Raw genomic sequence first — 57,671 nt, forward strand, 5'->3', positions numbered from 1 at the left:
ACGGCCTGGGCGCCAGCCGTACCTGGCAGGTGGACAGCGGCAACGAACTGGACGTCGGCGCCGATTGGCATCGCAAGAACGAGGACAGCGGCTACATGCGCACCTTCGGCCGGCAGGATGATGTCTGGGTCGGTGGGCGGCATCGCTATTCGGCCCGTGACCAGTTGTCCTGGAGCCTGGCCCAGCGCTGGTTCTCGACCCGCGGCGGCGATGACCTGGGCAATGGTCAGGCGTTGAAGATCGAGTTCGACCACACCCTGCAGTTCGAAGGGCCGAACTGGCAATTGCGCAGCGGTATCGATTACCAGCAAAACAGCCTGAACAACCGTTCGCTGCCCAACCTGGCCAATACCCTGGGTGGGGGCATCGACCTGATCGGGGCCGAACTCGACAATCCGGACCAGATCAACAGCCAGACCCTGCTGCAGAAACACTACGGCCAGCTGTTCTTCGGCAGTTCGTGGCGGCGTGGCTTCCCGGGGGCATTGAACCGCACGCGCGGGCAATACACCTGGCTGGTGGACGTCAGCACCGGCTGGCAGTGGACCGACAACACCATCAACTACGCCATCAGTACCGGTATCGGCACCGAGGTCATAGGGGATGACGAATTGGCAGTGACCTTCGGCTACCAGTCGGCGCCACAAGGCGGAACTGGCCAGTCCGGTGGCACCGCAGGTGTCAGCTACAGCGTGCGTTTCGGACGCTGATCATGGAATTCAAAGAGGAGTGAACCTTATGCAATCCATTCGTTGCGTGAGTCTGGCGATGGCCGCTTTGCTGATGGCCGGCTGCACCAGCTTTACCGGTCAAGACAGCCCTGAACTGTCCAAGAGTGCGCGCTGGGGCGTGTTGCCGCTGGTCAACTATTCCCAGACGCCCCAGGCCGGGGAGCGCAGTGAGCAGATTCTGCTCAGCGTGCTGAGCAGCCGCGGCCTGCAACCCCAGGTCTACAGCGGCGCGCCGGGGCAGGGCGAGCAGGCCTTGCTCGACGACAACGAGCGTCTGGCCGGTGCCATGGATTGGGCCCGCGAGCAGAAGCTCGACTATGTGGTGTCCGGCAGTGTTGAAGAGTGGCAGTACAAAAATGGCCTGGATGGCGAGCCGGCGGTGGGCATCAGCCTGCGGGTGGTCGAGGCGGGCACCGGCAAAGTGCTCTGGAGCAATAGTGGCGCCCGTGCCGGCTGGTCTCGTGAAAGCCTGGCTGGCGCAGCGCAGAAGGTGCTCGACAAGCTTGTCGGTGGCCTTAGGATCGAGTGACTGTCATGAGCTCTCCACACATGGACTACGCGCTGGCGCCCCGCGCCAGCGGTCCGGCGTCATGGCTGGAAACATTCCTGGTGACCGGGCTGGTCATCGGCTTGGGGCTGTGGCTGACGCCGCAGGACCCGCTGCAAGTACAGGCCGAGTTCCCCTGGCCGGTGCTGGCGCCGTTGTTGCTGGGCGTGCGCTACGGCTTTGTCCGCGGCCTGATCAGCGCCAGCCTGCTGGTGGCGGCGTTCTTCATCCTGCGTCAGTCGGGGCTGGAGGCTTACGCGCCTATCGCTTCGTCCTACATCGTCGGCGTGCTGGTCTGCGGCATGCTCGTGGGCGAGGTGCGCGACCTGTGGGAGCGGCGCCTGTTGCGCTTGCAGATGGCCAACGAGTATCGCCAGTACCGACTCGACGACTTCACCCGGGCGCACCAGATCCTGCGGGTGTCCCATGATCGCCTGGAGCAGCGTCTGGCCGGCAGCGACCAGAGCCTGCGCAGTTCCTTGCTGGGCCTGCGCGAGCGCCTGCGTGCGGTGCCCAATGGCGATGATTCGCTGACCCTGCTGGCCGAGCCGGTGCTGACCCTGCTGGGCCAGTACGGCTCGTTGCGGGTGGCCGGGCTGTACCGTGTGGAGCAGGCCGGTAGCGCGCCTCCCACCCTGACGCTGCTGGCCTCCACCGGGACCATGGGCCCCCTGGACAACCAGGACCTGCTGGTGCGCTTGTGCCTGGAGCGCGAAGAGCTGGTGAGTGTGCGTGAAGAGCTGCTCGACAGCGGCGGGCAGGCGTCGGTGTCGTCCCTGCAGGCCTGTATTCCCTTGGTCGATACCCAGGGGCGGGTGCTGGCGATTCTCGCGGTGCGGCAGATGCCGTTCTTTGCCTTCCAGGAGCGCACCCTCAGCCTGCTGGCGCTGCTGGCCGGGCATATCGCCGACCTGCTGCACCCGGATTCACAGGTACTGCAGCTGGAAAACGCCGACGCCCAGCACTTCACCCGCCAGCTCAAGCGTTCGCTGGTGGATGTCGAGCAACACGGTCTGTCCGGATGCCTCTACGCCTTTGAACTGACCCAGCCCAACGATGAACTGGCGCGGCTGTTCGAGCGCAGCCAGCGCGGGCTGGACCTGCACCTGAGCCTGGTCAACGGGCGCGGGCACGGGCTGTTGCTGGTGCTGTTGCCATTGACCAGTGCCGAGGGCGCCCAAGGCTACCTGGCGCGCCTGGGCAAGCTGGTTCACGAGCACTTCGGCATGAACGTGGACCTGGCCAGCCTGGGGGTCACGGTGCTGCCTTACGACCTGGAGTCGGCCCGGCAACGCGATGGGCTGCGTAACTTCCTGTACAACGAGTGTGGCCTGAATGATCAGCAAGTGGCTGTTTAGCGGAGCGCTGTTTTTCGAGGTGGGGAGCTGGGCCAGTCTGACGACTCAATTGCCCGACCTGCAGATCGCGCTGCTGTATGCAATGTCCCACGGTATCGCCTGCGGCCTGCTGACGGCGGCGGTGTGGCTGCTGCTGCCGGCCCGCTATCGCCGGCCGTTGCCCTGGAGCCCGCTGTTCATTTTCAGCCTGGCGTTCTTTGTACCGCTGCTGGGCTCGGTCGGGGTGATTGCCGCGATCTTTCCGGCGCTGTATCTGCCGCGCAAGCGCGAGACGCAGATGTGGCAGGCGGTTGGCATTCCCGAACTGCCGTTTCGCGCCCAGACCCATCTGCATTCGCCGACCTTCGGCGACAGCGGCTTGCAGGATGTGCTGCGCCACGCCCCGGACCCCGACCAGCGCCTGGCAGCGCTGCTCGCCACCCGCAAGATGCCGGGCAAGGAAGCGGTGCCGATCCTCAAGCTGGCCCTGGGAGATCCCAGCGACGATGTCCGCCTGCTGGCCTATTCGATGCTCGACAAGCAGGAAACCGACATCAACCAGCGCATCCAGACCGCCCTCGAACAGTTGCCCGGTGCCGCGCCGAAGAAGGCCGGCGCCTTGCATGCCACCCTGGCGCGCTGGTACTGGGAGCTGGCCTACCTGGGCCTGGCCCAGGGCAGCGTCCAGCAGCACGTGCTAGGGCAAGCCGGCGAGCATGCCGAGCTGGCGCTGGAGGCGGGAGAGGGCGGCGAGTTGCTGTTGCTGGCCGGGCGTATCGCCCTTGAGCGGGGCGACATCGGCAAGGCGCGACTGCACATGCACCAGGCCCAGGAAGCGGGCATGGACCCGGCCAAGGTCTTGCCGTTTCGGGCCGAGATCGCCTTTGAAACCGGCAACTATTCAGAGATTCCCGCGCTGCTCAAAAGCTTGCCGCCGCAGATGCAACAACGTCCGCCCTTTGCCGGGCTGGTAAGGACCTGGACATGAAAACCGCCGTCAACCCAACGCCCATTGCCGATGTCTGCCTGTTGCTCGAGGGCACCTGGCCTTATGTGCGCGGCGGTGTGTCCAGCTGGATTCATCAGATGATCCTCGGTCTGCCGCAACTGACCTTTTCCGTGCTGTTCATTGGGGGGCAGCGCGAAGCCTACGGTCAGCGCCGCTACGAGATCCCGGCCAACGTGGTGCACATCGAAGAAGTGTATCTGGAGGAGGCCTGGCGCAATCCCAAGCACAAGCGGGTTGCCCACACGGCGTCCCTGGAGGAATTGAGCAACCTGTACCGTTACCTGCACAACCCGGAGAAACCGGCCGCCGAGCTGGGCATTGGCGTGCTCGATTCACTGGCCCAGGCGCGTATCACCCTGGATGACGTGCTTTACAGTCGTCCCAGCTGGGAGGCGCTGACCGAAGGTTACGAACAGCACTGTGCCGATCCGTCCTTCGTCAACTATTTCTGGACCCTGCGCACCATGCAGTCGCCGTTGCTGATGCTCGCCGATGCTGCCCGGCACATGCCGCGGGCCCGGGTCCTGCACTCGATTTCAACCGGTTATGCCGGGCTGGTGGGCTGTATTCTCAAGCAGCTGTGGGGCTGCCAGTTGCTGCTCAGCGAACATGGGATCTACACCAAGGAGCGCAAGATCGACCTGGCTCAAGCCAGCTGGATCGCTGAAAGCAGCAATCAGGCGCTCAACGACAGCATGGACGCAGGCTCCGGTTACATCCGCATGCTCTGGGTGCGCTTCTTCGAGCGCATCGGTCATCTGGTCTACGAAAGCGCCGACCAGATCATTGCCCTGTACGACGGCAACCGCCAGCGCCAGATCAAGGACGGCGCGCCGGCCGAGCGCACCCAGGTGATTCCCAACGGCATCAACCTGGACGTCTGGACCCAGGCCCTTGAGTCCCGGGCCGACGGCATCGCTCCGGTGGTCGGGCTGATCGGCCGGGTGGTGCCGATCAAGGACGTAAAGACCTTCCTGCGGGCCATGCGCGGGGTGGTCAGCGTCATGCCCCAGGTCGAAGGCTGGATCGTCGGGCCGGAAGAGGAAGACCCCGAGTACGTCGCCGAGTGTCGCAGCCTGGTGGCCAGTCTCGGCCTGGAGCAAAAGGTGCTGTTCCTCGGGTTCCAGAAGATCCAGGACATCCTGCCGCAACTGGGCCTGATGGTGCTGACCTCCATCAGCGAGGCCCAGCCCCTGGTGATTCTCGAAGCCTGGGCCGCCGGCACGCCGGTGGTGAGCAGCGACGTGGGCTCTTGCCGTGAGCTGATCGAGGGCGGCGAGGCGGCCGACCGCGATCTGGGGCTGGCCGGGGAAGTGGTGGCCATCGCCGACCCCCAGGCCACGTCCCAGGCGATCATCGACCTGCTGCGCAGTCCCGAACGCTGGAAGTCCGCCCAGGCCGCCGGTTTGCTGCGGGTGCACCGCTATTACAGCGAAACCCTGATGATCGAACGCTATCGCGCGCTGTATGACACCGCCATGGGCACCGCACACAAGGAGGCTGTGTAAATGGCCGGCATCGGTTTTGAACTGCGCAAGATTCTCTCCCGCGACTCCTACACGGCGACGCTGCACGCCTATGTCTATGCCGGGCTGATCAGCTCCGGACCCTGGGTGCTGTCGATTCTCAGCGTGATGCTGGTGGGGGTCATCAGCCTGGGGCTGGTGATTCCGGAGGTGTTGATCCGCCAGTTCCTGATCACCGTGACCTACCTGATGGCCACGTCGCTGATCCTCACCGGCGGTTTGCAGCTGTTCTTCACCCGTTTTGTCTCCGACCGCCTGTTCGAGCGCAAGTACGAGCAGATCCTGCCGAACCTGGTGGGTGTACTGCTGCTGGTGACACTGGGCTCCGGGGTGCTGGGCATCGTGCTGTTGAGCTCCTTGTTCGACCAGCCGCTGCTCTACCGCCTGCTGACCCTGGCCAACTTCGTGGTGCTGTGCAACCTGTGGCTGGTGATCATCTTTCTCTCGGGGATGAAGGCCTATAACCGCATCCTGCTGGTGATGCTGGTGGGCTACGGACTGATGGTCGGCAGCGCATTCTTCCTGCGGCACATGGGCATGGAAGGCTTGTTGCTGGCGTTGCTGCTGGGGCATAGCTCGCTGTTGTTCCTGTTTCTCTACGACATCCTGCGCGAGTACCGGGCGGAAAAGCTGGTGGCCTTCGACTTCCTCGACCGGCGCCAGGTGTTCCTCAGCCTGCTGTTGACCGGGTTTTGCTACAACCTGGGCATCTGGATCGACAAGTTCATCTTCTGGTTCAACCCGGACACCTCCAGCCAGGTGATCGGGCCGATGCGCGCCTCGATCCTCTACGACTTGCCGATCTTCCTCGCCTACCTGGCGATCATTCCCGGCATGGCGGTGTTTCTGGTCAGGATCGAAACCGACTTCGCCGAGTGGTACGACCGGCTGTTTCGCGCGGTGCGCGACGGCGAGACCCTGCAGCATATCGGCTCGCTGAAAGCCGAGATGACCTTCTCGATCCGCCAGGGCCTGCTGGAAATCTGCAAGGTCCAGGGGCTGACGGTGGTGCTGCTGTTTCTTTTCGGTCCGCGCCTGCTGGAGTGGCTGGGGATGTCCAGTTATTACCTGCCGCTGTTCTACATCGACCTGATCGGGGTGAGCATCCAGGTGGTGTTCATGGCGATCCTCAACGTGTTTTTCTACCTCGACAAACGCGCAATCGTGCTGGAGCTGTGCCTGTTCTTCGTCGCCCTCAACGCCGCCTTGACCCTGCTGAGCCTGCACCTGGGGCCGAGCTACTTCGGTTATGGCTTTACCCTGTCGCTGCTGATCTGCGTATTGCTGGGGCTGGCGCGGCTGTCGACGGCGCTGGATGACCTGGAGTACGAGACCTTCATGCTCTCGCGTTGAGGCGTGCACGGCCCCTCCAGGCTCGCAGTCATGACGCCAGCGCAAGCCTGGTACAGGGCCGAGGTGCTGCTGTGCACTGCGTGAGTTGACCCCTGGCGCGAGGTGCTGATTGACCAGCGCCGGGGCAACGGATCACGGCTCTTTCAGGTAAGCGTTTTTTATCCGCTCCAGCGTGCCGTCCTTGCGCAGTGTCTCGACTGCCGCCCGCAAGTGGCGCACGAGCAGCGCATCGCACTGTCTGGAGCAGGCCAGATACAGATCGGTCTTCATCAAGGACGGACTGACCTGCAACGTCTTGTTTGACAGCTTGCGCCAGATAGCTTGCGTTTCAGGAATGCCGTTGAACCAGGCATCGACGCGCCCCATCAGCAGCAATTGCGCCGGATTCTCACCAATCTCAAACGGATAGATCTGGGCATCGCTAAAGCCCTCTGCCCGCAGTTTTTGCTCTTGGGCGCTGCCTCGGCCAACGGCGATACGGGCAAAGGTTTCCCGTGCCTGCTGCATGCTCTGGACGCGTTTATCGAGGCTGAAAAACGCTCTGTCCATGGTCATGATGGGCGCGATCCAGGTGTAATCAGCCTCTCTTTCTGGCGTGCGCGACAGCGGGATGATCAGCTTGTCGACGCCTTTGCGTACGCTTTGCTGGGCTCGTGCCCAAGGCACTTCGACAAAGTGCAGCGTATATCCGGCCCGGGTCGCCGCTTCCAGTGTCGCGTCGCCGACGATGCCATGCAGGCCGGACTGGTCCAGCATCGATAGAGGCGGCGCTTCGGCGATGTACAGGTCGAAGCTACGGGACTCTGCGCCAGACACTGCGGGCCCCCAGACCATCAGCGCGAGCAGCGTCGTCAGGATCAGCGCCCCCCGCTGGCGCAACGTTTGACTCGCATGAGTCATGGCAGTAACTCAACAGACAGTGGCATTTCATGCTCTCGGATTAACGCTGCGTATTCGACACCTACAAAGACCGACCGCAACGACCTGCAAAACGTGCCGCCAAGATTAGAGGGTTATGTGCAGAGATGGATGGATTTGACGGATTATTTTGACCGCTGATTGCCATCACGGTTCAGGGCTGGCGCAACCGGTGAGGGCAGCGACTGCTACGCGCTGACACTCAGGTTGAACAGCCGTGGGCAGCGCTGTATCAGTAGCCTCGCTAGCCTGGGACCAGGTCCCTCTGCATGCGCAGCCTGGGCATGCAGGGGATTTAGGGGACAGCCTTAAGTTTTAGTTAAAACGCTTCAATCAAACTGCTGATTATCATTCGCAATTGGCTGACTCAGACTGCGTTCGTGCCTCCACGCTCCCTGGAGCAAGCAACGAGCGGTCTATGCCAGTCACTATTGCACCACCCCGCAGCCTGTTTTCAGCGGACGCGCCGCTATGACGACGCTGTCTGCCACCTCATCCGCGGCCGATACGGCCGTTCACTCAGCCTTGGCCTGTTGCCATCTGCTGCTGCAACTGACCCAGGAACGCCTACCGCCAGCTGCGCAGCCGCCATCCCAGGAGCAGCCCCTCTCGTCGGACCTGCGCCAGGCCCTCAGGGACTATGCGCGCAACGCCGGCGTTGATCTGCGCCTGGAGCGCCTGGCGCTGGCCCGACTGACGCCGAAGATGCTGCCCCTGGTCTGGCGCAACCACAGCGGCGAATTCATGCTGCTGGCGCGGCTCTCGGACACCCACGCGCTGGTGCAGCGACCTTCAATGCCGACCCCGGACATGCTCGATCGCCAGCAGTTGGCCGAGCAGTGGAGCGGGGAGGTGATTCGCCTGCGCCAGAGCGGTTTGCGCTTCGATCTGTCCTGGTTCGTACCGGAGCTGCTGCGCCACCGGCGGATACTCGGCGAAGTGTTGCTGTGCTCGCTGTTGCTGCAGGTGCTGGCCCTGGCGACGCCGCTGTTCTTCCAGGCGGTGATGGACAAGGTCATGGTGCACCGGGCGCTGTCGACCCTCGACGTGCTGGTGCTGACCCTGGTGCTGGTGGGCCTGTTCGAGGTGCTGCTCAAGGGCTTGCGTGAATACCTGGCGGCGCACACCGCCAATCGCATCGACATCGGCCTTGGGGTCAAGCTCTTGCGCCATCTGCTGGGCTTGCCGTTGCTGTACTTCAAGCAACGCCAGGTGGGGGCGATCATCACCCGGGTCCAGGAGCTGGACAGCATCCGCGAGTTCCTCACCGGTTCGCTGCTGACCCTGTGTGTCGACGTGGCCTTCACCCTGGTGTTCTTTGCGGTCATGGCCTGGATTTCCTGGCCATTGACCCTGCTGGTGCTGCTGACCCTGCCGCTGTATGCGCTGCTGGCCTGGTTCAGCACCGGCCCGCTGGAGAAGCGCATCGAGCGCCAGTTCTACAGCGCGGCGCGCAACACCGCCTTTCTCAATGAAAGCGTCAGCAGCAGCGAAACCATCAAGAGCCTGGCGGTGGAGCCGCGCATGCAGCGTCGCTGGGAGTCGCAGACGGCGCAAATGGTCGAGGCCGGGTTTGCCAGCCAGACCCTGGGCAGCGCCATCAGCCAGAGCGTGATGCTGTTGCAGAAAGTCACCGCGGTGGCGGTGATCTGCTGGGGCGCAAGCCGTGTCATCGACCTGCAGATGAGCATCGGCCAGTTGATTGCCTTCAACATGATGCTGTCCCACGTCAGCCAGCCTGTGGCCAAGCTGATCGAGGTCTGGCAGCAGTTCGTCCGGGTGCGGGTGTCGGTGGACAAGCTGGGCGACATGCTCAACCTGCCGGTGGAGCAGGCCGAGGGGGATTTGCGCCCGACTCAGGCATTGCGTGGCGAAGTGCGCATCGAACAGTTGGTGTTCCGCTACCGTCCGGAACTTGCGTGGGTGCTGCGCGGCCTGGACTTGCATATCGCCGCCGGGCAGACCCTGGGCATCGTCGGGCCGTCCGGCTCCGGCAAGAGCACGCTGACCCGCCTGCTGCAGAAACTCTACACCCCCGATGGCGGGCGCATCCTGATCGACGGCTTGCCCCTGGATCAGTTGCAGCCGGCCTGGCTGCGCAGCCAGATTGGCGTGGTGCTCCAGGAGAACTACCTGTTCAACCGCAGCGTGCGCCACAACATCGCCCTGCGCCATCCCACGGCCTCCCTGGAAAGCGTGATTGCCGCAGCGCGCCTGGCCGGTGCCCATGACTTCATCCTGCGCCTGCCCCTGGGCTACGACACCGTGCTGGCCGAAGCCGGCAGCTCGTTGTCCGGTGGCCAGCGGCAACGCATCGCCATTGCCCGGGCACTGATGGGCGACCCGCGCCTGCTGATTTTCGACGAAGCCACCAGCGCTCTGGATGACGAATCCCAGGCGCTGATCCAGGACAACATGGCGAGCATTGCCCAGGGACGCACGGTGATCATCATTGCCCATCGGCTGTCTGCGGTACGGCATTGCCAACGCATCATCGCCCTGGAACAGGGGCGTATCAGCGAATCCGGCAGCCATCAGCAACTCTTGGCCAACGGCGGTTGCTACGCGCGCCTGTGGGCGTTGCAGCAGGCGCTGAGCAAGGAGGCGTCATGATGTTCGGCACGCTGTTGTCTCGCTGGCGCCGCGTTTGGCAGCGCCTGGGTGATGCGCGGACGCGGCTCAAGCGCAGCCGCGACGAGTACGAGTTCCAGCCCGGCTACCTGGAAATTGTCGAGCGGCCACCGGCGCCCTGGGCGCGCTGCACGGCGCTGCTGCTGATCCTGGCGATCCTGCTGGCCCTGGGCTGGGCGATCTTCGGTTTTCTCGACATTCATGCCAGCGCCGCCGGGCGCCTCATGGTCTCCAGCTACACCAAGGTGATCCAGGCCCACGAGGCGGGTGAAGTCCGGGCCATCCACGTACGTGACGGCCAGCGGGTCAAGGCCGGCGAGGTGCTGGTGGCGCTGAACCCGATTGGCATCGACGCCGAACTGAGCGAGTTGCGCACGCAACTGGACTTCAAGCGTCTGGAGCTGGCCCGGGCCCGCGCACTGCTGACCCCGGAGCCCTTGCACAGCTATCAGGCGCCGGCGGGCCTGGATGCACAGCAGGTAGCAGCGGCCCGGGAGCAACTGCTGAGCACCTGGAAGGAAATCAGCGCCAACCTGGACAGCCTCAACGCCGAGATCGCCATCAACCAGGCCAATCAGCGGGCCCGGGGCAGCGAGATCAGCGCCCTGGGCAAGCTGTCCAGCAATGTGCGCAAACGGCTCCATGCACGCCGGGCGATGGCGGCTGAACAATTGATGCCGATGGTCGAGTTGCTTGAGCAGGAAAAGGAGCAGCTGGAAGTCGAGCGTTCGCTGGCCCAGCAACAGGCCGAGCTGCAGGTGCTCAAGGCCCAGGCGCAGAACCGTCGCGAGCAGCGCGACAGCTTCCTGGCCAGGACCCAGCGCGAGCAGCACGAATTGCTCAACCGCACCCAACAGGAGATCGCGGTGCTTGAGCAGCAACTGATTCGCGGCCGCGACCGCCAGCGCCTGCAAACCCTGCTGGCACCGGTGGACGGCGTGGTCCAGCAACTGGCGGTGCATACCCTGGGCGGCGCCGTGCAAGCGGCGCAACAGTTGCTGGTGATCGTGCCCGAAGGGGCCGAGCTGGATGCCGAGGTCATGGTGCTGAACAAGGACGTGGGCTTCGTCAGGGCCGGTCAGCCTGTGGAGATCAAGGTGGATGCGTTTCCCTACACCCGCTACGGCACCTTGCGCGGCACGGTGGAGCATGTCTCCGGTGATGCCATCAAGGACGAACAGCTGGGGCTGGTGTTCCCCACGCGGATTCGCCTGGAGCGTGCGGCCATTGCCGCGGGGCAGGGCTGGATGCCCTTGCAGGCGGGGATGAGCGTGACCGGCGAGATTCGCACCGGCGAGCGGCGGGTGATCAATTACCTGCTGAGCCCGATTCGTGAGTATCAGTCCGAAGCGTTGCGGGAGCGTTGAACATGACCCGCGCTTTCGATGCCGCTTGCGAACCCTCAGCGACGCTGCTCGACACCGGCCTGCACGCCCTGGCCTGGGCCGCCCGGCGCTTCGACCTGAACATCAGCGTGGCGCAACTGACTCACCGCCTGGGACGGGTTGAAGGTCCGGCCGACAGCCTTGACCTGCGGCGCTGCGCCGGCTGGATCGGCCTGCGCGCACGGGCGGTGCAGAGCCGGGTGCAGCGCCTGCATCACCTGCCGCTGCCGGCACTGTTGAACACCACTCACGGCTGGGCGGTGCTGGAGGCGGTGGAGGGCGAGCAGGTCCGGGTGTTCTGGCCGCTGCAGGGGCAATGCCAGAGCCTGTCGCGCCAGGAGCTGGCGACGCTCTGGCAGGGCCAGGATCAGCGAACGGGAGAGGTGCTGCTGCTGGCCGAGCGACACGTGCAACTCAAGACCGGTGGTTTCGGCGTCTCCTGGTTCCTGCCGTCGATCCTCAAGCATGGGCGCCAGTTTCGCAGCGTGCTGCTGGTGTCGCTGATGCTGCAAGGGGTGGCGCTGGTCACGCCGCTGCTGTTCGAGAACATCATCGACCGGGTCCTGGTCAGTCGCGGCCTGTCGAGCCTGCAAGTGCTGGGGATCGCCATGCTGGCCCTGGCGCTGTTCGAGCCGTTGTTCGGCCTGTTGCGGTCCTGGCTGTTCAGCAATGTGGCGAGCAAGATCAACGCCGAGTTGTCCGCGCGCCTGTACCAGCACCTGATCCAGTTGCCGCTGGAGTATTTCCAGCGCCGCCAGAGCGGCGAGATCATCGCCCGGGTCGGCGAGATGCAGCAGGTCCGCCAGTTTCTCACCGGCTCGGCCTTGACCCTGGTGCTGGACCTGGCGTTCTGCGGGCTGTTCATCGCCGTGATGTACAGCTATGCACCGCTGCTGACCTGGGTGGTGGTGGGTTCCCTGGCCCTGTATTTCCTTTTCTGGCTGTGCGTGGGGCCCTTGCTGCGCAGCCGGGCCTTGCGCGAATACGAGTTGAATGCGGCCAACACGGCGTTTCTCACCGAGACCGTGAGCGGCATCGAGACCATCAAGACCGGGGCCATCGAAAGCGCCTTCCAGCAGCAATGGCAGCGCCAACTGGCGGCCTATGTGCGGGCGGCGTTCCACACCCGCATCGTCGGCATCTGGGCCGGGCAGGGCATCGGCCTGATCCAGAAGCTGACCGCGGCGCTGTTGCTCTGGTGGGGCGTAATGCTGGTGCTGGACGGCCAGTTGAGCCCCGGTCAGCTGGTGGCCTTCAACATGCTGGCCGGGCATGTGGTGGAGCCGATCCTGCGCCTGGCCCAGGTCTGGCAGGACTTTCAGCACACGCTGATTTCCCTGCGCCGCCTGGGGGACATTCTCGACAGCGACTGTGAAAGCGGTAGCGGCGGTCTGGCCTCGGTGCCGGCGTTGCAGGGCGCCGTGAGCTTCCAGGGCGTGCGCTTTCGCTACGAAGAAGACGGCCAGGAGGTGCTGCGCCAGCTGGATCTGGAGATCCAGCCGGGCGAGTTCGTCGGCATTACCGGGCCCTCCGGTTCCGGCAAGTCGACCCTGACCCGCCTGCTGCAGCGCCTCTATGTGCCCCAGCACGGCCGGGTGCTGGTGGACGGCATCGACCTGGCCATCGCCGACCCGGTGGCCCTGCGCCGCAACATGAGCGTGGTGCTCCAGGAGAGCGTGCTGTTCGCCGGCAGCATTGCCCAGAACATCCGCCTGTGCCGGCCTCAGGCCAGCGATGCCGAAGTGCAGCACGCTGCGAGTCTGGCCGGGGCGGCGTCCTTTATCGAGGCCCTGGCCCAAGGCTACGAGACCGAGGTGGGCGAGCGGGGCGGCCAGCTCTCCGGCGGCCAGCGGCAACGCATTGCCCTGGCCCGGGCCCTGCTGACCAACCCCGGCATCCTGTTGCTGGACGAAGCCACCAGTGCCCTGGACTACGAGTCGGAAGCGGCGGTGATGGCCAATCTGCAGGGCATCGTCCGCGGCCGCACGGTGATCAGTGTCGCCCATCGCCTCAACACCCTGCGCCACGCGGACCGGATTCTGGTCATCGATCAGGGCCGGGTGCTCGAACAAGGCACACATCAACAGCTGCTCGCCCTGGACGGCGTGTATGCCCGGCAATGGGCACTGCAGATGAAGGATTGACCCCACCCACGGCAGGAGGACTCAGCCACCCGTCATGTCTCCCCACTCCGCATATCCATAGGCAGCCCTGCGCAATACGCAGGGCCCGGCTCAAAACAGACAAAGGATCATTGCAATGGCTTTTATGTCCAAGGACTTCACGCGCCTGCTCAATACCCTGATCGACCAACAGATCAAGACGGCAGGGCGGCAAACCGAATGGTTCCACATGAGCGCCGACGAGCGTGCCGAGTACATCGGCCAGGTCGGCGAGCGCCTGCTGGAAATGCAGCAGAGCACCCTGAGCGTGCTGGCCGCCCAGCACTACCAGATGCAGGACAACCCGGTCTCGGTGGGCGACCAGTTGCAGGTGCTGCGACAACGCCGCAAAGAAATGAAGGCCATCGCCGACACTCCAGCCACCCTTGCCTACAAGCAGCAACTGGACCGCGACATCCTGTTGTACAGCCGCCAGGACACGGCGATCAGCCACTATGACAGCACCTGGAACAAGGCCCTGCGGCTGCTCAGTCCTGGTGGCGCCAAGGCCGAGGTCCTGCAAGCCGATGCGCCGGCCAAGCAGAAAGAGCTCAAGGGCCGGATCAACCGCCTGGAGAAGCTCCTGAGCGTGCAGGTTGCCGACTCCACCTTCAGTCAGGCCTACGTGACCCTGTTCTCCGAGCTGCAGGCCTACAAGGAGGTGAGTACTCGCTACAACGCCTTGCTCAAGGCCGCACCGCAGCAGCAGGCCGCGAGCCTGGCGGCACTGGCCAAGCCGCCTCGGGCTTCCGACGAGCTGCCGGTGAACCTGTCACTGCTGATGATGGAAGAGCGCCCGGGTTACATCCGCATGAACGTGGCACTGGTCAATGCCAGTACCGATGGGCGCTTCAAGGACTTCTACCTGGACCACGGCCGGCTGGTGGTGCCCACCGACGGCGTGCTGAATTTTTCCTTTGGCACCGCGGCCCGGTCCCTGGCCTGGCAGCAACAGTACCGGCTCAAGAGCGAGCCGCCGTCCATGCGCTCGCCGACCTATGCACCGATTCGCTCGGTGCTGGTCAAGACCGGGTTCGTCGAGCAGTACTTCGCCAACCATCTGGTGTCGGAAAGCTCCCTGCGTGAAGGCTTCAAGGCCCAGGTGCTGAGCAACGGCCACAAGCTGCTGTTGACCAACGTCGATCGCAAGGTGCCCAACCAGGTCGGCATTCAGGTTTCCGGGCAGTCGCCCGGCACCAGCGTGCCCCGCGAAGTGCCCCTGGCCAGCGCCTTGAGCGAGCTGATCAACCAGAACGCGGACCTCAGCAGCTTCCAGACCCTGGGTGTCGAAGACTATCGGCAGAACAGCTACCACCCGGACCGCGACGGCCTGTTCGTCAATATTCATGAGCTGGAGCGCTCGGTCGGCTTTGCCGAGCACCAGTACCTGCTGGAAATGCCCCAGGGCGACGCTTTCCGTTCGGCGACGCCGTTTGCCCTGATGACCGTCGAGGGCGACAAGGTCAGCAGCAGCCACCTGAGCAAGGCTCAGACCGAGGCTTTGTACCAATACAACGCGGCGTTTTTCGAGCGCCTGGAACAACTGCGCGACAAGGGCTTCAAGGCCAGCCGGCTGTTCGAAGGCAGCAGCGAGCGCGCCACCTTCGTGCAACAGCTGACGCGCTTGCTCGAACGCAACCACATCACCCCGGCCGGGGTACTGCTGGCGCAACACAGCCGTCCGAGCCTGCGGGATATCAAGGGCAACAACCTGAACAAGGTGCTGTGGGAACAGGCCTTCGCCGCGTCGGTCTGGCAGAGCCACGACAACGATCAGCTGCTGTTCGACCTGGGGCAGAACCTGGTGCAGAGCCAGGCACTGGGCAAGGTCCTGCAAGGCGGCTATCTGCAAAGCGACATTGCCCAGGCCAAGTTGCTGCTGGCACCGCTGTATGAACAGTGGCGCGCCCAGGCGATCGAGGTGGAAACCCAGCGCGTGGCCAGCGCCAACGCCGCGCAGCATCCAGGCAACCCGAAGGTGCATGTCTTCGATCAGGTGGCGCTGGAGCGCGGCCTGGACAGCAAACTGCTGAACCTGTTGTTGAGCGGCCCCCAGGGCCTGGCGCCGGCCGACGGCGCCTTGCGGCCGACGGTCGAGGCGCTGTTGTCCGGCGACCAGGGCCGCAGCCTGCGCAAGCAGGCGTTGTTCCATGCCCTGCGCCCCGTGGCCGACAGCTTTTCCAAGGCTGCGGTGCCGGTCAATGCCCATGCCGCGCTGACGCCGAAAACCGGCGCCGACAAGGTCATGATCAACAACCGGCTGAATCAGCCCGACCCCTACCTGATCCTCAATACCCACCCGGAGCAGGCCCAGACCGATAAAGCACTGCTGATCCAGGACGACAAGTACCGCAGCTACAGCCAGTTCCGTCCCGACCCGAACAATGAAGCCACGCGCTACATGAACGATTTGGACACCCCGTTCGTGGGGGGCATCTCCGGGACCACCCAGACCGTCAGCAATGCCTTGCCGGAGTTGCTCGGTAGTGTGCCGAGCGTCAAGCAGTACTGGCAGTTCCAGATGGCCAACGCGGCCTTCATGATCCGCAACGGCTATCACTCGTTCTTCGAAACCCTGTATGTCGCCGCTCGCTATGAGCCCCAGGGGCCGGACAGCATCGGCCAGGACCTGCTGCAGACCTTCGACCGCTACCGTGCCCAAGGGCGCCGCGAGGCCTTGCACGGGGAGCTGTACGACGCGGTGATGGCCCGAGTCCTGCCCATCGTCAATCAAGGCCTGGCGCCGAGCGAGGAGTTCCATCCGCCGCGCTTCACCGACCTCGGCCCGCTGCCCGCGCTGTTGGGGCAGGCCGCCAAGGACCGGCAACTCAAGAGCGGATTGGTGGGGCTCGAGGCCGGCTTCGAACCACGCCAGGGCAGCGCCGACATTCATCAGTTTGCCGCCGACCCGGTGCAGTTCGCCCAGACCCACACCCTCAGCGCCGAGGCCCTGGTCAAGGCGGGACGCTTGCCGGCCCAGGGCAACGTGCAGTTGGTGGAAGTCGCGCCCAAGCTGTATGAGCTCGAATACACCGAGCACAGCGCCAACTCCGTAAGCGCCGCGAGCGCGGACAGCGTGCCGGCGTATTTCCTCGGCTACAACGGGCCGAACCAGGCCAACGCCGCGCCGGCCTATGTGGACATTCCCCGGCAGGCGCGCCCGGGCAGCTTCCTGTTTACCGGTAGCTTGTCGGGCTGCTCGCTGGTGGTGACCCGCCTGGACGCCGATACCTATCGGGTCTATCACGACGGTCGGGTCAACAGTTCGCTGCTGTACGACAACGTGGTGATGGCGGTCGACTACAAGGACTACCAGGTGGCCGGCACGGCCGAGGGCCTGGCTGCGGCGTACATGCAATTCGTCGACGGCCAGTGGCAACTGGTGTTCCAGCGCCAGGAGTACCAGCGCGAAGGGCAGATGGTCTGGCCGAAGTTGCGCGAGGGGGCAGAGCCGCTTGCCATCCAGACCGCCGACAGCCAGGTGCAGGAGCGCAACCGGACCCAGTTCGCCGAGTACCGCGAACAGGTGCACCAGAACCTGAAGAAAGTCGCGAGCCAGTTCGGCGTGTCCAGCGAAGGGGTGGCCGATGGCGTCTACAACGGCGGCGATTTCTCTGCCGAGCATCCGGCCATTGCCGCCTGGAATCGGCTGCGCGAAGCGGTCCAGGCCAAGGTCAGTGCCGACATCGAACAGCTCAGCAACCAGCGCTATCAACTCCAGGAGCAGCGGCGCGGGGCGGGCGACAAGCGCCTGATCGATCAGCAGATCAAGCAGCTCAACCTCACCCAGGATTTCTACCGGGCGCAGTACGAGCCGGTATTGCGTGAGGCCGCTTCGGTGGAAAAGACCTGGCTCTGGCAGCAGATCCAGGCCCAGCAAGGCAGCGCTGCGGTGGTGCGCACCGACGACACGGCGATCCAGGGTGGCGGCGATGAGCGCAGCACCAGCGTCGGCGAGCGCTACGCCATAGCCGAGGCCTATCAGCGCGGGGCCCGGGGCACGGCCTTCAGCGATGGCGTGCGGGATTTCCGCGAGATCAAGATTCCCGGGCTGGACGGCAAGCAGTCGGCCCTGGAAATGAAGCGGCTGTTTCTCGACGGTCAGCTCACGCCTGGGCAGCGTGGCGCCTTGAGTGCTCGCATCAGCGAAACCAGCCAGGCCGAATACATCGACAAGGTGCTGCGCCAGACCGCGACCTTCAGTGAAGATTTCCAGGGCGCTGGCAGTGTCTTCAGTCAGTTGGCGCCCCAGGATTTCTACCTGTCGCTGGTGGGTGACCGCTCCGGCGGCCGCTGCTACCCGCTGGTCAGGGCCATGGCCGTGGCCCTGGCCAATGGCGGCGAGGCGGGGGTCAACAGCCTGGTGCAGAAGCTGTTCCTGGCCTCGGCCGATCCCCAGGCCGGCAGCTCGACCTTGCTCAAGAACAGCCTGATCCGCCTGCATTCCAATGTCGACGCGGTCCAGGCCTCCAAGGCGCTGGGGCAGTTCCAGTTGTCCGACGTGGTGGCGCGGCTGGCCAACAGCAGCAGCGACTCGATGTTTGCCCTCAACACCCAGAACCACTCGATGCTGGTGGGCAGTACCCAGGGTCCCGAAGGCCGTCGCTACTACTTCTATGACCCGAACGTGGGGATCTTCGCCTTCGATTCCAGCAAGGGCCTGGCCAAGGCCATGGAGCAGCACCTGGTGCGTCGCAAACTGGCGGCGCACTACGGCTCGTTCGGCAGCCAGTCGCAGCCGGCCTTCAACCTGGTCGAGATCGACACCCACAAGATGGCCGAGGTGCCGCTGGGCAGCGGGCTGAATGTCGCCGATCTGTCTCGTCCCGAGGAGTTGGCCGGCGTCATCGGCCAACGCCGTCAGGTGGAGCAGGCGGTGGGGGCCCAGCAGCGCGTCAGCCAGGACCTGCGCCTGGGTGCGGCGCTGACCACCTTCGACGCCGAGCAATGGGGCGCGCGCTTCGATGCCGCCAGCACTCGACTGGCCCAGGAGCACCAGCTGAGCAGCCAGTGGATACCGATCATCGCCAACACCGAGGCGCAGCCGGAGGGCGGCTATCGGGTGCAGTTCATCAACCGTGACCAGCCCGAGCAGACCCGCTGGCTGAGCACCGACGACGGCACCTTTGTCGAATTCCGTCGTTTAGTCGATGAGCACATGAGCGTGCTCAGCGAGCACTTCACCCTGGAACACGGGCAGATCCGGCCCCGCGCCGGGGTCAGCGAAGCGGCGCATGTGGACGGCCTGAACGCGGGCTTTGCGGTCCAGACCCTGATCCAGTGGTTGGCCGACAAGAACCGCAAGGACGCAGCCCAGGGCGTGGTGTCACCGGACCTGGCCACGGCCCTGAAGATCCATAGCTACCTGGGCCTGGCGCAGATCGGCCACGGCACCCTGCAAGATGTGGCCAAGGTCACCCAGCTGGTGCAAACCGCGTTGCGCGGCGAGGCCCTGGCCGCCGAGTCCTCGCTCAAGGACTTTGCCTCGACCCTGGGACACACGGTCAACGAGGGCGCAGGCGTGCTGTTTGGCGGGGCCATGGTCGGCCTGGATGCCTATGAGCTGGCCCACGCCGAAAACGATGTGCAAAAAGCCGTATTCGGCACCCAACTGGCGTTCGATTCGGCGAGTTTTGTCAGTGGCGCGGCGGGTATCGGTGCCGGGTTGGTCGGCGCCTCGACCACCGCGGCGGTGCTGGGCGGCGCGGGGGTGATCCTCGGCGGCCTGGCGGTAGGCTTCACGGCACTGGCCCAGGCCTTTGGCGCGGTGGCCGAAGACGCCAAGGCGGTGGGACGTTACTTCGATACCCTGGACAAGGCCTATCAAGGCAACGGCTACCGTTATGACGAGAAACAGCAGGTGCTGGTGCCGCTGCCCGGAGCGGTGGTCAAGCGCCTCGACCTGCGCTCAAGCGAGGTCGGTTTCGACAGCCAGTACATCTACCGCACCCATCACGGTTCCACCGGCTCCGGGGCGATCAACTACTTCTTCTGGGTTGGCGACTTTCCGCGGATGATCCACGACCGCGCCCAGGCGATCGAGGTGCGCAGCGGCATTGGCCACGGCGCCCAGCCGCCCAAACTCGACCACGGCGACAGCCGGACGGTGATCCTGCCGGGCACGCCCAAGTCCTACATCAGCTACGAGTACATGATCCTGCCGGGTGCCACTACCCGGCATGACACGGGCTTCGATGTGATTCGCAGGCTCGAGCAGGACCGGCGCTTCGACTACGACTTCTACATCTTCCCGAGCGAGGAGACGATCCGCAGGATTCACCAGGAGTACGTCGAGACGCCGGTAGAAGTGCTGCTGGATGGGCGCAACCGGCAATTGGTCGTACCGCAGCTGCCCAAGGAACTGTACGGCTACCTGCGCTACGACATCCAGGGCGCCGGCGGCGAATACCTGATCGGTCTCAACCAAGGCGCCGAGGTCAGGCTCAGCAACGAGGCCGGCAGTCAGCGGTCACGCTGGATCATCGACAGCAGCCAGCTGGAGAGCGACAGCATCACGGTGGCCAAGGACCATTTGCTGGTGGGCGGGGTCAAGGTCAGGCTCGATCCGGCCCAAAGTGGCGAGGTGCTGCTGGTCAACGCCAAGGGCGAAGTACGGGCAGTCGATTTTGTCGGCCAGACCACCGACGTGGTCAAGGAAGACGCCAGCCAATGGCAAGTGCCCGGACAGCGCATCGAACAGCACCTCAAGGACCTGGCCCAGGCCCATCAGTTGCACGGCCAATACGTGCTGGTGGAGAACTACAAGCACGGTGAGCGCAATGTCGGTCGGGCGTACTACGACGTCGCCAAGGACCGCATGCTGTTCACCGACACCGATGTGCAACAGGCCGGCAACGCCCAGCTGGGCGCGGTCATCGGCGAGCATGCCTACTTCGTCGATGCCCAGAACGCCGCCGCCTGGCGGGTCGACATTGCCAGCGGCAAGGTCGATGCGCAGTTCGCCCCGTCGTTCAACCAGAGCGCCGGCCAGATCAGCCGGTTCTGGCAAGAGGGCGACGCGGTGTATCTGGCCCGTCGTTATCAGCTCAAGGAACGGGAAGCCGAGCTGAGCTTCCGCATCCTCGGTGACCGGATGGAACTGGTGGGGGTGGTCGGCGATGACTCGCTGCTGCAACTGTCGGCAAGCAACGGTCAGCATGGCAAGGACGCCAAGACCCTGCTCAGTACCCTGCTCAAGGGCTACGAGGCTCAGACCGCCCCGCGCGACACCCCGGTGTACCGCCTGGGCGCGCCCCTGCTGGAGCCGACCGCGGCAGAGCTGATCACGGTATTTGGCCTGGATAACGCCAAAGTCGCGCACCGCTACTGGGTGCGCAGCAGCGATGGTGTGGTGATCAAGCCGAACCTGGCGCCACCGGCCGGGCAGGCGCCGAGTGCCGATGCATCGGGGCAGGTGCAAAGTGCCTGGAAGATTCCGGCGGACCTGGTGTTGGCCGGCAGCCTGGCCCAGCCCGGTGGCCAGGAGGTGTTCTATTTCTACAGCCAGGCGCAGCAGGTGCTGTTCCGCCAGGAAGGGCCGGGGCAGCAGGTGCTCGATGCCGGCCAGCCAAGCGCCTTGCGCCTGACCACGCCGCCCCTGGCCAATGTGCTCAATCTCAACGGCCATCTGCTGGCCGTGACCAAGGACGGGCGCATGGCGCGGATCGAGGCGACCGGGCGCCTGAGCTATGAGGCGGTCAACGAGCATTGGCTCAAGGGTCGCAGTAGCTGGTGGAAGGACCTCGCCGAGGTCGCCGGCAGTAACGCCACCCTGGCGGTATTCGGGGTCAAGGCTGCCGACGGCAAGCGTGCGCTGCCAGTGTGGTACCACAACGCTCAGGTGGTGGTGGCGGCGTCCGCGCTGCAAGACAAGCCGCTGCAGTTTCTCGGCTTCGACGGTGCCAGTGGCAGTGCCCGGCTGTTCGAGCCCGAGAGCGGCAAGCTCTATCTGCAGCCGCCGCTGACATCACAGGCACTGCCGAGCGCGTTTGGCAACGATGAGGTGCTTGAGGCCTCGGCCCAATTGCCGGCCGCCATTGACTGGATGCCCACGCTGCAACTGCGCTCGGCAGTCCAGGTCGATGCCGGCTTGCGCTTGACCACCGTGCAGGGCGAAGTGCTGCTGCGCAGCAACAACGGCGATGTGCAGTTGGTGGCCGTGGACAAGGGCTGGCAGCAGGCACATCTGGGCAATCTGCCCCAGGCCCTGGCGACCGTGGCCGGACAGTGGGGCGCCAAAGGCGTGTTGACCTTGCAGGATGGCGCCAGCCGCGGCTGGTTCGATATCGCCAGTGGGCAGATGTTTGCCAGCAACGGCATTGCGGGCAGCGACCTGCGCTTTATCGGGGTCGTCGCCGGGACGCCGAACTCGGCCTATGTCTACAGCCCGACCGAGCAGGCGCTGTATCAGCTCAAGGACGGCAAGGCACTGCAGCTTGGCCATTACGCCAATGTCGAGCGCATCGGCTCCTCGCTGCTGCTTCAGGGCGCCAGCGGCAACGGTCATCAGGATGATCTGGCGCCGCCGTTGATTGCCGGGGCCGACAGTGTGGTGCTGCACGGCGGTGCCGGGGATGACACCTACCGCCTGACTCCGGCGATGTGGGCGCATTACCGCACGGTGGTCATCGACAACGACGATCCGGGCCTGGCCCTGGACCGGGTGATCCTGCCAGTGGCCGATGGCAAGAACATCCTCGTCAGCCGGCAGGGTGAGGATGTGCAGCTGACCGACACGGGCAATGGCACGGCCCTGGTGCTGCGCCAAGTGCTGGGCAACCAGGCGGCCGCCCATGGGCATTTGCTGATCGAGCTCAAAGGCGATTCGTCGATGCTCAGCGTCGAGCAGCTGCTCAAGGGCTTTGGCCCGAGCGGATCGGCCCGGGACAGCGTGTTCGAGCTGGCCTGGAGCCAGCGCGAGACGCTGCCGGCGGCGAATGCTCTGAGCTCGGCGGCGAATGAGCTGGACTCAGCTCCGGATGGCCAGGGCCCCAGCCTGGCAAAGCTCAGCGGGGCCATGGCGGCCTTCGCTGACACCGGCGGCGCTCGCGAACAGCTGCCGAAAAACCATCAGGCCGCGCAGGCGGTGCTGGTGCCTTCACTGACCTGACCGCGCAGAAGCAACACAGGAGGGGCGCAAAGCCTCTCCTGTCTGCGGCTCCCTCTTTTCCCGGTGTTAGATCCAACCATGAGCAAACCCATGAATTCGCGGCAGCGAGCCCTTGCCGGCTGGCTGCTTGTCGTCCCGCTGCTGGCGGCGCCCCTGGCGCAGGCGGTGCCATTGCCTCGGCAAGACCTGCCACAAGACTCAGCACAGCATCCGCCACCCCAAGTGCCACCCCCTATGTCACAACAGCGGCCCCAGGCGCTGCCCAGTGACCTGTGGCGGGTGTACCTGGATGCCCGGCAGAACAACAGCGAGCTGGCGGCGGCCCAGGCCGATCAGGCGGCCCGCGCCGAGGCGGTGCCCCAGGCCAGGGCCGGCCTGCTGCCCACGCTGTCCGCCAGCGCCGATCTGAATGCCACCCGCACCTCCCTGCAGCAGCCGCGGCAGGACACCCGGCGCGGTGGCAGCAGTTATCAGGCGGTGCTGAACCAGCCGATATTCCGCGCCGATCGCTGGTTCACCCTCAAGGCCGCGCAAGCCGAAGACCAGCAGGCCCAGTTGGAGCTGGCCGTCGCCGAGCAGAAACTCATGTTCGACAGCGCCCAGGCCTATTTCGGCCTGCTCAAGGCCCAGGATGCCCTGGCGGCGGCCAAGGCCGAGGAAGCGGCGCTCAAGCGCCAGCAGCAACTGGCCGAGCGCGGCTTGCAACTGGGCCTGTCGGACCGCACCGATGTGCTGCAGGCCCAGGCCGGGCATGACACCGCGCGGGCCAACCGCATCGTCGCGCAGAAGCAGACCGACGATGCCTTCGAAGCCTTGGACACTCTGACGCATCAGCAGTACCAGGCGATCCAGGGGCTGCGCCACGACATGCCGGTGCTGTTGCCCGAACCCAACGACGCCCGGCGCTGGGTGGACACCGCCGTGCGCCAGAACCTGACCCTGCAGGCCAGCCAGTTCGCCCTGGAGGCGACGCAGCAGACCCTGAGCGCGCGTAAGGCCGGGCACGCGCCGACCCTGGATGCGGTGCTGCGCTACCAGATCGGTGACAACGACAGCCTGGGTTACGGCAACAGCGATATCCGTGGCAACGGCTACGGCGGCAACGTCGAGCAGCGCACGGTCGGGCTGCAGTTGAATATTCCGCTGTTCAGCGGCGGCCAGACCCGCTCCCAGGTGCGCGAAGCCCACCAGCGGATGAACCAGCGCGAGTCCCTCAACGACGGCTTGCGGCGTCAGGTCGTGGAGCAGACCCGCAACCTGCATCGTGGCCTTAACAGCGGTGTCGATCAGGTGCAGGCGCGGCGCCAGTCGATCATTTCCAACCAGGGCGCGGTGCTGGCCTCGCAGATGGGCTTTCAGGTCGGAACCCGCAATATCGTCGATGTGCTGGAGGCGCAGCGTCAGCTGTACAACGCCGTGCGCCAGTACAACAACAGCCGCTATGACTACATTCTCGACACCCTGCGGCTCAAGCAAGCGGTGGGAACCTTGTCGCCCCAGGACCTCAAGGCGCTTTGTGATTACCTCAAGGCCGACTACGATCCGGACCTGGATTTTCTGCCGCCGGAGTTTCCACGCCGGCTGGCAAAACGCTGACAGGGCCTGGCAAGACACCGGGCCAGGGTTGGCGGGCATGGTTTTTTCAAGGTAAAGGGGCGAGCGGTTGTACGGGTTATTGGACTTCTTCGACAGTCACAAACGCTGCTGTTATGCCTTGGGTGTGGTGATCGCGGTCGGCGCCGCAGTGGCGTTGGGCAACTACTACCGGGTGCAGGTCGAAGACGTCTACCGGGCCAGCGTCCAGATGCAGACCCAGGAGCAGGCCCAGGACCTGGAGCAATGGAAATCCAACGGCTTTGCCATTGGCGCACTGTCGATCCTCGGGCGCCACAACCCCTGGCTCAAGCGCATCGTCCTGGAGCCTGCGCCCTCTGCCGAGCTGATGGAACGGGCCACCCAGCCGCTCAAGACCCTGTCCCTGGTGGTGGATGCCAACCATGCGTTTGTCCTCAACCGGGACGGGGTGGTGGTGGCCGCCTACGACCAGCAGGGACAGACGCCCTTGGGGCTGAATGTGGCCTTTCGTCCCTACTTCAAAGTGGCCCTCAATGGCGGCAGCAGTGTCTACGGCGCCATCAGCACCAGCACCGGCACGCGCATGTTCTACATGGCGGTGCCGATCTTCGAGTCGCGTACGCGCCAGGACAAGGTGATCGGGGTGCTGGTGGCGCGGTTTGACGCCGATACGCTCGATGCCAGCTTGAGCAAGCCGTACAGCGCCGATCTGCAGATGATCCTGTCCCCCAGTGGCGTGGTGCTGGCCGCCAGTTCCCCGGACTTGGTCCTCAAGTCCGACCGCGCCTGGCCCTGGAACCGCTTCACCGGGGAGATCCGCCGCCAGTTCGGCGACTATCGGTTTGCCAACGGGGTGCCCGAGCGCTTGCCCTTCGATGCCCACCAGCCAGTGGTCCGGCTGGACGGCCGGCGCTACAGCCTGTCCCGGGTGGATTTCGACTGGAATGACCCGAGCGGCCCCTGGACCCTGATCACCCTGGGCGACCTGGATGCACTGTTACCGGCGGAACAGGTGCTGCTGATCGAGGGAGTGAGCGCCCTGGTGTTCTTGCTGTTGCTGTGGGGTGGCCTGCGGCGTCTGGCCGATGCCCGGCGACACAAGCGTGACGTGGCGCAGATCGAGCAGAGCGAACAGCGCCTGGACATGGCCCTGCAAAGCGGGGCCCTGGGGCTGTGGGACTGGAACCTGCGCCTGGGGACCGTCATCAACAACGATGTCTGGCTGCAGATTCTTGGCTACAGCAAACAGCAGATGGAACAGGCCTTCGGCCATGGCCTGGAGCGCTGGACCGCTCTGGTGCACCCGGATGACTACGAGCCGGTGATGGCCCGGCTCAAGGCGCACCTGAACGATGAAGTCGGCGAATACCGCGCCGAATACCGCATGCGCAACAAAGAGGGGCAATGGCTGTGGGTCATGGACATCGGCAAGATCATGCAGCGCGATGCCAGTGGCGCGCCGACGCGGGTCACCGGGGTGCTGCAGGACATCAGCGAGCGCAAGGCGGTGGAGGCGCAAATCCAGCAATCACGGCGCGATGCCGAGCGGGCGACCCAGGCCAAGTCGGAATTTCTCGACTGCATGTCCCATGAAATCCGCACGCCGCTGAACGCGATCATCGGCATGGCCCATCTGGTCCAGGACTTGCCGTTGGAGCCGGTGCAGCGCGACTACATCGAAAAGATCGACCGCGCGGCCAAGCACCTGATGGGCACCATCAACGGCGTGCTGGATCTGTCGAAGATCGAGGCTGGCAAGCTGAGCATGGAGCAAACCGGCTTTGACCTGCGGGAGCTGGTGGACGATGTGTTGCTGCTGGTTCGCCAGCGCGCAGAGGAAAAGGCGCTGCGGTTGCAGCTGGATATTCCGGCGTCACTGCCGCGCCGTTACGTCGGTGATCCACTGCGTCTGGCCCAGGTGCTGACCAACCTGGTGGACAACGCGATCAAGTTCACCGAGGCCGGCCATGTCTGTATCGGTGTGTGCCTGGTGCGCCAGTGGGATCATCAGGCCCTGCTGTGCTTCAGCGTCACCGACACCGGGGTAGGCATCAGCGACGAGCAGCAGGCCCGCTTGTTCAATGCCTTTGTCCAGGCCGACCGGACCATCAGTCGGCGTTACGGCGGCAGCGGCCTGGGGCTGACCATCTCGAAGAAAATCGTGCAACTGATGCAGGGCGATATCTGGGTCAATAGCCGGCTGGGGCAGGGCGCGACGTTCAAGTTCAGTGTGCAGCTGGGGCTGGCGCCGCCAGTGCTTGAGCAGGGCGGCACCTCAAGCGGCACCGCGCCTGCCGGGCCATCGATGGGCGACGTCGCGGGGCCGGGTCTGGTCAATGCCCCGGCACGTTGGCTGGCGGGGAAACGGGTGCTGGTGGTCGAGGATAACCGTCTCAACCAGGAAGTGCTGCAGGGCCTGCTGCAGCGCGTCGGGGTCCAGGTGGTGCTGGCGGTCAATGGGGCCGAGGCCTTGCGCCTGTTGCTGGAGCAGGGGCATTTCGATGCCGTGCTGATGGATTGCCAGATGCCGGTCATGGACGGCTTCGCCACCACGCGCAAGATTCGTGGCTACCCCCATTTGCAGTCCCTGCCGATCATTGCCGTGACCGCCAGTAATCAGACCGATGTGCAGGGCAGGGCGCTGGCGGCCGGCATGAGCGATCTGCTGAGCAAGCCCTTGGAGGTCGCGGCGTTCTATCGGACCCTGGTGCGCTGGATCGCAGCCAAGGACATACCGCTCGCGCAGAGCGCAGCGCTGCCGGATGCAAGCGTCTTGACCTCGGCCTACCAAGGAATCGACACCGCGCTGGGGCTGGCGGTGGTCAACCAGGACCTGGCTCTGCACCGCAAACTCTTGGTCGACTTTCGTGACGGCCAGCAGCAGGTCATCGAGCGCTTGTGGCACGCCCACGCCGCCGGGGACTTGGCCGCCATCGGCTTTCTGGCCCACAGCCTGCAGGGCAATGCCGGGAGCATCGGCGCCACGGCGGTCAAGGAAGCCGCTAGACAGCTTGAGGAACAGGCGGCCGGGCCAGCAGCGCTGGGGCCGCTGATCGAGCATCTGGCGCAGTGCCTGGAGCCGGTACTGGCCGGCCTGGCGTCCCTGCCAGTGGCGAACGAAGATCTGGCCGCGCCGAGCCAGGGGCTGGACGCGGAGCAGGTGCTGGCGCTGGAGCGGCTGGCCCAGCTGCTGCGCAAGCATAATGCCCAGGCCCTGGCGCTGATTGATGAGCTGTACGAGCAATACCCGTGCGGCCCGCTGCGGGCCATTCAAGAGCGGATCTACCGCTTGGAGTTCCAGCAGGCCCTTGACCTGCTAATGGACTTGCAGGGCTAGCGGCTGTTCTGGCTCAGGGCCTGATAGCGGGCCATGCGGTCAGTGCAGTGCTCGACCAGGCATTGATGCAAGGCGCGCAACGACGAAGTGATCTGCGAGCGGTGCGATACCACCAGATTCAGCGGCGCAGGGTCCGATTGCCAGCCCGGCAGCAGCGCCAGCAAGCGACCGGCGAGCAGGTCCTCGACGACATTCAGCAGCGGCAGGTTGACCACGCCGTGGCCGGCCACGGCCCAGCGCCGTGCGGCATCGCCATCATCACAGCAAAAGTGCCCTTGCACCGGCACGTCCTCGACCTTGCCGGCGCCATGGAAACGCCAGCGACTCTCCGGGCGGCCGATGCTGTGACAGATGATGCATTCGTGTTCGCTCAACTGTTGCGGCGACTCAGGCTGGCCATGTTCCGCCAGGTAATCGGGCGCGGCGCAGGCGATGAAGTAATGCTGCTTGAGCACCGGCAGCTCGACCAGATCCAGCGCCTGGTTCTTGCCATAGCGCAACGCCGCATCGAAGCGGCCCTTGAGCAGGTCCTCTTGCTTGTCGCTCAGCGCCAGCTTGATGTACATGCGCGGCCGCTCATGCTTGAGCCGGGCGAGCATGTCCAGCAGCAAGTTGCGGCCCAGGTCGGAAGACACCGTGAGTTCCAGCATGCCGTCATCGTGGCGCAACGAGCGCTTGCCGTTGGCTAGGATCTTCAACGCGTGCTGGGCACTGTCCAGGTAGCGTGCGCCTTCGGGGGTGAGCTTCATGGTGCGAGTGGAGCGGGTGAACAGCCGCACCCCGAGGCGACTTTCCAGGCGCTTGAGCCCCAGGCTGGCGGCAGCCGGGGTGATCGACATGACGCGGGCAGCGGGGGACAGGCCCTGCAGCTCGGCGATCAGAATGAACAGCTCCAGATCCGCGAAGTTAGGCATTGGCCAGGCTCACCGTCCGTTCACCGGCCAAAAAAGGTCTGTGACGAACTGAGCAAGGCCGCCGACAGCGCCTGCGGGTCGCCGTCGATGCATTGCTCGAACCCGGGCTGGCGGTACAGCTGGCCCATGGCATGCGCATGCCGACTGTGGAGGTCCTCGGGCGCGCTCTGCAGCAGGCTCAGGTGGTAGTTCAGCGCCAGGGCGAACAGACGGGCCGAGAGTGGCAACTGCTCGCCGCTGGGCAGCTCCCCAGGGCCCTTGAGCAAGGCGTCGGCGTGGGTCATTTTCCAGGCGAGGTTGAGGATCGGATCTTCCGGCTCGGCGTGGGCGAGAATCTCTTCAATCAGCAGCCTGCTGTGGCCCAGGGCCTGATCGATGCGGCTGCCCGGCTGATTGAGGCCCATCAGCGCCAGGCAGGCGGCGCTGCGAAAGGCCGCGGGGTCGCGCCGGCTCAGGCTGCTGCGCAGCACAATCGACAGGCTGTCGAGCAGGGCTTGGAGACGGATCAGCGGATTGCCGGCCAGTTGCAGGGTCAATGCACTGACAAAACCGTCGCGCATGTCGCTGCCGGCGCAAGGCCCGGAGGCCGCTGGCAGGCCATGCAGGGGCTTGTTGCGGTAGCCCAGTTGCGTGGCCACCCGGGCCAGTACCACCGGCGGCGAAATCGGCTTGGCGATGTAATCGGCGGCGCCCAGCAGCAGCCCCAGGCGTTCATCTTCGACGCTGCTGCGCGAGGTGAGGAAAATCACCGGAATGCTTGCAGTCGCCGGGTCGCTCTTGAGCGCGCTGAGCACCTGGAAGCCGTCCATCTCAGGCATCAGGATGTCGAGAATGATCAGGTCGGGACTGGCACTGCGCGCCAGGGCCAGGCCGCGCTCGCTGTTCTTCGCCAGCAGCACTTCATACTCGCAGGTCAAGGTTTTCGACAGCACGATCAACGACTGCGGATCGTCGTCGATCGCCAGGAGGGTATAGGGCTTGGGAGCATGCTCTGCGGGCATGACGAGGGGCCTGAACAAAATAGGCCGGCAGTCTAACTTATTTGCGTTATGGGCTCCTAGCGTCCAGCTGCCGCAGTCAGCGCACCGATGGTTTGACGGCCGTGCCCGGTGCTGGGTCCGGCCTCACTCCAACCTGTCACACAGGTGCTCGGCCTTGATGATGGTTTCGCCCAGGGAACGAAAATAGGCGCGCCAGAATTCCACGGCTTCCTGTGCGCTTTCCCGGTCACTCACGCATTCAATTTCGAAGATGTCCGTGCCTTGCAGCGCCGTGCCCTCGCGCCAGACCCGCAATGCCGGATCGGGCGTTTGCTGGATGCGCTGCAGCAAGCTGTTTTCGTGATCCTTGATGTCGTCCAGGACATAGTCGACGAACAGGCAGTAATCAGTGGGGGGGCAAACGCCAAAGACATGGAAACGATCCGTGTTGGGGGTACTCATGAAGGTCATCCTTTTCATGATGGCAGTGTGCCGAAAGCCGATAGGCACGTAGATCGTCAGCCTAATACCGATCTGGAAAATTGCCATTGGCAATTTTTCTGCCTGCCACAAACAGGCCCTTTCGATCCGCTGAAACCGCTGGAGCAGAGCCGCGCCGGGGGCTTGCGTGACGCTGGTCGGGTGTCGCCCGACAGGCCATCCGTCCATCCTGTGTAAAGTTTGGGTCTGTGAATTTGACAGCTCATTTTTGCCTACTACGCTCGTACCGTTGTCTTGCAGCAAGCGACACCAAGCGGCAAGCGCCAGCGAGAAAATACGACCCAAGTAGTGTGAGTAAACAACGAAGCAAGGCATGCACCGTTGTCTCTGGCAATCTTCAGGCACTCACTGGTAAAGGGAATTACTGTGTTCAGGAACACGGATGTGTTGGTCTTGCTCCTCATCGAATCCACGTTGAACAGCCCCAATCCTTGCCGCTGCGGCGAGGCTGTGGGCGGCTTTGCGCATTTCCTCTCCCGGGCAGGTGCCTGTGAGTGGGACGCCCCGGTTCCTTCAAGGACGGTCGGCTTGCGCGTCTACGCGCCATTGAATCCTTAAAGCGGCACCGCCAATCCGAACACTCCTGGGGATCGATCTAACGTCGCCTGGCAAAGCGCCTACTCAAGCGTGCCGCGCTGACGCAATGACACGGATGAACAGTCGCCGATGATCTCGGCCCAACCTGACAGGGAAGTCGCGCAGTGCCAGACAACAACGCCACCAATGACGGTCCACAGAGCACTCCGCGCGCAGCGCAAGCCGCTGATCGGGCTGCCGAAGCCGCGCTCATTGCCGGCTGGAACCAGACCCACTACGCGTATCCGCTGGACCAGTGCCTGCAGCAGTTGATCGAGCAACAGGTGCGGCGCAGCCCCGATGCCGTGGCAGTGTGTTTCGACGATCAGACCTTGAGTTTCTGCCAGTTGAATCGCCGGGCCAATCGCCTGGCCCACTACCTGCGCGAGCTCGGTATCGGCCCCGACAGCCTGGTCGGGGTGCAGATGGAGCGCTCGCTGGAGCTGATGGTCGCGCTGCTGGCCATCCTCAAGGCCGGTGGCGCCTACCTGCCGCTGGACCCGGGTTATCCCGAAGAACGACTGGCCCTGATCATTGACGATGCCGCAGTCAGCGTGGTGCTGACGCAGCAGCGCTTTGAACATCGGCTCAAGGCCCAGGCCGTTGAAGTGATCTGCCTGGACGATCCGGCAAGCGAAGAGCTGCACCCAAGCGAGGACAATCCCGCCTCGATCAACAGCCCCGGCGATCTGGCCTATGTGATCTACACCTCCGGTTCCACCGGGCGTCCCAAAGGCTGCATGTTGCCGCACAAGGCCATCTGCAACCGGCTGCTGTGGATGCAGCGCCATTATCAGGTCGGGCCGGCCGAGCGGATCTTGCAGAAGACCCCCTTTACCTTCGATGTCTCGGTCTGGGAGCTGTTTCTGCCGTTGCTCAGCGGTGCCTGCCTGGTCATGGCCAGGCCGGAAGGGCACAAGGACGCCCATTATCTGGTGCAGATCATCCAGGCACAGCAGATCACCATCTGCCATTTCGTGCCGTCCATGCTGCGCTTCTTTCTCAAGCACCCGGCCGTCGCCGAGTGCCGCTCCTTGAGCCAGGTGTTCGTCAGCGGCGAGGCCCTGACCCACGATCTGCTGCTGCAATTCTGTTCGCGACTGGATGCCCGGTTACACAACCTGTATGGCCCGACCGAGGCTGCGGTGGACGTCACTTGGTGGCCCGCCGAACCAAGGCCCGACCAGCGCGTGCCCATCGGCCGGCCCATCGACAATATTCAGATTCATATCCTTGATGCCGAGTCCCATCCCGTGCCGATTGGCCAGACCGGCGAGCTGTGCATTGGCGGTGTCGGCCTGGCTCGGGGGTATCTCAATCGCCCCGAGCTGACGGCGGAAAAGTTCATCCGCGACCCGTTCTGCGCGCAGCCCGATGCGCGGCTGTACCGCACCGGCGATGAGGCGCGCTTTCTCGACGATGGCCAGATCGAAGTGCTGGGGCGTTTCGACTCCCAGGTCAAGCTGCGGGGATTTCGCATCGAATTGGGCGAGATCGAGAACACCCTCAAAAGCCATCCAGGGATCAGTGATGCCGTGGTGCTGGTCCAGGACCCCGGCAGCGAAGACCCCAAACTGGTGGCCTATGTCGTGGCCCAGGGGCTGGACAAAAAGACGATCCGCGACTTCGTAAAGGCCCGCCTGCCGGAGTACATGACGCCCAATCGGGTGCAGTTCGTCGAGCAGATCCCGGTCACGGCCCACGGCAAGACCGACCGCCAGGCGTTGCTCGCCGCTGATGGCATCGCGCCCGCCGGCGTCCGTGCACCGGCGCTGGAGCCCCAGGCACTCAGCGCCTGGTTGCAGCAGTATTTCATCGAGGCGCTGGGGATCGAGGCGCTGGGGGTCGACGATGATCTTTTTGATCAGGGCGCAACCTCTTTCACCCTGGTCCAGGCCGTCCACAGCATTCACCAGCAGTATCAGGTCACGCTGCCGGTGGAAGTGTTTCTTCAGCAGCCGACCCTCGCAGCCGTCATCGCTTACATCCTCGATCAAAAAACTGTCACCGCCGACCAGAACGGCGTGGCGCAGGCCTTGCCGGCGCCGCGAGCCAGCATTCAGGAGTCAATCTGCCTGCAAGCCGTGCACTTTGATCCAGGCGCCTATCGGCGAACCACCGGCGTGGCAGCCCCCAGCCTTCAACGGCTGGGGGGCCTGCTGTCGTTGCTGCGTGAAGTGACCCTGGAGGGCAAGGGCAAGTACCTTTACTCATCGGCCGGGGGCCTCAACGCCATCCAGTGCTATCTGTATGTGGCCCAGGGGCAGGTCGAGGGCTTGCCGGCGGGCGCCTGGTACTACCAGCCACGGCTCAACCGCCTGTTGCCCGTCAGCATGCCGGCCGAACTCGATACACACGGCTTGGCTGCGTCGCCGCTGGCGGCAGCCGGTCTGGCACTGTTTCTGGTGGCGGAAATGGCCGCCATCGAGCCCATCTACAACCACGCCGCCCCGGCGTTGCTGGTACTCGAAGCAGGCTATATCGAACAACTGTTGCTGTCGCGCCAGGCTGACTTCGGCATCGCGCTGGCCCCGGCCTATGGCGTGGACGTGGCGACGCTTGGGCCACTGTTACAACTGCAGCCCAGCCACCGTGTGCTGCATTGCCTGATGCCGGCCCACGCCTCTGTGCTGAGCAGCGGGCAGCCCGGCGCCTTGTTCGCCGACTTTCTGGCCGCTAACAACAACGGTTTCGACTTGCCGGGCAAGGACGCGCTGGAGCAGCTGCACCGCCAACAACGGCAGATTCGCCGCGACCTGGCGGAGCAGGGGGATGGGGTCATCGAACTGCCGGCGGCGCCGATCAGCGTCGATGCACTGCAACTGCGGGCCGCCAAGCGTCAGTACGGCGGCGAAGCACTGAGCGTGGCGCAGTTGAGCCGGCTGCTGAGCCTGTTGCGGGCCGAGCCGGACAGCGGCTGCCTGTATCACGCCGAGCCCGCCCTGCCACTGAAGATCTACCTGCATCTGGCCGGCCCGACGGATCAATCCCCGGGCCAGGGGCAATGTCCGCCCCCGGGCATCTACCGCTACCACAGTGACCGTCATTGCCTGAGCCGCATCGGCGAGGCGGAGCCGCAGGCGTTCAACGGCAGCTACACGCCGTTCAATCGCAAACATGCACAACAGGCCCGCTTGCGGATATTCATCATTGGCGCTCGCTCTGCTGCCTACGGCGCTGACAGCCGCTATTTCAACCTGCTCCAGGCAGGAAGAATCGGCCAGTTGCTGTTGGACCATCAGACGGAGTTCGGCATCGGGCTGTGCCCCATCGGCTCGATGTACTTCGACAAGGTTCGCGGCGCCTTCGACCTGGAGGAGGGCGATGAGCTGTTGCACAGCTTCGTTGGCGGCACCGTCAGCCAACGGCTGCCGCTGGGCTGGCCACGGCTCGAACGCCAGGCTGATGAACATTCAGGCGCCGCGCCCGAGGGTGAAGGCGCACTGGCGATCATCGGCATCAGCGGTCGCTATCCTGGCGCCGCCAGTCCCCAGGAACTGTGGCAAAACCTCAGCGCCGGACGTTCGTCGATCCACAGTGTCAGCGGCCAAGCGCTGCTGGCTGGCGACCCGACCACGGCGGATGCGCCGCAGTGGGCGGTGGGCACACTGGCCGACAAGCAGCTGTTCGATCCGTTGCTGTTCAACATCACCCCCGCCGAGGCGAAAACCCTGGACCCCCAGGAGCGGCTGTTCCTGCAAACGGTCTGGCATTGCCTGGAAAACAGCGGCTATACCGCAGCCGGTCTGCGCCGCACGGCGCAGCGGGTTGGCGTGTTCGTCGGGGCGATGTGGGGCGATTACCAGCACCACCGGCCAGGGGAGCAGGGAGAGCGAGCCACCTCGTTCCATTCGGCCATTGCCAACCGCGTCTCATACTTCAATGACTTCAATGGCCCCAGCGTGGTGTTCGACACCTCGTGCTCGTCTGCGATGACCGCCCTGCATTTCGCCTGCGCGAGCATTCGTCGCGGCGAATGCCAGGCGGCGATTGTCGGCGGCGTCAACCTGATCAGCCATCCGTCGCACCTTGAGCTGCTGACATCGCTGCAACTGTTGTCCGCAGAGGGCCAGTCGCACCCGTTCGGCCGCAATGCCAATGGCTGGGTGGCGGGTGAGGGTGTTGGTGCCCTGCTGATCAGGCCACTGGAGGCTGCCCGCCGCGAAGGCGACCAGATCCTCGGCGTCATCCGCGCCACGGCCATCAGTCACAGCGGCAAGACCTTTCGCTACGGCACACCCAGCGCCGAGAGTCAGGCCGCGTCGATGCGCCAGGCCCTGGAGCAGGCGGGACTGCCCGCCGAGGCCATCGGCTACGTGGAGGCCGCAGCGCCCGGCGCCAGCCTGGCGGACGGCGCCGAGTTCGCGGCGCTCGACAAGGTCTTCGGCGAGCGCCCTGGCCAGACGCCGCTGAAAGTCGGATCGATCAAGGCCAATATCGGCCACCTTGAATCGGCGTCGGCCCTGTCGCAGATCACCAAGGTCCTGCTGCAATTGCAACACGGCCAGATAGCACCGACCCTCGGCTGTCATCCGCTGAGCCCGTTGATCGGACAGGGGCCGGGCAATCTGGCTATCGCCGACACCTTGAGCCCATGGCAAGGGCCGCGGCGGGCCTTGATCAATGCCTTCGGCGCCAGTGGTTCCGGCGGCCATCTGATCCTCGAAGCAGCGCCCCCCGTGGCCGCGCCGGGCAAGGCCGTCGGGCCCTGGCTGTTTCCCTTCTCCGCCGCCACTCAGGCTCAGCTTGAGCAACTGCTGGCGGCGTTTGCCGATGATCTTCAGGCTGGGCGCCTGAGCGCCGCAAGCCTCGGCGACATCAGCTACAGCCTGTGTGTTGGACGGGTAGCGCAGGCCCAGCGTGTGGCGCTGGTGGCCGACAGCGAGGCCCAGTTGCTGGCGCTGCTCAACGCCGCCCAGGGCGACTCGGTGCTACGAGGCCGCCTCGACAGAGCCGCGCCAGCGCCGACCAGCGAGGCGGACCTGCGTGGCCTCGATCGCCAGGCCCTGAACGCCATCGGCCGCCGTTGGCTGGCGGGTGAGACCGAGCTGCTGGCGATTGCCCGGCACGATTGCCGGCGCGTGGCGTTGGCGGCGTACCCCTTTGCCGCCATCGACTGCCATATCGGCCACAGTCCCAGGGGCGATATGGTCGCGCCGCCTGTGTCCGATGAGGGGCTGCAAACGGCCCTGGAGGGCTACCTCAAGCAACACTTCTCGAAGGTATCGGCCATTCCCGAGGCCAGCATCGACAGCCTGGAAACCTTTGATCGCTACGGTTTGACCTCGCTGATGATCACCGAGCTCAACCAACGGCTGGCGCAAGGGTTCGGCGAGTTGTCCAGCACCCTGTTCTTCGAACACCAGAGCATCCGTGCGCTGGCGATCTGGTTTGCTGCCGAGCATCCGTTGCGCAGCCGCCAATTGCTGGGCCTGCAAGCGCCCGTTGCAAGCGCTGCCGCACCCCGGCAGACCGCATCCGGCCCCGACATCGAGCGTCGCCAGGCGTGCGATGAGCCCATCGCCATCATCGGTCTGGCCGGACGCTTTCCGGGTGCCCCGGACATCGAGCGTTTCTGGGACAACCTGAAGAACGGGGTCGATAGCATCAGCGAGATCCCCGCCGAGCGTTGGGCGCACCTGCAGTACTACAGCCGCGACCGCAGCCTCAAGGGCAAGATCAACAGTAAATGGGGCGGCTTTATCGACGACGTCGACCGCTTTGATCCGCTGTTTTTCAACATTTCACCGCGGGATGCCGAGCGCATGGACCCCCAGGAACGGATCTTCCTGGAAACCGCCTGGCACACCCTGGAAGACGCGGGCTACGACCGGGCCGCACTGCAGCGTCATTACCAGGGGAAAATGGGCGTGTTTGTCGGGGTGATGCACGGCGAATACTTGCTCTATACCCGCTCGGCCGCTGCCGATTGCACCGATGATGCGGTGGACGCTTCCTTTGGTTCGATTGCCAATCGGGTGTCCTACGTCTTCGACTGCAGCGGCCCGAGCATGGCCATTGACACCATCTGCTCGTCGTCGCTGACGGCCCTGCACCTGGCGGTGCAAAGCCTGAAACGTGGCGAGTGCCGGGTGGCGCTGGCCGGTGGCGTCAACCTGTCGTTGCACCCGAACAAATACTTTATCCAGTCGCAGCTGACCATGTCCTCCAGCGATGGCCGCTGCCGCAGTTTCGGTGAAGGTGGCGACGGCTTTGTGCCTGGCGAAGGCGCCGGCGCGGTGTTGCTCAAGCCGCTGTCCCAGGCACAGGCCGATGGCGACAATATTTACGGCGTGATCCGCGCGACGTCGGTCAACCATAACGGCAAGACCCATGGCTACACCGTGCCCAGCCCGAATGCCCAAGGCGCCATGATCGCCGAGTCCCTGGAAAAGGCCGGGATGAATCCCCGGGAACTGAGTTACATCGAGGCTCACGGCACCGGCACCGCGTTGGGCGATCCGATTGAAATCAGCGGCCTGCAACAGGGCTTTGCCCGGCGCAGCGCAGCCCTGGGCAGCGAACCGGCGCCGGCGCAGCAGTGCGCACTGGGCTCGGCCAAGTCGAATATCGGCCACCTGGAATCAGCCGCCGGGATCGCCGGGGTGGCCAAGGTCTTGCTGCAGCTCAAGCATCGGCAACTGGCACCGTCGCTGCATTCAAGCCGGCTCAACCCGGGTATTGCCTTTGACCAGTCGCCGTTCCACATCCCGCAGCAACTGCAGGAATGGCGCCGACCACGGCTCAACCTCGACGGCCGGGAGCGCGAGTACCCCTTGGCCGCTTCGGTGTCGTCGTTTGGCTCCGGCGGCTCCAACGGTCACGTGATCATTACCCAGTACCTGGCGCCCGAACGGGATGAACCGGTTGCCGGACAGCCCGCGCTCATCGTGCTGTCGGCCAGGACCCCGAGCCAGTTGCAGCAGCAGGTCGAACGCTTGCAGCAGTTCCTGCAACGGCGCGAGCAGCAAGGCCAACTGCCGCGTCTGGCGGACCTGGCCTTTACCTTGCAACAGGGCCGGGAAGCCCTGGAGTATCGCCTGGGGTTCAGCGCCGTCTCCTTCAGCGCGTTGCAGGAGCGTCTGGCACAGGGCCTGGCGCAGTTGCTCAAGGCCCCCGAACACTTCGGCTGCTTTGACGGCCTGCATCTAGGCCGGGTGCAAGAGAACAAGGCGGCCATGGCCGTACTGGCCCACGATGAAGACATGGCGGCGACGCTGGCGGCCTGGGCCGACAAGGGCAAACACCAGAAGCTGCTGGAGCTGTGGGTCAAGGGGCTGAACTTCGACTGGGCGCTGCTGGGGATGCCCAAGGGCAGCGTCCGGCGGATCAGCCTGCCGGGTTACCCCTTCGCCCGCGAGCGGATCTGGGTGTCCGGCGATGTCCAGTTTCCGCTTCAGGTCGAGTCGCTGGGCGAGGCCCGTCTGCACCCGTTGCTGCACCGCAACGTGTCGGACCTTGCGCAACAGAAGTTCACCGCGGTGTTCAGCGGCGCTGAGTTCTTCCTGCGCGATCATCGCGTGGGCAGGCAGAAAGTGCTGCCCGGCGTGGCCTATCTGGAGATGGCGCGAGAGGCCCTCAGTCGCTCCCTCGGCGACCGCGCCAGCAGCGCGACCCTGAGCCTGTGCCATCTGGTGTGGTCGCAACCGTTGACGCTCAGCGAGCAGGGCACCGAGCCCGCTACGCTCGAGATCCACATCAATAGCCTGGCCCCCCAGCGACTGACATTCGAGATTCGCCAGCAGCCACAGCGCACCCTGTGCTGTCAGGGCGAGGCACTGTTGCATGACAACGCCGTCCAGGCGCCGGCCTCGCTGGCGTCGCTGCAAGGCGCAATCCACGGCCATCGTCTCGACGCCGAGGGCCTGTACCGCCTGTTCGACAGCATCGATATCCATTACGGCCCCAGCCACCGGGCGGTCCGCGAGCTGCGCATCGACGGCGGCCAGGTGCTGGCGCAGATCCAGCTGCCGCCGTCACTGAGTGCCGGCCACGGGCAGTTCGTCCTGCACCCCAGTCTGATGGATGCGGCGTTGCAGTCCACCCTGGGGCTGCTGGTCGCGGATCAGCTGGACCAGGGGCTTGCACCGCAACTCGAACACACCGCAGTGCCCTTTGCCCTGGAGCAGTTGCAGCACAGCGGCGCGGCGCTGGGCGAACAGATATGGGCCTGGGTGCGACCCGGCGCGCAACGCCGGGAAGCGGGGCAGTCGAGCTTTGATATCGATATCTACAATCACCAGGGCGAGCACTGCGTTGCCCTGCAGGGCTTTGTCCTGCGCGAGCTGAAAGCACCGTCGCCACTGCAACTGATGCTCGACGACCAACCGCGGACGGACGCCTACCTGCTGCAGCGATGGCGCCGGGTCACTGTGCAACCGGTGCCGTCCAGCGGCGCCCGGCTGCTGTTGATCGCCAACGATCCCCAAGGCTTGCAACAGTTGACTGCCCGCTATCCGCAGGCCGCGACACTGCTGCTCGACGGCAGCGAAACCAGCGACAGGATCGCAACATTGCTGGGCGAGGCCGGCCCCCTGGAGCATCTGCTGTGGCTGGCGCCAGGCGCGGGGGCAGCAGATACCAGCGCCGACGGCATGATCCGCGCGCAGCAACGCGGCGTGCTCGGCTGCTTCCGCTTGATCAAGGCATTGCTGGCCCTGGGCCTGGACCAGCAGCCGTTGGCCTGGACCGTCATCACCCGGGCCACCCTGACCGTGTTCGCCGAGGCCAGCCCGCTGCATCAGGCCGCCAGTGAGCCGGTGGCGCCGGCTCACGCCAGCGTCCATGGGCTGATCGGGGTGATGGCCAAGGAATACAGCCATTGGCCGGTGTGCCTGCTGGACCTGCCGGCGGGGGACAGCTGGCCGGGCCAGGACCTGCTGTCACTGCCCGCCGATCCACGTGGCGAGGCCTTGGCCTGGCGTCAGGGCGTCTGGTATCGCGCCTATCTGGCGCCGTGCCTGGTGCCGGCCGACAGCGCCGCCGAGGTGGGCAGTCTGTATCGCGACGCCGGTGTGTACCTGGTGGTCGGAGGGGCCGGCGGTATTGGCCGGCTGTGGAGCGAACACCTGATCCGTACCCGAGGCGCCCGGATCATCTGGTTGGGGCGCCGCGAGCAAGACGGCCGGATTGACGCGGCCATCAGCGAACTGGCCCGACTGGGCCCGGCGCCGCGCTACATCCGCGCCGATGCCGGCAACCACGCTGCGCTGCAGCAGGCGGTGAGCCAGGTGTTGGCCGAGCATGGGCAGATTCACGGGGTGATCCACGCGGCGATCCAGCTTGAGGACCAGAGCCTGGCCCGCATGGACGGGCAAAAGTTCGCTGCGGGGCTGGCCGCCAAAGTCGATGTCTGCGCCCGTCTGGCCGAGGTGTTCGAGCACCAGCCGCTGGACTTCATGCTGTTTTTCTCCTCGTTGCAGAGCTTCACCCGGTCGGCGGGGCAGAGCAATTACGCCGCCGGCTGCACCTTCAAGAACGCCTTCGCTCACTACTTGGCGCAACAACGCGGCTACCCGGTGAAGGTCATCAACTGGGGGTACTGGGGCGAGGTCGGCTCGGTGGCCAGCGACGACTATCGGCGGCGGATGGCCGCGGTCGGGCTGGGTTCCATCGACGGCGAATCGGCGATGCAGGCCCTGGACGTACTGCTCGGGGCCCGTGATGACGGCGCGCCGTTGAGCCAATTGACCTTCCTGCGCACCTCGCAGCGCTTGAGCGAAACCTTCAGCCAACTGGGGCTGGCCCAACATCCTGGCGGCACCTTCGGCGTGTACGGCGAAGTTCGCCCGCCGGCTTACCCGGCGCTGATCGAGCGGCTGCAGCGCAATCTGCAGCCGAGCAATCAGCAGGTGCGGCATGCCACCGGGCAGCTACAGGCGCAACGGGCAGTGATCGACGAATTGCAGCGTGGCCTGCTCTACGCCCAGTTGCAGCACCTGGGCTGCTTTAGCCAGGACGGCGAATCCGTAGCTCAAATGCGCCAGCGGATCGGGCTGTTGCCGATGTACCAGCGTTGGTTCGACCAGAGCCTGGAGGAGCTGTCCGAGCACGGCTACGTGGAGCTTGCAGGCGATAGCTGGCGTGCCAGCCACCCGCAGCCGTTGATGCTTGAGCAGCTGTGGCACGAATGGGATCGGCAACAGCCGGGGTGGCTCCAATACCCCGGTCTCAAGGCCGAGACCCTGCTCGCAGCAGCGACCCTGCGCGAGTTGCCGCAGATCCTCGATGGCCGGATTGCCGCCACCGACATCCTGTTCCCCGACGCTTCGATGTCCCGGGTCGAGGGCATCTACAAACACAATCCGGTGTCCGACTTCTTCAACGAAGTGCTGCTCGATGCCCTGCTGGAGTTTGTCCGCGCTCGTCTGGAGCAGTCGCCGCAGACGCCGATCCGCATCCTGGAGATCGGTGCCGGCACCGGCGGCACCAGCGCGCGAGCCTTTGAAAAACTGCGGCCGTTCCAGGCGCAGATCGCCGAGTACTGCTACACCGACGTCTCCCAGGCGTTCCTGATCCATGCGCAGCAAGCCTACGGCCCGCAGACGCCGTACCTGCGCTATCAGCTGTTCGATGTCCATCAGCCCCTGGCGGCTCAGGGCATCCAGCCCGACGCCTATGATCTGGTGATCGCCACCAACGTCCTGCACGCCACGCCGGACCTGCGCCGGGCCCTGCAAAACGCCAAGGCCGCGCTCAAGCACAACGGCCTGCTGCTGATCAACGAGATTGCCCGCAATGGCCTGTTTACCCACCTGACCTTCGGCCTGCTCAAGGGCTGGTGGTTGTTCGACGATCCGCAGTTGCGCTTGCCCGGTGGCCCGGCATTGGCCCCAGCGCAATGGAAACAGGTGCTGGAAAGCGAAGGCTATCGACAGGTGTATTTCCCGGCGCTGGCCGAGCATGACCTGGGGCAGCAGATCGTCATCGCCCAGAGCAATGGCCTGGTCTGGCAGGAACCTATCGACACCGCCCAAGCGCCCGCCATCGCGCCTATCAAGCGGCACCAGCCGGCGTCCCAGGCATCGCGTGCGCCACAACCTGGGGTCATCGCCGCGCCGCTGGGCGAGGTCAGCAGCACCCGGCTCAAGGCCGAGACGGTGCGCTACCTCAAACAGGTCATTGGTGGTCTGTTCAAGATCGAACCCGAGCAGATCGACGCCCGTGAAGCCCTGGAAACCTATGGCATCGATTCCATTCTGGTGGTGCAACTGACCAACCTGCTGCGGGACAAACTGACGGGGATCAGCAGCACGCTGTTCTTCGAATACCAGACGGTCGACGCGCTGGCGGAGCATTTTGTCGCCACCCAGCAGGATCGGCTCAAAACCCTGCTGGGCCTGGGGCAGGTGCCGTCAAACCCATCGCCATCGCCATCGCCATCGCCAACAGCAACAGCAAGCGTCGAACCAGCGGCCCCGTCTCGCTTCAGTGTCATGTTGCCCGACCCCCTCCCGACCGCTGGCCGCGATTCAGACGTCGCCATCGTCGGTCTGGCGGGGCGCTACGCCCAATCCGATAACGTTCGCGAGCTGTGGCAACACCTGAAAGCCGCCGAAAGCTGTATTGCTCAGGTGCCGGCGGACCGCTGGGACTGGCGGCAGTACTTTGATCGGACACCGGGCACCGAGGGCCGCGTCTACAGCCCGTGGGGCGGATTCATTGGCCAGATCGACCAGTTCGATCCACTGTTCTTTCACCTGTCGCCCCGGGAAGCGCTGAAAATGGACCCCCAGGAGCGGCTGTTCCTGGAAGAGGCCTATCACTGCATCAGTGATGCCGGTTATACCCCCGCACGCCTGGCCGAGCGGCAGCGAGTCGGGGTGTTTGTCGGCGTGATGAACGGCACCTACAGCCGCCAGTCCAGCTACTGGTCGGTGGCCAACCGGGTGTCGTATCAGTTCAACTTCCAGGGGCCGAGCCTCGCAGTCGACACCGCCTGTTCGTCGTCGCTCACCGCGCTGCATCTGGCCGTGGAAAGCCTGCACAGCGGTGTCAGCGACTGCGTGCTGGTGGGCGGGGTCAGCCTGCTGGTGGACCCGGTGCACTACATCGGCCTGAGCGAAATGAAAATGCTCTCCGCGGGCCAGCACTGCAAAGCGTTCGGGGCCGATGCCGACGGCTTTGTCGCCGGAGAAGGGGTGGGCGCCATGCTGCTCAAGCCGCTGGCACAGGCCGAGGCCGATGGCGACCGGATCTACGGCGTGATCAAGGGCAGCATGATCAATGCCGGCGGCAAGACCAACGGTTACACCGTGCCCAACCCCCTGGCCCAGAGCCGCTTGGTGGTCGACTCCCTGGCCCGGGCCGGGGTCGACCCCAGAGCCGTGAGCTATGTCGAGGCCCACGGCACCGGCACCGCGCTGGGTGACCCGATCGAGATCGCCGGTCTGGCCCGGGCATTCAATGCCGACGCCGCCACGCCGCTCAAGCAGTACTGCGCCATCGGCTCGATCAAATCCAATATCGGCCATTGCGAAAGCGCTGCCGGTATTGCCGGTATCACCAAGGTGCTGCTGCAACTGCAGCACCGCCAGTTGGTGCCGTCGCTGCACGCCGCTACCGCCAACCCGCACATCGATTTTGCCAACAGCCCGTTCGTGGTACAGCAATCGCTGGCCCAATGGTCGCGCCCGCAGGTGCTGATCGACGGGGTGCAGCAGACGTTCAAGCGCATTGCCACGGTGTCGTCCTTCGGCGCGGGTGGCGCCAACGCCCACGTGGTGATCGAAGAGTACGAAGACCTGCGGGTACGGCCACAGATCACCGTCAACCACGAGCAACCGGCGCTCATCCTGCTGTCCGCCAAGACCGGCGAGCAGTTGCGGCAGCAAGCCCGACTGTTGCGCGAGGAACTGGAGCAGGGCGTGCTGGTTGACGCTGACCTGCCGGCGCTGGCCTTTACCCTGCAAGTCGCGCGTGAGGCGATGGAACATCGCCATGGCTGGCAGGTTGCTTGCCTGGCCCAGTTGCACAAGTGCCTGGGAGACTTCATCGACCACGGCGCGGCCCAGGCCCGTACCCGGCTCAAACCCGATACCCAGGCACCGAGCCTCGACATGGCCGGTGCGCTCCAGCGCGGTGAACAACAAGGCCTGCTCGACGCCTGGCTCGAGGGCGCGACCCTGGATTGGCGCCTGATGTATCCCCAGGGCACGCCGGCGCCCCTCAGCCTGCCGGGTTATCCCTTTGCTCGCGAGCGCTACTGGCAACCGACGCAAGGGGCGGCCACGACGATTGCTACAGGGGTGGAACGCCTGCACCCACTGCTGCATCGCAACGTCTCGGACCTGCGCGGCTTGCGCTACCTGAGCCGCTTCAGCGGTGATGAAAGTGTGCTGGCCGAGCATCGGGTCAATGGCCAGTCGGTGCTTGCGGGGGCCGCGATGATTGTCATGATCCAGGCGGCGTTGACCGATGCCCTGGGCGGCGCGGTGCCGGCGGGCAGCGGGCTGGTGATCGGCGATCTGAGCTGGCGGCAGCCGTTCAGCGTTGATGCGGCCAACAATGGCGAGCTGTTCCTTGAACTGTCGATGCCGGCCGCGGGCGACTATCGGATCGGGATCTACGCCTATGACCAGGCCGCGCAGTTGCAGCTGCATTGCCAGGCCCGAGCCAGCACCGCAGAGGTCCAGGCGGCCCGGCTCGACTTCAGCAGCCTTGGCGCGCAAGTGGTGGACGTCGAGGCCTGCTATCAGCGCTTTGCCGCCATGGGCATCGAGTATGGCGTGGGGCATCGTCGGCTGCTGTCGCTGGTGCGCCAGGGGGATCAGGCGCTGGCGCGCATCGCCCTGCAAGACCCGGCGTTGAACAGCGGTTTCGCGCTGCATCCGGCCTTGCTGGATGCCGCCATGCAAGGGGTCATGGCCTTGCTCCTGGATGAACTGGAGGAGCGCCCGGCACTGCTGTTGCCCGCCGGCCTGGGGCAATGTGTGCTGTTGGCCGATTGCCCGGCCAGCCTGCAGGTGCAGATACGCCGTGCCCCGAGCACAGCGCACGACTATTGCTTCGATCTGGCCTTGTTCGACGACCAGGGCCAGTGCTGCGCGATCCTCAATCAACTGTCGTTCCAGCCCCTGACGGACACCAGCCTCGCCGCCAGCCCGGGCGCCAACATCGGACTGCTCTGCCACAAGCACTGGCACGATGCGCGGCCGGCGCCAACAGCTGCCGCGCCAGGGCTTGCGCAACAGGTACTGACCCTGGGGCGTCATCAGGCTTTTGCCGATCTGGCGCCGCACCTGGCGGAGCGGGGCATCGGCCATGTCGCCTGGCCGGAGCTTGACTATCCACAGGCCGCGCTGGCCCTTGCCGAGCAGCTCAAGCCCTGGCTGCACAGCGCTCAGCCTTGCCTGATTCAACTGCTGGTCGCAGCCGACGATGCCCATGGCTATCGCGGCCTTGGCGGCCTGTTGTACAGCGTCAGCCGTGAGCAGCCGGCCTTGATCTGCCAACTGATAGAAGTGGCACCGCAGCTTGCCGCCCAGCCGCTGTTGACGGCCCTGGTTGCCGAGGCCGCCGACCCCGCTGAACGCCAACTGCGCTATCTGCAAGACGCCGGCACACTGCGCCGCCAGCAACTGAGCTGGGATCACCAGCCCCTGGACACGGCGCCCGCACCCTGGCGGCCCGAGGGCGTGTACCTGATCACCGGTGGCTTGGGCGGTGTCGGCACGGTCCTGGCACGAGAGATCAGGGCGGCAGCGCCCCGGGCGCGTGTGGTGCTCTGTGGCCGCACGCCGGCCACCGCGCCCTCGGTGCTGGCCAAACTGGAGCAACTGGGAGCCGGCGTTGACTACCGCGCCGTGGATCTGGCCAGTGCCGACCAGGTTGAACAGCTGATCGCTGAGCTGGTGCGCGATGACCGTGGGCTGCACGGGATCATCCATTGCGCAGGCGTGACCCGCGACGCTTTGCTGGCAGACAAGTCCATTGAGGACTTTGCCGCGGTGTTCGCCGCCAAGGTCGACGGCGTGCGCCACCTGGATCGCTACAGCGCCGGGCTGGCCCTGGATTTCTTCGTGTTGTACTCCTCGATCGCCAGCGTTCTGGGCAACCCCGGGCAGACCGACTACGCGGCGGCCAACGGCTATCTGGACGCATTCGCCAGCCTGCGCGAGCAGCAGGTCGCGGCGGGTACGCGACACGGCCGCAGCCTGGCGATCAACTGGCCGTTATGGCTGGAGGGCGGCCTGCACATGAGCGACACGGCGCGACGCCTGTTGGCACAACGCAGCGGCATTGAAGCGATGGCCAGCGCCACCGGGATCCAGGCCCTCTATCAGGCCCTGCACAGCGATGAAGCGCAGTTGATGGTGCTGGCCGGCGACCGCGAAAAACTGCTCGCCTTGCTCAACCCGGAACCGGCCCCAACCCCCGAAGCCGTCGCTCTGGAGGGCGATGACCTGCTGGCCTGGTTGCGCCAGCTACTGGCCAAGACCTTGAAGATCGACCCAGCGCGGCTGGACAGCGAGGTGCCGTTCGAACACTACGGCATCGATTCGCTGATGATCATGGAGATGACGGCGGTCTTGGAAAAACGCTTCGGTGCCTTGTCCAAAACCCTGTTTTTCCAATACCCCAGCCTGCAAGGCCTGGCCGAGCATCTGGCCACGCGGCCGGTTCGCAAACCGCCCCAGAGCGCCTTGATCACCTCGTTGCGCGACCTGTTTGCCAGTGCCTTGGACCTGCCGCCGCAGCAGATCGACGAGCAGCAGTGCTTCGAAGACTATGGCCTCGACTCGTTGCAGATTGTCGAACTCACGCGCCACCTGCAGCAGCGCTTTGGCGCGTTGCCGCCGGGCTTGCTGTTCGAGCATTCCAGCCTGCAGGCCCTGGCGCGTTACCTGACTGCCAGGGCGGCCAAGGCACCTGCCGAAGCGGGCAACCCCAGCCAGGAGATTCAACGCCGGCTGTTCGACGGGCCGCCGCAACCGCTGCAGCCGGCCGCCCAGCCACGGGACGATATCGCCATCATCGGCATCGCCGGGCGCTACCCGGAGGCTGCCAATCTTGAGGCCTTCTGGCAGAACCTCAGCCAGGGCAAGAACAGCATTGGCGAAATTCCGCCCGAGCGCTGGGACTGGCGCGACTATTACAGCCATGACCGCAGCCTGAGCGGGGTGCACAACAGCAAGTGGGGCGGCTTTATCGACGGCATCGATCAGTTCGATCCGCTGTTCTTCAATATTTCCCCCCTCGAAGCCGAGCTGATCGACCCCCAGGAACGGCTGTTTCTGCAAACCGCCTGGTCTGCCATGGAAGACGCCGGTTACAGCCGAAAGCTCGGCGCCGAGCAGGCTGACCCGGCGCTGCAGGTCGGTGTCTATGCCGGGGTGATGTACAACGAATATCAACTGCTGGGTGCCGAAGCCAGCCTGCGCGGCCAGCGCATGGGCTTTGCCGGTTCCAGCGCGAGCATCGCCAATCGGGTGTCGTTCTGCCTCAACCTGCAGGGCCCGAGCCTGGCGGTGGATTCCATGTGCTCCAGTTCGCTGACAGCCCTGCATCTGGCCTGTCAGGACCTGCACAGCGGGCGCACGGCCATGGCCATTGCCGGCGGGGTCAACCTGACCCTGCACCCCAACAAATACCTGATGCTCAGCAGTGGTCAGTTCATCTCCAACCAGGGCCAGTGCGCCAGCTTCGGTGAAGGCGGCGACGGCTACGTGCCGGGGGAGGGGGTTGGCGCGGTGGTGCTCAAGCGCCTGGCCGATGCCGAACGCGACGGCGATCAGGTCTATGGCCTGATCAAGGGCAGCTACCTCAACCACGGCGGCAAGAACACCGGTTACAGCGTGCCCGATCCGCGGGCGCAGCAGGCCGCCATCAGCGGTGCGCTCAAGGACGCCAAGGTCGATCCGGCGGCCATCAGCTACATCGAGGCCCACGGCACCGGCACCCGGCTGGGCGACCCGATCGAAATCGCCGGCCTGGCCAGCGCCCTGGGCCCGCGCACGCCGGCTCAGACCTGCTGGATCGGCTCGGTGAAGTCCAACATCGGCCACTGCGAGGCGGCCGCCGGAATTGCCGGGCTGACCAAGGTGCTGTTGCAGCTCAAGCACGAAAAAATCGTACCTTCGCTGCACTCACAGACCCTCAATCCCTTTATCGACTTTGCCGCCACGCCGTTCGAGGTCAACCAGCAGTTGCGGGACTGGCCGCAGCCTTGGCACCAGGGCCAGCCGCTGCCGCGCATCGCCGGGTTGTCGTCCTTTGGCGCCGGCGGCTCCAACGCCCACCTGATCGTTGCGCAATACCTGTCCAAGCGGCCGGTGCCGGCGCCTGACGGCCAGCCGCAAATGATTCTGCTGTCTGCCCGCGAGCCCGAACAGTTGCGCCAGATCGCCAGCCGCCTGCTGGCCAGACTGGAGCAGGCCCCGGTGGCCGCAAGCCTGGCGGCCGTGGCCTGGACGCTGCAGGTCGGACGCGAAGCCATGGAGCATCGCGCGGCGCTGATCACCAGCTCCCTCGCGAGCCTGCTTCAGGCCTTGCGCGCGTTGGCCAATGACGACTGCAGTGACTGGATCTGCGGTGACACTCACAGCGGCAGCGAAACCTTGCAGGCGTTCAAGCACCGTTACCGCAACTCGTGGCATGAACAGCTGGCCCAGCTGCTTGCCAAGGGCGAGCGGCAACAATTGCTGGCGTTGTGGAGCGCCGGGCTGCGTATCGACTGGAACGCGCTGCGCGCGGCCAGCGGCGAGCGGCCTCCGCGTATCAGCCTGCCGACCTATCCCTTCGCCACCAGTCGTTACTGGGCGCCCGTTGCCACCACGGGGTTGCCGGCGGCGACGACCTTGCATCCCTTGCTGCACCGCAACAGTTCGACCTTCGACCGTCAGCAATTCACCAGCCTCTTTCGCGGTGACGAGCCGTGGCTGCTTGACCACCAGGTGCAGGGGCGCAAAACCCTGCCCGGGGCTGCCTGCCTGGAAATCATCAGGGCCGCGGCGAGCCATGCGCGGGCGCCCGGCGAGGCCGGGGGCATGGTCATTGAACAGCTGCATTGGCTGGCCCCCTGGACGCTGGAGTCTGCGCCCCGGGGCCTGCGGGTCACGCTGCAAGCGGTCGACGATCAGTTGGCCGTGACCTTGCTCAGCGATGACGGCGAGCAACCGCTGGTGCATTGTCAGGCCCGAGTGACGGCCGAGGCAGCGCCTGTCGCCGAGCCCCTGGACCTGGGGGACTGGCGTAACCGCCCTTGGCAGCGGCGCCTTGATCGCGATGACGTCTATCGGCTGTTCGACGCCATGGGCCTGGCCTACGGCCCCAGCCATCGCGGTATCCAGCAGTTGCTGATCGCGGAGCAGGGCGGTCGTCGCCAAGTGCTGGCACAGTTGCACCTTGAGGCGGTCGCTGGGGCCAGCGACTGCTGGCTGGAGCCCGGCATCACCGACAGCGTGCTGCAGGCCGCCGTCGGTATGCTGCTGCCACTGGACTCCGAGCCGGCCGAGTCCTTGCCACTGATGCTGCCCTTTGCCCTGCAGCGCCTGGAGATCATCGCCCCCTGTGCGCGGCGGATGTGGGCCTTGTTGCGCAGCGACTCGGGCGACCACCCGACCCAGCGGATCGACATCGAGCTGAGTGACGACCAGGGTCGTCTCTGCGCACGCTGGGTCGGGTTCGCTGCCAGAGCGCTTGCCGTGGCTGCCCCCAACGCGCCGACACCGGCCATTGAGCAACTGCTGACGCCGATCTGGTCGGTTGTCGATGAGCAGCTCGCCGGGGGCGGCACCAGCAGCAACCCGCCACGGGATCGGCAGGGGGCGATGCTGATCTTCGGCGCGACCCCGTGTCGTCATCAGGCCCTGGCCGGGCTCTATCCCCAGGCGAGGCGGGTGGACGGCTGCCCGGTCAACTACGACGCCCAACTGCAGGCCGGCCCCGAGCTGGCGGACGTGATGTGGCTGGCCCCCCCTGTTGATGGCAGCGAGGACCTGATTGCCGCCCAGGACCCTGGGGTTCTGGCGCTGTTCCGGCTGATCAAGGCGCTGCTGCGCCAGGGCTACGGCCGACGGCCGCTGCGCTTGACCCTGGTCACCGCTCAGGCCATCAGCCTGCGTCCTGGGGAGCCCAGCCATGTGGCGCATGCGGCGGTGCATGGTCTGGCCGGCTCGCTGGCCAAGGAATACCCGCACTGGCAGGTGCACCTTGCCGACCTGGAAGACGCGCAACTGCCGCGGTTGGCCAGCGCGCCGTTCGCGGCAGTGCGGTGTGGTGAAGTGCTGGCGCTGCGCCAGGGGCAATGGTGGTTCCGCCAATTGGCGCGGGTGCAGGCCGAGGCTGCGCCGCCTCGTTTGCCGGTCTATCGGGACGGCGGCGTTTACCTGGTCATCGGCGGCGCCGGCGGGATTGGTGCGGTCTGGAGCCAGCAGATGATCAGCCGGCATCGTGCTCGGGTGGTGTGGATCGGTCGCCGTGAGCGGGATGCGCAGATCGAAGCGAAGCTGGACGAGTTGACCGCCGTCAGCTTGATGCATGAGGCCCCGGCCCCGGTTTACCTGCAGGTCGATGCCACGGACGCAACGCAACTGGCGACGGCGAAACAGCAGATTACCGAGCGTTTCGGTCCGATCAATGGCGTGGTGCACGCGGCCATCGTGCTCAAGGATCAAAGCCTGGCCAACATGGACGAGGCGACCTTCAGCCAGGTACTCAACGCCAAGGTCGCCACCAGCGTGACCCTGGCCCAGGTCTTCGCCGACAGCGCCGCGACGCTGGATTTCGTGCTGTTTTTCGCCTCGATGATGTCCTTTACCAGCGCCGCCGGGCAAAGCAACTACGCCGCGGGCTGCACCTTCGCCGACGCCTTTGCCGACCAGCTCAGGGCCCAATGGGCGTGCCCGGTCAAGGTGATCAATTGGGGCTACTGGGGCGGCGTCGGTTCCGTCAGCGACCCGCGTTACCGCGAGCGCATGACTGCCCTGGGCCTGGGTTCCATTGAGCCCGAGGAGGGCCTGCGCGCACTCGACCAGCTATTGGCGGGCGGGCTCGATCAACTGGCGCTGCTCAAGCTGTTGCACAACCCCCAGGTCGACGGATTCGACAGCCTTGCCGGACTGCTTGGCAACGAACAGATCGTGTTGTGCGCCGACAACCCCGGGGCCATGGCGGCCATGCAGGACAGGTTGCAACACAGGCTGGCGGCGTTGGCCGCGATCACCTAGGGCCGCGGCCCCTCGTTCATTCACTTACAGCACACGCGTCACAGGGAAGTTGAAGCATGCAAACAGCCGCAGATCAGACCAGCGCCGGCGCCTCCGGTGAACTCGATGCACTGGCGCGCCGCCTGCTGGCGAGCCAGCTCCAGGGGCTGGGACTTGGCCATGCCGAGGACTTGCAACCCCTGGCCACTCGCCACGGCCATGTCACGCCGGCTTACCTGCAGCGGTGGCTGGCCGAGAGCCTCAAGTATGTGGCCGGTGTCGAAACCGGCGACGCCGGGGCCCTGTGGCAACAGTGGGATGAAGGCTTGTCCGGGTGGCGCCAGGACCCGGACCTGGCGCCCAGGGCGTTGTTGCTCGACGCCTGCCTCAAGGGTTTGCCGGGGTTGCTGCGCGGCGAGCAGAGCGCCCCCGGCCTGCTGTTTCCCGATGGCTCGATGTCCCTGGTGGAAGGGGTCTACAAGCACAACCGGGTTGCCGACTATTTCAATCAGGTGCTGATCGAGGCGGTGCTGGCTTATATCGAAAGCCGCCCGGCGGACGCCGAACCGCTGCGCATCCTGGAAATCGGCGCCGGCACCGGCGGCACCAGTGCCGGCCTGCTGGCGGCGCTGGCACCCTGGCGTTCGCAGATGGGCGAATACTGCTACACCGATCTGTCACGGGCGTTCCTGCAACACGGCAGCGACCAGTTCGCTGCCCAGCATCCGTTCCTGCACACCCGTCTGTTCGATGTCTCGCGCCCTTGCGCCGAACAGGGGATCGATACCGATCACTACCACCTGGTGGTGGCGACCAATGTGCTGCACGCCACCCCCGACATCCGCCAGACCTTGCGCAATGCCAAGGCCCTGCTTTGCAAGGGCGGTTTGCTGATGCTCAACGAAATCAGCGAGGCGTCGTTGTTCACCCACCTGAGCTTCGGCCTGCTCGAAGGCTGGTGGCTGTATCGCGATGGCCCTCTGCGACTGCCCGGTTGCCCTGGACTGTCGCCGGCGGGGTGGCAGGCGGTGCTGGAGCAAGAGGGGTTCAGCCCGGTGCTGTTCCCGGCCCGGCAGGCCCATGCCCAGGGCCAGCAAATCATCCTCGCCGAGAGCGACGGCATCGTCCGTCAGCCCGTCGTCGGCCAGCAGCGGCCCGTGCCAGCAGCGGCTGACTCCCGCGCGCCCCAGGAGACCTTCAGCCCAGGCCCGGATCAGAGCAGCGCGGACGCTTGGCGGCGTCGGGTCGCCGATTTCCTGCGCCATCTGGTCAGCGCCACGCTGAAGATCCCGGCCGACAAGATGAGCCTGTCGCGGCCACTGGAAGACTATGGCCTGGACTCGATTCTGGTGGTGCGGCTGACCCATGCCTTCAGTGAGCATTTTGCCGCCGTGGACAGCGCACTGTTTTTTGAAGTCCCGACCCTGGCGGCGCTGACCGAGCACTTTATCCAGCAGCGTGGCGAAGAACTTCAGCGGCTGTTGGGCCAGCCCGAGGCCGAACAGCCCGCGCCACTGGCACCCGCCAGCACACCGCACAGCAGCGCCAAGGCCCGGGAGCAGGGCGCGGGCGGCCCTATCGCGATTATCGGTCTCGACGGCCGCTATCCGGGGGCGCAATCGATGAGCGACTTGTGGCGCAATCTGGCGGGCGGTCATTGCGCCATTGGCGAAATCCCCGAAGAACGCTGGGACTGGCAGCGCTATTTCTCGGCCGAGAAGGGTCAGCCCGGGCACCTTTACACGCGCTGGGGCGGCTTCATCGAGGGCATCGATCAGTTTGATGCGGCGTTTTTCCGCATTTCGCGCACCGAAGCCGAACGGATGGACCCCCAGGAGCGGTTGTTCCTGCAAGTCGCCTACCACAGCATCGAAGACGCAGGCTACAACCCGGCAACCTTGCATCAACAGGGCGAGGTCGGGGTGTTTGTCGGCGTCATGAACGGCAGCTACAACCCCATCAGCAATTACTGGTCGATTGCCAACCGGGTGTCTTATCAACTGGATCTGCAGGGCCCGAGCCTGGCGCTCGACAGTGCCTGCTCGTCATCGCTGACCGCCATCCACCTGGCTGTCGAGAGCCTGATCAGTGGCAGTTGCGATCTGGCCATCGCCGGGGGCATCAACCTGATCGTCAACCCGCAGCACTACCTCGGCCTGTGCGAAATGATGATGCTGTCGCGCGGCGAACAATGCCGGGCCTTCGCCGATGATGCCGACGGCTTTGTCGACGCCGAAGGTGTGGGTGCGGTGCTGCTCAAGCCGCTGGAGCGGGCCCTGGCCGATGGCGACCGGATCTACGCGGTGATTCGTGGCGGGGCGATCAACGCCGGTGGCAAGACCAACGGCTACACCGTCCCCAGCGCCGGGGCTCAACAGCGTGTGCTGGAAAAAGCCCTGGCGCGGGCGGAGGTCAATGCCCGGCAGATCAGCTACATCGAGGCCCATGGCACCGGCACCGCGCTGGGCGATCCGATTGAGATCAGCGGCCTGAGCCGGGTCTTTGCCAGCAGCGATGGCGCTTCCTGCGCCATTGGCTCGATCAAAAGCAATATCGGTCACTGCGAAAGTGCCGCCGGCATCGCTGGCCTGAGCAAGGTGCTGCTGCAATTGCAGCACCGCCAACTGGTGCCGTCGCTGTATGCGGCACAGCCCAACCCGAAGATCGATTTCGCCCACAGCCCGTTTCGCCTGCAACAGCAACTGGCGCCCTGGAGCACCCAGGGCGGGCCCCGTATTGCGGCGATTTCCTCGTTCGGCGCCGGTGGTGCCAATGCGTCGCTGATCGTCGAAGAACACCTCGCCAGCCCCGACTCGCGCCCGGCCATGCCCGGCCCCTGGCTGATCCTGCTGTCGGCCCGCGACCGGCAGCGCCTGACGCAAACGGCAACGCGCTTGCAGGACTTTCTCGCCACGCAAGACGCACAACAGGTGGCCCTGGCCGATCTGGCGTGGACCCTGCAAGTCGGCCGCGAAGCCATGGCCGAACGCTTGGCGCTGCAGGTCGATTCGCTCGCCGAGCTGCAGCGTCGGCTGGCGCAGTGGCTGGCAGGCGAAACCCAAGAGCAGGTGTTGCAGGGGCACAGCGACCCCTATGACGAGACACTGGAGGAGCCGGGCACGCAGCTGATCGAGCAGTGGTTGCAGCACCAGCAACTGCGCGAACTGGCCGCGGCGTGGGTCGCAGGCGCAGTCGTCGATTGGCCCAAGCTCTACCGACACGACGCCTACCGGCGCCCGCTGCGGATCAGCCTGCCGGGTTATCCCTTTGCGCGAAACAGCTACTGGATGCCCGGGCTGGCACATCCGCCCGCCCATGAGGTCCGCAGTGCAGAGCCCTCGGACCAAGATCTGAGCGGCTGTTGCTACCTGCCTCGCTGGCAAGCGCAAAGTGCCGACGAACAGGCTCAGGCGCCAGGCAACGGCGCGGTGCTGCTGGTCACGCTGGGTGAGTCCGCCGCTGCCAGCGAGGGGCTGTTGGCGGCGCTGACCGAGCACTATCAGGACCGCCGCCAGGTGCTGCGGATCGATTGCACCCTGGGCACTACGGCGCAACTGGCGGCGGACCATTGGCGCTGCAGTGCTGCTGATCCGGCGGGCTGGGCAACGATTCTGGCGGCACTGGGCCCGGTGGCGCAGTTGCTGGTGATCAGCGGGCAAAGCGCCGACGAGCTGTCGCCGGCGGCGCTCGCCGACAGCCTGCAACACCACGAGTTGCCGCTGCTGCGGCTGTTCAAGGCGTTGCCGAGCCAAGTGCCAGAGGGTCACGGCATCGACTGTTTCCTGTTGTCGTTTGGCCGCTACGCCTTTGCCGGGGCACCACAACGGGGCAATCCGCTGGGCGCGGGCATGGCCGGCCTGGGGTATGCGCTGGCCCAGAGCGAGCACCGGGTGCACCTGCGCAACCTGGACCTCAACCGCGACGAGCTGGAAACCCCGGACAGCCGCCAACGCCTGCTGGCACAGATCCTCGCCGAGCCGGCGTCCCAGCGCGGCGAACCGATCAAGCTCAGCCGGGGCGAGCGCTTTGTCCAGCAGTTGATTCCGTTGGCGTTGCCGGCGAACCGCGGCAGTGCCTCGGCGCTGCAACACAACGGGGTCTATCTGATTCTCGGCGGCAGCGGTGTGATCGGTCAGGTGATCAGCCGTCAGTTGATCGAGCACTATCAGGCCCGGGTGATCTGGCTCGGGCGCAAGGCCGCCGACAGTCCGCAACTGCAGCAGAGCCTGGGGCGCGAGCAGTGGCGCGGTCGGGTCGATTACCTGCAGGTCGATGGCACCGACCTGGTGCAATTGCAGCAGGCCGTGGTCCTGGTCAATCAACGGTATGGACGCATCAATGGTGCGGTGTTTTGCGCCATGGTCTTCGACTTCGAGAACAGCATCCAACACAGCAGCGAGGCGCAGTTTCAGCACATTCTCGAGATCAAGAGCCGTGGCAGCCTGAATTTCTATCAGGCGCTGGCCGGGCAGGCGCTGGATTTTCTCTGCTATTTCTCCTCCGGGCAGGGCTTTGCCTTTTCCGGCGCGGCCAAGCTCTCGGCCTATGCCTGTGGCATCACCTTTGCCGACGCCTTTGCCGAGGCCATTGGCCCGAGCGCGCGCTTTCCGGTGGGGGTGATCAACTGGGGGTTCTGGCGCGCCTCGCTGCAGGCGCAGGCGGTCAGCGAGCACCTGGATGCCCTGGATGATGACCAGGGTTTTACCTGTTTCAGCCGTTTTGTCGCGCATTTGGCCGGCAGCTCGCTGCGCCGCTTGCTGTGCATCAAGGCCTCGCCGGCCGTGCGTCAGTTGATGGCCGTGCCCGAGGGCCTGCAAGGGCGCCTGGAGCCCGGAGCGCTGGCCAGTGCCAGGTTGCCGGGGTTTGAACTGCAGCCTGCCGAGCATGAGCGCTTGCAGCAGCTGTTTGACCCGCAAATGCTCGATCAATCGATTGCCGTGCTGCTGTTGGTCCAGTTGCAGACCCTGGGGGTCTTCACCAGTCCCGAAGTGCAGAGCGCCGAGCTCTGGCGCCAGCAGGCGGGTATCGGCGAGCGCTACCGCCGCTGGTGGCAGGAATGCCTGGCGATTCTGCTGGAGCACGGCTACCTGCAGCAGCAAGGCCAAGGCCTTGGGGTGGCCACGCCGATTGCCCGCTCACGGCACGCGGCGATCCTCGCGGCTTGGAAAACCCAGTGCGAGCACTACCTGGCAGACCCCGAGCGCCGGGCTCAAGTGACCCTGGTCGACGCGTGCCTGATGCACCTGCCGCAGATCCTGACGGGGCAGATCCAGGCCACGGACCTGCTGTTTCCGGACGGCTCGATGGACCAGGTCGAGGGCATCTACAAGCACAACAGCCTGTCGGACTTTTTCAACGCCCAACTGGCCTCGCGGGTCAGCGCACAGGTGCAACGGCTGGTCGCAGCCGAACCCGGGCGGCCGCTGCGCATCCTGGAAATCGGCGCGGGCACCGGTGGCACCACAGCCCCCTTGCTGGCCGCGCTGGAACCTTGGGCCGAGCACCTGGGTGAATACTGTTACAGCGATCTTTCCCACGCCTTCCTGCAGCACGGGCACGCCAGCTTCGCCGCCGGCCGGCCTTACTTCACCACGCAAATCCTCGACATCAGCCAGCCCCCCGGCAACCGCCAGGGGTATGACATTGTGGTGGCCACCAATGTGCTGCACGCCACCGCCAACATGCGCCACACCCTGGCCCATGTCCGTTCGTTGTTGCGCAGCGGCGGCCTGCTGGCGTTGAACGAACTGAACCGCAAGACCTGCGCCGCCACCGTGACCTTCGGCCTGCTCGATGGCTGGTGGCTGTACGAGGACCCTGGGGTGCGCATCCCCGGTTCGCCACTGATCGCCGAGCAGACCTGGCTTGAGCTGCTGTGGAGCAGCGGCTTTGAACAGGTCGATCTGCATCTGCCGGAGCCACTCGCCCTGGGGCAACAGATCATCACCGCCCATGGCGACGCCCTGACCCTGCACAGCGTTGCGCCACCGCTGCCGAGTACCGCCGCAGACGACAAGGAGTCTGGATTGAACGAGCATCCTGTAAGCGCGACAGCCACCGCAGCACCTGTTGCCGACAGATTGCAGCAGGTGATCATCCAGGCCCTGGCCCGGACCCTCAAGGCCGATGAGCAGAGCATCGGGCTACGTACGCCGTTTTCCGACTACGGCGTCGACTCGATTCTCGGGGTCGGCTTCATCAAGCAGCTGGGCCAGCAACTGCGGATCAAGCTCAACAGCGCGCTGCTGTTCGAGCACGCCACCGTGAGCAAGCTCCAGCATTACCTGCAACAGGCCCACGGCCCGCAGATCGCGCAGGCGCTGACGGCAATCCCGAACAGCGAGGCGAGCAGCGAACAGGCAGGGGAGGCGCCAGCCGTCCCGCCAGCCGCACCGAGCAATCCGGTACTGGCCGCAGCACTGGCGGGCAATCAACCCGCGAGCCAGCCCGGGCGCAGCGGACTCGGTGCGATTGCCGTGATCGGCATGGCCGGGCAGTTTCCCGGCGCCGATGACGTCGATGCCCTGTGGGACAACCTGCTGGCCGGACACCACAGCGTCCAGGCACTGGGGCCGGACTACCTGCAACCCGAGGCCTACAGCGCCGACCGGCAGCCGGGCAAGAGCTATTGCAATCGCGCCGGCATCCTCAAGGACCGCGACTGCTTCGATCCGCTGTTCTTCAACCTCACGCCCCACGAAGCCGAATCCATGACGCCCCATCAGCGCCTGGTGCTGCAGGAAAGCTGGAAGGCGCTGGAAGATGCCGGGTACAACCCGATGACACTGGCCGGGCAGGCGGTCAGCCTGTACGTCGGTGCCGAGCCCGGTGGCTATCACCATGACTCCTTTACCGGCAGCTCCGAGGCCATCATCGCCTCGCGACTGTCCTACTTCCTCGACCTCAAGGGCCCGGCCATGGTGGTCAACACCG

Annotated in this window: 18 protein-coding genes (2 of these 18 running past the window's edge); 14 read left to right on the plus strand and 4 right to left on the minus strand. The window is 65.3% G+C overall.

Annotated features, from left to right (window positions below; all coding sequences use genetic code 11):
* The 6 genes in view from LOY69_RS15015 to pelG are tightly spaced (at most 28 nt apart) and all read left to right on the plus strand, a layout consistent with a single transcriptional unit that may run on beyond the window.
* Window positions 1-710: the 3' portion of a tetratricopeptide repeat protein gene (locus LOY69_RS15015; protein ID WP_265074852.1), read on the plus strand. 2,878 nt of this gene lie to the left of the window's left edge; only the last 710 of its 3,588 coding nucleotides appear in the window; its start codon lies off the left edge, out of view; its stop codon occupies window positions 708-710.
* Between the two features lie 28 nt (window positions 711-738).
* Window positions 739-1,260, plus strand: coding sequence for a penicillin-binding protein activator LpoB (locus tag LOY69_RS15020; RefSeq protein WP_102865063.1), 522 nt, complete (start codon window positions 739-741; stop codon window positions 1,258-1,260).
* Between the two features lie 5 nt (window positions 1,261-1,265).
* Complete coding sequence (locus tag LOY69_RS15025) at window positions 1,266-2,636, plus strand: PelD GGDEF domain-containing protein (RefSeq protein WP_110595664.1); 1,371 nt, start codon at window positions 1,266-1,268, stop codon at window positions 2,634-2,636.
* Window positions 2,614-3,603, plus strand: coding sequence for a tetratricopeptide repeat protein (locus LOY69_RS15030; RefSeq protein ID WP_102865061.1), 990 nt, complete (start codon window positions 2,614-2,616; stop codon window positions 3,601-3,603). Before LOY69_RS15025 ends, LOY69_RS15030 begins: the two co-directional genes overlap by 23 nt.
* Window positions 3,600-5,132 carry a GT4 family glycosyltransferase PelF gene (pelF, locus tag LOY69_RS15035; protein ID WP_110595665.1) on the plus strand — a complete coding sequence of 511 codons (1,533 nt, stop codon included), beginning with the start codon at window positions 3,600-3,602 and terminating at the stop codon, window positions 5,130-5,132. Before LOY69_RS15030 ends, pelF begins: the two co-directional genes overlap by 4 nt.
* On the plus strand, window positions 5,133-6,503 hold the full coding sequence (gene pelG / locus LOY69_RS15040) for an exopolysaccharide Pel transporter PelG (RefSeq protein ID WP_110595666.1): 1,371 nt from the start codon (window positions 5,133-5,135) through the stop codon (window positions 6,501-6,503). It abuts the gene before it with no gap.
* Window positions 6,504-6,635: 132 nt separating this feature from the next.
* On the opposite strand, the gene LOY69_RS15045 is transcribed toward pelG, so the two are convergent.
* Window positions 6,636-7,403 carry a substrate-binding periplasmic protein gene (locus LOY69_RS15045; RefSeq protein WP_265074853.1) on the minus strand — a complete coding sequence of 256 codons (768 nt, stop codon included), beginning with the start codon at window positions 7,401-7,403 and terminating at the stop codon, window positions 6,636-6,638.
* A 489-nt stretch (window positions 7,404-7,892) separates the two neighbouring features.
* On the opposite strand from LOY69_RS15045, the gene LOY69_RS15050 reads away from it, so the two are divergent.
* From LOY69_RS15050 to LOY69_RS15075, 6 genes are all read left to right on the plus strand, one after another.
* Window positions 7,893-10,034 carry a type I secretion system permease/ATPase gene (locus LOY69_RS15050; RefSeq protein ID WP_265074854.1) on the plus strand — a complete coding sequence of 714 codons (2,142 nt, stop codon included), beginning with the start codon at window positions 7,893-7,895 and terminating at the stop codon, window positions 10,032-10,034.
* Window positions 10,031-11,419, plus strand: a complete 1,389-nt coding sequence (locus tag LOY69_RS15055; RefSeq protein ID WP_265074855.1) for an HlyD family type I secretion periplasmic adaptor subunit — start codon at window positions 10,031-10,033, stop codon at window positions 11,417-11,419. The genes LOY69_RS15050 and LOY69_RS15055 overlap by 4 nt, the downstream gene beginning before the upstream one ends.
* Before the next feature lie 2 nt (window positions 11,420-11,421).
* Window positions 11,422-13,581 (plus strand): type I secretion system permease/ATPase, encoded by a 2,160-nt coding sequence (locus LOY69_RS15060; RefSeq protein ID WP_265074856.1) that lies wholly within the window; start codon window positions 11,422-11,424, stop codon window positions 13,579-13,581.
* 115 nt (window positions 13,582-13,696) lie between these two features.
* On the plus strand, window positions 13,697-22,708 hold the full coding sequence (locus LOY69_RS15065) for a TcdA/TcdB pore-forming domain-containing protein (protein ID WP_265074857.1): 9,012 nt from the start codon (window positions 13,697-13,699) through the stop codon (window positions 22,706-22,708).
* Window positions 22,709-22,786: 78 nt separating this feature from the next.
* Window positions 22,787-24,304 carry a TolC family outer membrane protein gene (locus LOY69_RS15070; RefSeq protein ID WP_265074858.1) on the plus strand — a complete coding sequence of 506 codons (1,518 nt, stop codon included), beginning with the start codon at window positions 22,787-22,789 and terminating at the stop codon, window positions 24,302-24,304.
* A 79-nt stretch (window positions 24,305-24,383) separates the two neighbouring features.
* On the plus strand, window positions 24,384-27,620 hold the full coding sequence (locus LOY69_RS15075) for an ATP-binding protein (RefSeq protein ID WP_265074897.1): 3,237 nt from the start codon (window positions 24,384-24,386) through the stop codon (window positions 27,618-27,620).
* Here the strand turns inward: LOY69_RS15075 and LOY69_RS15080 are convergent.
* The 3 genes from LOY69_RS15080 to LOY69_RS15090 all read right to left on the minus strand — a co-directional run bounded on the left by LOY69_RS15080 (window position 27,617) and on the right by LOY69_RS15090 (window position 29,976).
* Entirely contained in the window at window positions 27,617-28,534 is a 918-nt protein-coding gene (locus tag LOY69_RS15080) for a LysR family transcriptional regulator (RefSeq protein ID WP_102879364.1), read from the minus strand. The two genes, LOY69_RS15075 and LOY69_RS15080, sit on opposite strands and share 4 nt — an antisense overlap.
* 20 nt (window positions 28,535-28,554) lie before the next feature.
* Complete coding sequence (locus LOY69_RS15085) at window positions 28,555-29,535, minus strand: two-component system response regulator (protein ID WP_265074859.1); 981 nt, start codon at window positions 29,533-29,535, stop codon at window positions 28,555-28,557.
* A gap of 123 nt (window positions 29,536-29,658) precedes the next feature.
* The gene (locus LOY69_RS15090) at window positions 29,659-29,976 is read right to left on the minus strand and encodes a hypothetical protein (protein WP_265074860.1); all 318 of its coding nucleotides are present in this window, start codon (window positions 29,974-29,976) and stop codon (window positions 29,659-29,661) included.
* 740 nt (window positions 29,977-30,716) lie between these two features.
* Here LOY69_RS15090 and LOY69_RS15095 point away from each other — a divergent pair.
* Together LOY69_RS15095 and LOY69_RS15100 are read left to right on the plus strand one after the other, a co-directional pair.
* On the plus strand, window positions 30,717-50,759 hold the full coding sequence (locus tag LOY69_RS15095; protein WP_265074861.1) for an amino acid adenylation domain-containing protein: 20,043 nt from the start codon (window positions 30,717-30,719) through the stop codon (window positions 50,757-50,759).
* 56 nt (window positions 50,760-50,815) lie between these two features.
* Window positions 50,816-57,671, plus strand: partial view of an SDR family NAD(P)-dependent oxidoreductase gene (locus LOY69_RS15100; protein WP_265074862.1) — the 5' end (the start) only. 8,084 nt of this gene lie beyond the right edge of the window; the window shows 6,856 of its 14,940 coding nt (coding positions 1-6,856); it begins with the start codon at window positions 50,816-50,818; its stop codon lies off the right edge, out of view.

Source organism: Pseudomonas sp. B21-059 (assembly GCF_026016285.1).
Classification (GTDB): Bacteria; Pseudomonadota; Gammaproteobacteria; order Pseudomonadales; family Pseudomonadaceae; genus Aquipseudomonas; species Aquipseudomonas danubii.

Bases quoted from the DNA above. Each gene is read 5' to 3' on its own strand.
- LOY69_RS15045 (WP_265074853.1), bottom strand. From the start codon at position 7,403: ATGACTCATGCGAGTCAAACGTTGCGCCAGCGGGGGGCGCTGATCCTG.
- pelF (WP_110595665.1), top strand. From the start codon at position 3,600: ATGAAAACCGCCGTCAACCCAACGCCCATTGCCGATGTCTGCCTGTTG.
- LOY69_RS15030 (WP_102865061.1), top strand. From the start codon at position 2,614: ATGATCAGCAAGTGGCTGTTTAGCGGAGCGCTGTTTTTCGAGGTGGGG.
- LOY69_RS15065 (WP_265074857.1), top strand. From the start codon at position 13,697: ATGGCTTTTATGTCCAAGGACTTCACGCGCCTGCTCAATACCCTGATC.
- LOY69_RS15090 (WP_265074860.1), bottom strand. From the start codon at position 29,976: ATGAGTACCCCCAACACGGATCGTTTCCATGTCTTTGGCGTTTGCCCC.
- pelG (WP_110595666.1), top strand. From the start codon at position 5,133: ATGGCCGGCATCGGTTTTGAACTGCGCAAGATTCTCTCCCGCGACTCC.
- LOY69_RS15020 (WP_102865063.1), top strand. From the start codon at position 739: ATGCAATCCATTCGTTGCGTGAGTCTGGCGATGGCCGCTTTGCTGATG.
- LOY69_RS15060 (WP_265074856.1), top strand. From the start codon at position 11,422: ATGACCCGCGCTTTCGATGCCGCTTGCGAACCCTCAGCGACGCTGCTC.
- LOY69_RS15055 (WP_265074855.1), top strand. From the start codon at position 10,031: ATGATGTTCGGCACGCTGTTGTCTCGCTGGCGCCGCGTTTGGCAGCGC.
- LOY69_RS15080 (WP_102879364.1), bottom strand. From the start codon at position 28,534: ATGCCTAACTTCGCGGATCTGGAGCTGTTCATTCTGATCGCCGAGCTG.
- LOY69_RS15050 (WP_265074854.1), top strand. From the start codon at position 7,893: ATGACGACGCTGTCTGCCACCTCATCCGCGGCCGATACGGCCGTTCAC.
- LOY69_RS15025 (WP_110595664.1), top strand. From the start codon at position 1,266: ATGAGCTCTCCACACATGGACTACGCGCTGGCGCCCCGCGCCAGCGGT.
- LOY69_RS15070 (WP_265074858.1), top strand. From the start codon at position 22,787: ATGAGCAAACCCATGAATTCGCGGCAGCGAGCCCTTGCCGGCTGGCTG.
- LOY69_RS15085 (WP_265074859.1), bottom strand. From the start codon at position 29,535: ATGCCCGCAGAGCATGCTCCCAAGCCCTATACCCTCCTGGCGATCGAC.